Origin of the sequence: Parasphingomonas zepuensis, assembly GCF_036663735.1 — a bacterium.
Lineage (GTDB): Bacteria > Pseudomonadota > Alphaproteobacteria > Sphingomonadales > Sphingomonadaceae > Sphingomonas.
Genome location: NZ_JAXOJO010000001.1, coordinates 227535 through 281790 on the forward strand (window position 1 = coordinate 227535; position 54256 = coordinate 281790).

Annotated in this window: 64 protein-coding genes (2 of these 64 only partly in view); 34 read left to right on the forward strand and 30 right to left on the reverse strand. The window is 65.5% G+C overall.

The annotated features are described in order from the left end of the window. Positions 1-883, reverse strand: partial view of a DEAD/DEAH box helicase family protein gene (locus tag U1769_RS01095; RefSeq protein WP_332710947.1) — the 5' end (the start) only. The gene continues 1868 nt to the left of window position 1, outside the view; 883 of the gene's 2751 nt are visible here — the first part of the coding sequence; it begins with the start codon at positions 881-883; its stop codon lies beyond the left edge, outside the window. 110 nt (positions 884-993) lie between these two features. Then, a complete protein-coding gene (locus U1769_RS01100) occupies positions 994-2112 on the reverse strand; it encodes an aldose epimerase family protein (RefSeq protein WP_332710949.1) in 1119 nt (372 codons plus the stop codon). Between the two features lie 262 nt (positions 2113-2374). On the opposite strand from U1769_RS01100, the gene U1769_RS01105 reads away from it, so the two are divergent. Continuing rightward, positions 2375-2668, forward strand: a complete 294-nt coding sequence (locus tag U1769_RS01105) for a hypothetical protein (protein ID WP_332710950.1) — start codon at positions 2375-2377, stop codon at positions 2666-2668. 66 nt (positions 2669-2734) lie between these two features. Here U1769_RS01105 and U1769_RS01110 read toward each other — a convergent pair whose 3' ends face one another. The 3 genes from U1769_RS01110 to U1769_RS01120 form a co-directional block, all read right to left on the reverse strand. Then, complete coding sequence (locus tag U1769_RS01110; protein ID WP_332710952.1) at positions 2735-3166, reverse strand: hypothetical protein; 432 nt, start codon at positions 3164-3166, stop codon at positions 2735-2737. A 194-nt stretch (positions 3167-3360) separates the two neighbouring features. Then, a complete protein-coding gene (locus U1769_RS01115) occupies positions 3361-3963 on the reverse strand; it encodes an NADPH-dependent F420 reductase (RefSeq protein ID WP_332710954.1) in 603 nt (200 codons plus the stop codon). Between the two features lie 70 nt (positions 3964-4033). Continuing rightward, positions 4034-4768, reverse strand: coding sequence for an SDR family NAD(P)-dependent oxidoreductase (locus U1769_RS01120; RefSeq protein WP_332710956.1), 735 nt, complete (start codon positions 4766-4768; stop codon positions 4034-4036). 280 nt (positions 4769-5048) lie between these two features. Here U1769_RS01120 and U1769_RS01125 point away from each other — a divergent pair, with 280 nt between their 5' ends. Then, positions 5049-5945 (forward strand): LysR family transcriptional regulator, encoded by an 897-nt coding sequence (locus tag U1769_RS01125; protein WP_332710958.1) that lies wholly within the window; start codon positions 5049-5051, stop codon positions 5943-5945. 298 nt (positions 5946-6243) lie between these two features. Here the strand turns inward: U1769_RS01125 and U1769_RS01130 are convergent, their stop codons facing one another. The 3 genes from U1769_RS01130 to U1769_RS01140 all read right to left on the reverse strand — a co-directional run bounded on the left by U1769_RS01130 (position 6244) and on the right by U1769_RS01140 (position 8524). Beyond that, positions 6244-6696 (reverse strand): hypothetical protein, encoded by a 453-nt coding sequence (locus U1769_RS01130; protein WP_332710960.1) that lies wholly within the window; start codon positions 6694-6696, stop codon positions 6244-6246. 471 nt (positions 6697-7167) lie between these two features. Further along, positions 7168-7674 carry a hypothetical protein gene (locus U1769_RS01135; protein WP_332710962.1) on the reverse strand — a complete coding sequence of 169 codons (507 nt, stop codon included), beginning with the start codon at positions 7672-7674 and terminating at the stop codon, positions 7168-7170. Positions 7675-7885: 211 nt separating this feature from the next. Next, entirely contained in the window at positions 7886-8524 is a 639-nt protein-coding gene (locus tag U1769_RS01140) for a TetR/AcrR family transcriptional regulator (RefSeq protein WP_332710963.1), read from the reverse strand. Between the two features lie 45 nt (positions 8525-8569). Between U1769_RS01140 and U1769_RS01145 the strand changes: the two genes are divergently transcribed. Continuing rightward, positions 8570-9760 (forward strand): FAD-dependent monooxygenase, encoded by a 1191-nt coding sequence (locus U1769_RS01145; RefSeq protein ID WP_332710965.1) that lies wholly within the window; start codon positions 8570-8572, stop codon positions 9758-9760. A gap of 58 nt (positions 9761-9818) precedes the next feature. On the opposite strand, the gene U1769_RS01150 is transcribed toward U1769_RS01145, so the two are convergent. Then, a complete protein-coding gene (locus U1769_RS01150; protein WP_332710967.1) occupies positions 9819-10415 on the reverse strand; it encodes an immunity 53 family protein in 597 nt (198 codons plus the stop codon). A gap of 54 nt (positions 10416-10469) precedes the next feature. On the opposite strand from U1769_RS01150, the gene U1769_RS01155 reads away from it, so the two are divergent. Both U1769_RS01155 and U1769_RS01160 read left to right on the forward strand, forming a co-directional pair. Then, on the forward strand, positions 10470-12560 hold the full coding sequence (locus tag U1769_RS01155) for a copper-transporting P-type ATPase (RefSeq protein ID WP_332710969.1): 2091 nt from the start codon (positions 10470-10472) through the stop codon (positions 12558-12560). Continuing rightward, the gene (locus U1769_RS01160; RefSeq protein WP_332710971.1) at positions 12557-12946 is read left to right on the forward strand and encodes a MerR family DNA-binding protein; all 390 of its coding nucleotides are present in this window, start codon (positions 12557-12559) and stop codon (positions 12944-12946) included. The genes U1769_RS01155 and U1769_RS01160 overlap by 4 nt, the downstream gene beginning before the upstream one ends. A 54-nt stretch (positions 12947-13000) precedes the next feature. Here the strand turns inward: U1769_RS01160 and U1769_RS01165 are convergent, their stop codons facing one another. Then, entirely contained in the window at positions 13001-13756 is a 756-nt protein-coding gene (locus tag U1769_RS01165) for a DUF2238 domain-containing protein (RefSeq protein ID WP_443030161.1), read from the reverse strand. Between the two features lie 154 nt (positions 13757-13910). Between U1769_RS01165 and U1769_RS01170 the strand changes: the two genes are divergently transcribed. The 4 genes from U1769_RS01170 to U1769_RS01185 all read left to right on the forward strand — a co-directional run bounded on the left by U1769_RS01170 (position 13911) and on the right by U1769_RS01185 (position 19348). Further along, positions 13911-14576, forward strand: a complete 666-nt coding sequence (locus tag U1769_RS01170) for a hypothetical protein (protein ID WP_332710972.1) — start codon at positions 13911-13913, stop codon at positions 14574-14576. Between the two features lie 397 nt (positions 14577-14973). Further along, positions 14974-17133 carry a gluzincin family metallopeptidase gene (locus tag U1769_RS01175; RefSeq protein WP_332710973.1) on the forward strand — a complete coding sequence of 720 codons (2160 nt, stop codon included), beginning with the start codon at positions 14974-14976 and terminating at the stop codon, positions 17131-17133. A gap of 7 nt (positions 17134-17140) precedes the next feature. Beyond that, entirely contained in the window at positions 17141-18748 is a 1608-nt protein-coding gene (locus U1769_RS01180; protein ID WP_332710975.1) for a ComEC/Rec2 family competence protein, read from the forward strand. 231 nt (positions 18749-18979) lie between these two features. Further along, on the forward strand, positions 18980-19348 hold the full coding sequence (locus U1769_RS01185; protein WP_332710977.1) for a hypothetical protein: 369 nt from the start codon (positions 18980-18982) through the stop codon (positions 19346-19348). 105 nt (positions 19349-19453) lie between these two features. Here U1769_RS01185 and U1769_RS01190 read toward each other — a convergent pair whose 3' ends face one another. Further along, positions 19454-19816, reverse strand: a complete 363-nt coding sequence (locus U1769_RS01190) for a hypothetical protein (protein ID WP_332710978.1) — start codon at positions 19814-19816, stop codon at positions 19454-19456. A gap of 415 nt (positions 19817-20231) precedes the next feature. Here U1769_RS01190 and U1769_RS01195 point away from each other — a divergent pair, with 415 nt between their 5' ends. Then, positions 20232-20456, forward strand: coding sequence for a hypothetical protein (locus tag U1769_RS01195; RefSeq protein WP_332710980.1), 225 nt, complete (start codon positions 20232-20234; stop codon positions 20454-20456). A 182-nt stretch (positions 20457-20638) separates the two neighbouring features. Here U1769_RS01195 and U1769_RS01200 read toward each other — a convergent pair whose 3' ends face one another. Both U1769_RS01200 and U1769_RS01205 read right to left on the reverse strand, forming a co-directional pair. After that, positions 20639-21475: a TIGR00266 family protein gene (locus tag U1769_RS01200; protein ID WP_332710981.1), complete on the reverse strand. Its 837-nt coding sequence runs from the start codon at positions 21473-21475 to the stop codon at positions 20639-20641. Between the two features lie 70 nt (positions 21476-21545). Then, positions 21546-21836: a hypothetical protein gene (locus U1769_RS01205; protein WP_332710983.1), complete on the reverse strand. Its 291-nt coding sequence runs from the start codon at positions 21834-21836 to the stop codon at positions 21546-21548. A 265-nt stretch (positions 21837-22101) separates the two neighbouring features. On the opposite strand from U1769_RS01205, the gene U1769_RS01210 reads away from it, so the two are divergent. Further along, positions 22102-22824 (forward strand): Crp/Fnr family transcriptional regulator, encoded by a 723-nt coding sequence (locus tag U1769_RS01210; RefSeq protein ID WP_332710984.1) that lies wholly within the window; start codon positions 22102-22104, stop codon positions 22822-22824. 221 nt (positions 22825-23045) lie between these two features. Here the strand turns inward: U1769_RS01210 and U1769_RS01215 are convergent, their stop codons facing one another. Together U1769_RS01215 and U1769_RS01220 are read right to left on the reverse strand one after the other, a co-directional pair. After that, on the reverse strand, positions 23046-24152 hold the full coding sequence (locus U1769_RS01215) for a hypothetical protein (protein WP_332710986.1): 1107 nt from the start codon (positions 24150-24152) through the stop codon (positions 23046-23048). A 23-nt stretch (positions 24153-24175) separates the two neighbouring features. Then, positions 24176-24523, reverse strand: a complete 348-nt coding sequence (locus U1769_RS01220; protein WP_332710987.1) for a PadR family transcriptional regulator — start codon at positions 24521-24523, stop codon at positions 24176-24178. 594 nt (positions 24524-25117) lie between these two features. Here U1769_RS01220 and U1769_RS01225 point away from each other — a divergent pair. The 3 genes from U1769_RS01225 (at position 25118) to U1769_RS01235 (ending at position 25926) form a co-directional block, all read left to right on the forward strand. Then, the gene (locus U1769_RS01225) at positions 25118-25306 is read left to right on the forward strand and encodes a hypothetical protein (protein ID WP_332710989.1); all 189 of its coding nucleotides are present in this window, start codon (positions 25118-25120) and stop codon (positions 25304-25306) included. A gap of 116 nt (positions 25307-25422) precedes the next feature. Continuing rightward, positions 25423-25710, forward strand: a complete 288-nt coding sequence (locus U1769_RS01230) for a hypothetical protein (protein WP_332710991.1) — start codon at positions 25423-25425, stop codon at positions 25708-25710. Positions 25711-25713: 3 nt separating this feature from the next. Then, positions 25714-25926, forward strand: coding sequence for a hypothetical protein (locus U1769_RS01235; protein WP_332710993.1), 213 nt, complete (start codon positions 25714-25716; stop codon positions 25924-25926). Positions 25927-25932: 6 nt separating this feature from the next. On the opposite strand, the gene U1769_RS01240 is transcribed toward U1769_RS01235, so the two are convergent. From U1769_RS01240 to U1769_RS01250, 3 genes are all read right to left on the reverse strand, one after another. Continuing rightward, positions 25933-26055 (reverse strand): hypothetical protein, encoded by a 123-nt coding sequence (locus tag U1769_RS01240; RefSeq protein ID WP_332710995.1) that lies wholly within the window; start codon positions 26053-26055, stop codon positions 25933-25935. Between the two features lie 219 nt (positions 26056-26274). Further along, on the reverse strand, positions 26275-27567 hold the full coding sequence (locus tag U1769_RS01245; RefSeq protein ID WP_332710997.1) for a chymotrypsin family serine protease: 1293 nt from the start codon (positions 27565-27567) through the stop codon (positions 26275-26277). Between the two features lie 217 nt (positions 27568-27784). Continuing rightward, positions 27785-28243, reverse strand: a complete 459-nt coding sequence (locus U1769_RS01250) for a GNAT family N-acetyltransferase (protein WP_332710999.1) — start codon at positions 28241-28243, stop codon at positions 27785-27787. A gap of 234 nt (positions 28244-28477) precedes the next feature. Between U1769_RS01250 and U1769_RS01255 the strand changes: the two genes are divergently transcribed. Further along, entirely contained in the window at positions 28478-28942 is a 465-nt protein-coding gene (locus U1769_RS01255) for an NUDIX hydrolase (protein WP_332711000.1), read from the forward strand. A 104-nt stretch (positions 28943-29046) separates the two neighbouring features. Here U1769_RS01255 and U1769_RS01260 read toward each other — a convergent pair whose 3' ends face one another. After that, positions 29047-29373, reverse strand: a complete 327-nt coding sequence (locus U1769_RS01260; RefSeq protein ID WP_332711002.1) for a hypothetical protein — start codon at positions 29371-29373, stop codon at positions 29047-29049. A gap of 150 nt (positions 29374-29523) precedes the next feature. Between U1769_RS01260 and U1769_RS01265 the strand changes: the two genes are divergently transcribed. After that, entirely contained in the window at positions 29524-30918 is a 1395-nt protein-coding gene (locus tag U1769_RS01265) for an ethanolamine ammonia-lyase subunit EutB (RefSeq protein WP_332711004.1), read from the forward strand. Next, positions 30911-31687: an ethanolamine ammonia-lyase subunit EutC gene (gene eutC / locus U1769_RS01270; RefSeq protein ID WP_332711006.1), complete on the forward strand. Its 777-nt coding sequence runs from the start codon at positions 30911-30913 to the stop codon at positions 31685-31687. The genes U1769_RS01265 and eutC overlap by 8 nt, the downstream gene beginning before the upstream one ends. An 18-nt stretch (positions 31688-31705) precedes the next feature. On the opposite strand, the gene U1769_RS01275 is transcribed toward eutC, so the two are convergent. Beyond that, the gene (locus U1769_RS01275; RefSeq protein WP_332711008.1) at positions 31706-32095 is read right to left on the reverse strand and encodes a VOC family protein; all 390 of its coding nucleotides are present in this window, start codon (positions 32093-32095) and stop codon (positions 31706-31708) included. A 222-nt stretch (positions 32096-32317) separates the two neighbouring features. On the opposite strand from U1769_RS01275, the gene U1769_RS01280 reads away from it, so the two are divergent. From U1769_RS01280 to U1769_RS01290, 3 genes are all read left to right on the forward strand, one after another. After that, positions 32318-32626 (forward strand): hypothetical protein, encoded by a 309-nt coding sequence (locus tag U1769_RS01280; protein ID WP_332711009.1) that lies wholly within the window; start codon positions 32318-32320, stop codon positions 32624-32626. Positions 32627-32705: 79 nt separating this feature from the next. Continuing rightward, complete coding sequence (locus U1769_RS01285) at positions 32706-33350, forward strand: hypothetical protein (RefSeq protein ID WP_332711011.1); 645 nt, start codon at positions 32706-32708, stop codon at positions 33348-33350. After that, positions 33305-33547, forward strand: coding sequence for a protein NO VEIN domain-containing protein (locus U1769_RS01290; protein WP_332713574.1), 243 nt, complete (start codon positions 33305-33307; stop codon positions 33545-33547). The genes U1769_RS01285 and U1769_RS01290 overlap by 46 nt, the downstream gene beginning before the upstream one ends. A gap of 417 nt (positions 33548-33964) precedes the next feature. Here the strand turns inward: U1769_RS01290 and U1769_RS01295 are convergent, their stop codons facing one another. The 4 genes from U1769_RS01295 to U1769_RS01310 form a co-directional block, all read right to left on the reverse strand. Further along, positions 33965-34225 carry a hypothetical protein gene (locus U1769_RS01295; protein WP_332711013.1) on the reverse strand — a complete coding sequence of 87 codons (261 nt, stop codon included), beginning with the start codon at positions 34223-34225 and terminating at the stop codon, positions 33965-33967. A gap of 252 nt (positions 34226-34477) precedes the next feature. Continuing rightward, entirely contained in the window at positions 34478-35089 is a 612-nt protein-coding gene (locus tag U1769_RS01300) for a hypothetical protein (RefSeq protein WP_332711015.1), read from the reverse strand. A 52-nt stretch (positions 35090-35141) separates the two neighbouring features. Beyond that, entirely contained in the window at positions 35142-35720 is a 579-nt protein-coding gene (locus U1769_RS01305) for a hypothetical protein (protein ID WP_332711017.1), read from the reverse strand. A gap of 101 nt (positions 35721-35821) precedes the next feature. Further along, entirely contained in the window at positions 35822-37552 is a 1731-nt protein-coding gene (locus tag U1769_RS01310) for a lysozyme family protein (RefSeq protein ID WP_332711019.1), read from the reverse strand. 307 nt (positions 37553-37859) lie between these two features. On the opposite strand from U1769_RS01310, the gene U1769_RS01315 reads away from it, so the two are divergent. From U1769_RS01315 to U1769_RS01325, 3 genes are read left to right on the forward strand one after another with little or no spacing between them, the layout of a single operon-like run. Further along, positions 37860-38570 (forward strand): phage replication initiator YdaU family protein, encoded by a 711-nt coding sequence (locus tag U1769_RS01315; protein WP_332711021.1) that lies wholly within the window; start codon positions 37860-37862, stop codon positions 38568-38570. Beyond that, complete coding sequence (locus U1769_RS01320) at positions 38515-39003, forward strand: hypothetical protein (RefSeq protein ID WP_332711023.1); 489 nt, start codon at positions 38515-38517, stop codon at positions 39001-39003. The genes U1769_RS01315 and U1769_RS01320 overlap by 56 nt, the downstream gene beginning before the upstream one ends. Next, positions 39000-39497: a hypothetical protein gene (locus tag U1769_RS01325; RefSeq protein WP_332711025.1), complete on the forward strand. Its 498-nt coding sequence runs from the start codon at positions 39000-39002 to the stop codon at positions 39495-39497. Before U1769_RS01320 ends, U1769_RS01325 begins: the two co-directional genes overlap by 4 nt. Before the next feature lie 38 nt (positions 39498-39535). Here U1769_RS01325 and U1769_RS01330 read toward each other — a convergent pair whose 3' ends face one another. Then, positions 39536-40411: a diacylglycerol/lipid kinase family protein gene (locus U1769_RS01330; protein ID WP_332711026.1), complete on the reverse strand. Its 876-nt coding sequence runs from the start codon at positions 40409-40411 to the stop codon at positions 39536-39538. Positions 40412-40542: 131 nt separating this feature from the next. Between U1769_RS01330 and U1769_RS01335 the strand changes: the two genes are divergently transcribed. Further along, the gene (locus U1769_RS01335; RefSeq protein WP_332711028.1) at positions 40543-42426 is read left to right on the forward strand and encodes a beta-propeller domain-containing protein; all 1884 of its coding nucleotides are present in this window, start codon (positions 40543-40545) and stop codon (positions 42424-42426) included. Positions 42427-42432: 6 nt separating this feature from the next. On the opposite strand, the gene U1769_RS01340 is transcribed toward U1769_RS01335, so the two are convergent. Then, positions 42433-43059, reverse strand: coding sequence for a TetR/AcrR family transcriptional regulator (locus tag U1769_RS01340; RefSeq protein WP_332711030.1), 627 nt, complete (start codon positions 43057-43059; stop codon positions 42433-42435). Between the two features lie 53 nt (positions 43060-43112). Here U1769_RS01340 and U1769_RS01345 point away from each other — a divergent pair, with 53 nt between their 5' ends. The 6 genes from U1769_RS01345 (at position 43113) to U1769_RS01370 (ending at position 48177) form a co-directional block, all read left to right on the forward strand. Then, positions 43113-43763: a DUF998 domain-containing protein gene (locus U1769_RS01345; protein ID WP_332711032.1), complete on the forward strand. Its 651-nt coding sequence runs from the start codon at positions 43113-43115 to the stop codon at positions 43761-43763. Between the two features lie 115 nt (positions 43764-43878). After that, on the forward strand, positions 43879-45282 hold the full coding sequence (locus tag U1769_RS01350; RefSeq protein ID WP_332711034.1) for a hypothetical protein: 1404 nt from the start codon (positions 43879-43881) through the stop codon (positions 45280-45282). A 237-nt stretch (positions 45283-45519) separates the two neighbouring features. Further along, complete coding sequence (locus U1769_RS01355) at positions 45520-46137, forward strand: hypothetical protein (RefSeq protein ID WP_332711036.1); 618 nt, start codon at positions 45520-45522, stop codon at positions 46135-46137. A 220-nt stretch (positions 46138-46357) separates the two neighbouring features. Next, on the forward strand, positions 46358-47020 hold the full coding sequence (locus U1769_RS01360) for a hypothetical protein (RefSeq protein ID WP_332711037.1): 663 nt from the start codon (positions 46358-46360) through the stop codon (positions 47018-47020). Beyond that, a complete protein-coding gene (locus U1769_RS01365) occupies positions 47017-47694 on the forward strand; it encodes a hypothetical protein (RefSeq protein ID WP_332711039.1) in 678 nt (225 codons plus the stop codon). The genes U1769_RS01360 and U1769_RS01365 overlap by 4 nt, the downstream gene beginning before the upstream one ends. A 96-nt stretch (positions 47695-47790) precedes the next feature. Next, positions 47791-48177, forward strand: coding sequence for a hypothetical protein (locus tag U1769_RS01370; RefSeq protein ID WP_332711041.1), 387 nt, complete (start codon positions 47791-47793; stop codon positions 48175-48177). A gap of 441 nt (positions 48178-48618) precedes the next feature. Here the strand turns inward: U1769_RS01370 and U1769_RS01375 are convergent, their stop codons facing one another. From U1769_RS01375 to U1769_RS01385, 3 genes are all read right to left on the reverse strand, one after another. Continuing rightward, the gene (locus tag U1769_RS01375) at positions 48619-49518 is read right to left on the reverse strand and encodes a hypothetical protein (protein ID WP_332711043.1); all 900 of its coding nucleotides are present in this window, start codon (positions 49516-49518) and stop codon (positions 48619-48621) included. Positions 49519-49578: 60 nt separating this feature from the next. Next, the gene (locus U1769_RS01380) at positions 49579-50052 is read right to left on the reverse strand and encodes a DUF6932 family protein (RefSeq protein ID WP_443030162.1); all 474 of its coding nucleotides are present in this window, start codon (positions 50050-50052) and stop codon (positions 49579-49581) included. Between the two features lie 157 nt (positions 50053-50209). After that, positions 50210-50671: a hypothetical protein gene (locus U1769_RS01385; RefSeq protein WP_332711046.1), complete on the reverse strand. Its 462-nt coding sequence runs from the start codon at positions 50669-50671 to the stop codon at positions 50210-50212. A gap of 128 nt (positions 50672-50799) precedes the next feature. On the opposite strand from U1769_RS01385, the gene U1769_RS01390 reads away from it, so the two are divergent. The 3 genes from U1769_RS01390 to U1769_RS01400 all read left to right on the forward strand — a co-directional run bounded on the left by U1769_RS01390 (position 50800) and on the right by U1769_RS01400 (position 53659). Further along, on the forward strand, positions 50800-51444 hold the full coding sequence (locus tag U1769_RS01390; RefSeq protein ID WP_332711047.1) for a terminase small subunit-like protein: 645 nt from the start codon (positions 50800-50802) through the stop codon (positions 51442-51444). After that, positions 51441-53117 carry a terminase gene (locus tag U1769_RS01395; protein ID WP_332711049.1) on the forward strand — a complete coding sequence of 559 codons (1677 nt, stop codon included), beginning with the start codon at positions 51441-51443 and terminating at the stop codon, positions 53115-53117. The genes U1769_RS01390 and U1769_RS01395 overlap by 4 nt, the downstream gene beginning before the upstream one ends. A gap of 236 nt (positions 53118-53353) precedes the next feature. After that, positions 53354-53659: a hypothetical protein gene (locus U1769_RS01400; protein ID WP_332711050.1), complete on the forward strand. Its 306-nt coding sequence runs from the start codon at positions 53354-53356 to the stop codon at positions 53657-53659. Between the two features lie 97 nt (positions 53660-53756). Here U1769_RS01400 and U1769_RS01405 read toward each other — a convergent pair whose 3' ends face one another. After that, positions 53757-53984 (reverse strand): hypothetical protein, encoded by a 228-nt coding sequence (locus U1769_RS01405; protein WP_332711052.1) that lies wholly within the window; start codon positions 53982-53984, stop codon positions 53757-53759. A gap of 270 nt (positions 53985-54254) precedes the next feature. On the opposite strand from U1769_RS01405, the gene U1769_RS01410 reads away from it, so the two are divergent. Next, a protein-coding gene (locus tag U1769_RS01410; protein WP_332711054.1) for an HNH endonuclease crosses the window boundary here: on the forward strand, positions 54255-54256 show a 2-nt sliver of it. Its footprint extends 898 nt past the window's final position; a 2-nt sliver of its 900-nt coding sequence is all that appears in the window; only part of the start codon is in view: it crosses the right edge, with 2 bases visible at positions 54255-54256; its stop codon lies off the right edge, out of view.

Below are 54256 nucleotides of genomic sequence, written 5' to 3' on the forward strand. Positions count from 1 at the left end.
TCAGCATGGCCGACAGGAATTCGGGAGCATCGAGGATATCCTCCTCATAGGCGCCCGGTTCCATCAGCCAGCCATGATCGGACAGACTATCGGCAAAGACCGGGTCGGCCAGCAGTCGATCGAACAGCATCGTCAGGCCGTCGCGCCGCGTGACGATGCGCTCCGCTTCCGGCGCGGTTGCGATGGAGACGTGGAGATAATCCTGGTGCGGACAGAGATTGCCGTGCCGCACCAGTTCCGGGACCGATATCTCCGCATTGATCGGACCGCATAATTCTTCGTAACGGCGCCATTCGGCAAATTCGACATCATAAGGCGGCGTCGCGGTCAGCGAGACGAGGATCGGCTCCGGCAACGCGGCCACCAGTGCCTGCAGGGCACGCCACCACTCGCGCCGCAGATGATGTGCCTCGTCGAGCACGATCGTGACCGGGCCGATCGCAGCCAGCGCCTGCACGAGGTGCGCGAAAACGCCCTCATCGCGCTGAGCTTCGTCGGGCTCCCGGAGTTCGCCTTCGTGGGCGTCTTCCACATCCTCGCCGCTCCGGCCGGCCCAGGCCGCGTGCAGGGCCTGATAGGTGCACACGGTCAGCGCGGCCGGTGCGCCGAGCGACAAGGACACCCAATCGGGCGCAGCGGGGCGGGCGGGCAGAAAGGACTGGCACAGCCGGTCCACCCACTGGTTGCGGATCGTGTTGGTCGGCGCGAGGACGAGGGTCGGGCGGCCGATCCGGCGTATCACTTCAAGCCCCAGCATCGTCTTGCCTGAACCTGGCGCTGCGACGACGTGCAGGCGTCCGTCCGCCAGTCGGGCATCGACATCCGCCAGGATGCGGGCCTGATAATCGCGCCAAGTGCCGGTGAAGCTGAGATGCGATATCATGCGTCGGCCGCTTCTCGGTCGCGGCACCTTCCCGCGCAAGCCCCGCCAGACCCGTCGTGCAATAAATACAGCCGGACTGAGCTACGGAGCGCGAAATCCCGACGCGCGGATCACCGCCGTACGCCGAAGCGGTACAAGGTGGTCGAGCGGAAGGTTTCGCCGGGGCGCAATATGGTCGAGGGGAAGGCCGGCTGGTTCGGGCTGTCGGGGAAATGCTGCGTCTCCAGCGCGAAGCCGGCGCCCTGGCGCAGCATGCGGCCGCCCGTGCCGGCCTGTTTCCCGTTGAACCCGTTGGCGGTGTAGAACTGCACCCCGGGCTCGGTCGTGCGCATTTCGAGCGTGCGGCCGCTCGCCGGATCCCAGGCGCGCGCGCCGACCGGGAGCGGATCGCCGGCCGGACGGTTCAACACGAAATTATGATCGAAGCCGTTGCCGAGCAGGATCTGCGGATCGTTCGAGGCAATGCGCTCGCCCAGCCGGGTCAGCTTGCGCAGATCGAGCGCGGTGCCGGCCACCGGGCGGATCTCCCCGGTCGCGTTGCGGGTCGCGTCGATCGCGGTGAAGCGGTTGGCGGCGATCTGGAGCCAGTGATCGTCGATGCTGCCGATCCTGTCCCCGCCCAGGTTGAAATAGCTGTGGTTGGTCAGGTTGATCACGGTCGGCCTGGTGGTTGTCGCGACGTAATCGAGGCGTACGGCATTGTCGTCGGTCAGCGTGTAGGTGACCGCGACGTCGAGCGCGCCGGGAAAGCCGTTCTCGCCGTCGGCGCTGTGGTAGCTGAGCGTCAGGCTGCGGCAGCCGGCGGCCTGGCACGGGGCCGCCCGCCAGACCTTCGACGCGAAGCCGGGGCGGCCGCCATGCGATACGATCGCGGCGGGATCGGGCGAGAGCGGATAGCGGATCCCGTCGATCGTGAAGCCGCCATGCGAGATGCGGTTGGCGTAGCGGCCGATGATCGCGCCGACCGTCGGCATTGCCTCGTACGCCGCGACGTCGGGCAGCGCGAGGACGACGTTGGCGAAGCGCCCGGCGCGATCGGGCACGCTGATCTCGTCGATCACGCCGCCCAGGGTGAGCACGCCGAGCCGCGCGCCGTTGGCGTTGCGGAGGGTGAAGCGATCGACCTGCTCGCCCTGAGCCGTGCGGCCATAGGGGAGCCGATCGAGGCCCGACGGCGAAGCGGCGGCCAGCGGGAGCGCCAGCAGGCCGAGCAGCGCGGCGCGAATCATCCTTCCCTCCTCCAGTCGATTCGCCGCCGGGGCGAACCGTTGACGCCAGTGTGTGCCGATCCGGCACGGGCTTCAACAGGGCCGGAAAACCGGGGTTTCCGTACACGGGAGAGCTGAATCCGGACAGCGCTTTATGGCATTTTTAAGGAGATCGAGTCGGCAATTTGTTACGGAATTTCAAATAGGAAGCAGCCTGGAGGCGAGATTTCCAACACGGGGAGATCGCCCGTTTCGTGCCATTTCCGTTGAGGGCTCTCTGACCATGTCCGGACCGCCGCCAGGACCACGCCTCGAATCGCCGCGATCATGGCGGAGATCGACGCGGCGCCTGTTCATCCTGCTGTTCCCGGTCGCGCTGCCGGCCTGGCTGGGCGTGATGTTCGCCAAGAACGGGCTGATCGCCCTCAGCCACGCGGCGCTGTACGTCTGGAAGTTCTGCGCCGATCCGCCGCGGCGGCGCATCGGCTATCATGAGCGGACATCGGCGCGGGTATCCGGACGATCGACGGCCCTGATCCTGAAGCGCGGCCGGGGCGAGCGCTTCTTCGACTACTGACAGCAAAACGGCGCGGGAAACCGGAGTTTCCCGCGCCGCTCGCGCCTGGATTAGCGGTAGCCTGGATTAGCGGTAGTTGCGGTGCCCGCCGCGACCGCCGTCACGCCGGCCATCGCCCCGATAATGACCGCGATCGTTGTTCCGATACCCGTTATACCCGTTATACCCGTTATAGTAGCGCTGGCTGTAGTAACGCTGGTTGTAATAACGCTGCGGATAGACCGGGCGGTAATCGCGGTAGCTATACTGGTCGTAGCCATAGCCGTAGCCGCCGCCGTCATAATAATAATCCGGCTCGTAATAGCCGTCGTTACGACCCGAGGAGGCAATAGCCGCGCCGATCGCGAGACCAGCGATGCCGGCGACGATCGCGGTGTCGCCATTGTTATGATGGCGATAGCCGCGATCATAACGCTGCGCCTGGGCAGGCACGGCGACGGTGAGCGCGGTGGCGCCGAGCGCGAGCGCGAGGCCCGCCTTGGCAAACAGGGTCTTCATGAATTTGCTCCTCGGGGGCGGGCGCGAAGACGTCCGGAATGGACGTCGGCCCGTGCCGGCTTGGGACCTATATGGGGTTAACGGGCTGAATATGCACGGAACGTGCCTTGCAGCACCCGTTCATCGCGCAAGACAGGCCTTGCCCAACAGGTCGCGACCCGCGCCCGGGACCGGAGCACGGGGCCGCGCGCCGCTCACTGCTCCATCTTGAACAGATCCTGGAAGATCAGCGCGCCCCAGATGCGACCACGGGCGTGGACCAGGGCGCCGCCCTCGCCCAGCTTGCCCAGCGCGACGGGGGCGAAGCCGAGCTGCCGGGCCAGATCCGCCACGGGCGCGACCGCGTCCGCGTCGTCGCTCGACAGGAAGACGACCCGGTGGCCGCCCTTGACGACCGGATCGGTGGCCAGGGTGGCCGCGATCAGGTGATTGAACCCTTTCACCAGCCTGGCGCCGGGGAAGGCCCTTGCGACGAAGGCCGAGGACGGGAGGCCGTCCAGCTCTTCAGGGGTGATGCCATAAGTGTTGGTCACGTCGACGATCGTCTTGCCTTCCCAGTCCGGCAGGGCCTTCCCAACCGCGGCATGCTCCACGAACGGGACCGCGAGGAAGATCGTGTCGGCCTGAAGCGCATCCTGAAGCGACCTGGCGACGACTCCCGGTCCGATCGCCCGGGCCTGTGGCGCCAGCGCCTCGGCCGGGCGGCGGCTCGCGACGGTCACGTCGATGTTCCTGCGGGCAAAGGCGTGGGCGAGGGCCTGGCCGATCTTGCCGAATCCGATGATTGCATAGCGCATGATATTTCTCCGATAGGTGCCCGGCCTTCAGCGGCGCCGGGCTTTCCGTTTCGCGGATCAGGACGCGATGTCAGATCGCCGAGAAGCCGCCGTCGACCGACAATTCCACGCCGTTCACGAAGCTCGAATCGTCCGACGCGAGGAACAGCGCGACTGCCGCGATTTCCTCGGGACGGCCCATCGTGCCGCGCGGGATCAGGGATGCGAACATCTGCTTCGCCTCCGGGGTGAGGACCTGATCCTGCATCGGCGTGGCGATCGGGCCCGGGCTCAGCACGTTCACCCGGATATTCCTGTCCTTCAGCTCATTGAGCCAGGTGCGGGCGAAGGAGCGCAGCGCCGCCTTGCTCGCCGCATAGACGCCGTAGCCGGGGAAGCCCTTCACCGAGGCGACCGAGCCAGTCATGAAGATCGATCCGCCATCGTTGAACAGCGGCAGCGCCTTCTGCACCGTGAACAGCGTGCCGCGCGTGTTCAGGCCGAACGCCGCATCGAAATGCTGCTCGGTGATCTCGCCCAGCGGGACGGCTTCGCCCATGCCGGCGCTCGCATAGAGGATGTCGATCTTGCCTTTTTCCCGCCTGACCGCATCGAACAGGCGATCGAGATCGTCGAGATTGGCCGCGTCGCCGCGCACGCCGGTGACGTTGCGGCCGATCAGCGCGACGGCCTCGTCAAGCGTCTCCTGCCGGCGGCCCGTGATGAAGACATAGGCGCCTTCCTCGACGAAGCGCCGGGCGCTCGCCAGCGCCATGCCGCTCGATCCACCCGTGATGACGGCTACCTTATTTTCGAGCTTTCCCATGATGTGTCCTTCGAATTCCGTTCGGGAACGTCCCCGAGACAATCGAAATGGGACTGCCGGCGTCTGGTGTTGAGTGTGCAGGCGCGCACATCGGTGGTGCGTAATCGATCCACCCCGACGGCTGGCGACGGCCGCGACTATGGGTGTCCGCGGTTCGGCATTGGGAAGTGCCTGGCAGCATGAGCCGTTGATGACAGCCCGTGCTACCCCCGGTACGAGAGGGTGTTGGATCTGTCGGACCCGGCTTTGAGAGGCGCACCGTGCGGTGCGGGATTGCACCATGATCGACTGGGATGACGTTCGCTATTTCCTCGCCGTGGCGCGTGGCGGCTCAGTGCGGGCGGCTGCCGAGCGGCTGGGGGTGAACCATTCGACCGTTCTGCGCCGCATCGCCCAGCTCGAGGATCGGCTCGGCGTGCAGATGTTCGAAAAGCTGCCGTCGGGATATCGCCTGACGGCGGCGGGCGAGGAAGTGCTGGAGTTCGCGGACCAGATGGAAGCATCGTCGCACCAGCTGGAGACGCGCGTCTTCGGGCGCGACCAGGGCGTGCGCGGGCTCTTGCGGGTGACGATGGCGCCGCCCGTCGCGACGCATCTGCTCATGCCCGACTTCGCCGATTTCGCGCGCCTGAATCCGGACATCGAAATGGAGATCCTGTCGTCCGGCGAGCTGGCGAACCTGACCAACCGCGAGGCCGATGTGGCGATCCGCGTCGTCTATGACCGCAAGACCCTGCCGCTCAATCTTCACGGGCTGAAGGGACCGGAGGTGTTCGGCGGCGTCTATATGGCCCGCGACCGGCTGGCCGCATGGCGCGCGGGCGCGCCCGATCCGATCCGGTGGATCGTGATCAGCATGCACGGCATTCCGGACTGGGCCAGCGCGGGTGAGATCCGCACCACGGGGGATCCGTTCAGGACCACGGACGCCGGGGCACAGATCGTCGCTGTGCGGCAAGGGATCGGGATCACCACGCTGCCCTGCTTTGTCGGCGATGCCGACCCGCTGCTGGTGCGGGTGCCGGGCACTGAGCTGCATTTGTACGGCACGCTCTGGCTGCTCACCCAGGGGGAGACGCGCAAGACGAAGCGCGTGCGGCTGTTCACGGAGTTCGTGTCGCGCAGGCTTGCGGGGTACGGGGGGCTTTTTGCGGGGGTGTCCGTGGCGCGCGACTGAGGCGGGGGCGTGCGGCGGTGGGTGGCGGGGGAGCGTTGGGCCGGCCGGCATTTTGTGAGCATCCTGTTCCCCGGCGAAGGCCGGGGCCTAGTTGGAAAGGTTGTTGTAACGACGCCCAGCGTTAGCCAAAATCGTCCCCCGACTTGGCCCCGGCCTTCGCCGGGGAACAGGAAGACTGAAGGTGATCGAGTCTGTCCGCGCCGATCCCATGCAAGACGATCCGTAGACAAACTCGGCGGTGAGCGGGGCGACCGCCGGGAAGTATGGCGTAGGCCGTAACATGGCCGAGATTGGCTGATCAGGAGACGGTCGCCCGGTGCGAATACTTCCGAAAAACCCGATATAAAACAGCCACGTAATAACCAGCCACCGCAAGCAAAAACAGAGCCATGGCTTGTAACACCGGCCCTCCGATCGAATCCTCGAAGTCGCTCACATTCAGCGCAAACAGCATTATGGACCATCCGCCTGCCACCAGCGCGTACGCGACGGGAAGCATCAGCAGATGCAGTATCCAGGCGTTGCGAAAGCGCTTCGACCAGCGCCAAAACACGACGGAAACCGTGATTGGACCAAAAGTTGCGACCAGCCAGCCAAAACATCCTGCGGCCTGCTTCCATGCCGGAATCGTTTGCACGCTGGTATACATCTCGGCAGCGCCAAAGGCCGCATCGAGAAAAAGCGCCGACGTGACGATCACCGCCACCAATGCGAATATGTCAAGGCGGTTAGGCCGGAAGCGGCTCTCCATGGCGAAATCATAGCATGTCGATACATGCGCGCCAGTGGGCGGGAGACGTCACACCTCCGGCGCCAGCCACGCGAACGACACGTAACCTCCGAAGAGCAGGACAAGGATCGCTGCAGCCAACAGGATGCCGCACGAGGTTGTCGGGCTTTTTGATCGATTCGTCATACGATGGGGCTGAACGGACGACCGCTATTGAGCAAGCGCGGCTGGAATTGGGGCGATAGCGGCCTGACAGCATTTCGCCTGATAGCTGCTGGTCCTTTTTCAGGCGTTACGCACCCCGCTGCTGCGGCCGAACGACGGAAGGTGAGGAAAGCGGGCCTTCGTCGATCAGGCGCGACTAACACTCCGCGCGCCAAAGAAGCAGACGATGGCTAGGAAGGCCCCGAACGCCGCATGTCGGCCCATCTCGGCGAGCGTAGCGTCACCGCCAACGGCCGCTTCCGGGCGAGTTCTGCCTGACGGTTTGTTTTATCGCTTCCAAAGACAGATTCGAGTCTCATTGTTGACGTAGCAGGCCCCGTGCTTCGTTACCTTGCCCAATTGGCTCTGCGCATGCGTGGCGCGCTTGTTCTCGTTCCAATGCGCTTCCCATCCTGACCCGATTGCGCCGTTGTCGAGCAGCTCGTGATCGACCTGGACGAAAAAGTCGGTTGAAATCTCCTCCGCGAATATCCCGGGTCGACGATAGTCGACGCCGCCAAACACCTGATGCGGCCCGTGAAATTCAAGGGCCCCGCCCCTGGATATGGAATAGGCACATGGGCCGGCGATGTAGGTATGCCCCCGAACGTCGAGCCGGCAACGTCCCAGCTTGTAATGCTCAGGCAGGCGGCTGGCCGTTAGCAACGGCGGGTGCCGCATGAGCCGGTCGGCCACGTCATATACCGGGGGAAGATGACGCATGGCGCGTGTCTGCCGGGCATCGGCCGCCCCGCCGATTGCCAGGATCAGAACCAGGGCCATCGCGAACCGCATCGTCACATCCAAAACACGCCGAAGACCTTTGCCAGACTAGCGGGACTTCTCCCCGCCGCAATGCCCGGGCACGCGCTCAACTGGACGAATGGCGGCTTTCGGGATGACGGAGCCTGTCGTCGAACGGCGGTATTTAGGGCGCGTAGCTGACAACGAACCTCTAAGGCCCCTTCCCTCGCCACGGTATCGCCGGACGCACCGCGGCCGCCGCTCAGGCATAGGCCGTACCGGCCAGCGCCGCCTCGACGCCCGCAGTCCCCCTGTCGATCAGCGCCAGGAAGATGCGGTTCGCCTCGTTCGGGTCCTGCGTCCGGCCGACAGCTTCATGCGCCTGGGTGAACGCCACGGTCCAGACCGCGGCGACCAGTCCCGCGGCGAGATGGGCGTTCGGATCATCGTGCGGGCGCGCGGCGGCATCGGCCAGGGCGGCGGCCAGCGCGCGCACGAAATCGTCGCGCATCTGGCGGGCGCGCGCCTTCAGGGTCTCGCTGGCGAGCGCCGTTTCGACGAACAGATAGGTGCCGCGGAAAAGCGGGAAGGATGGATCCGGCTGCTCGACCAGCCGATGCGCCAGCGACCTGAGCGCCTGGACGGGCGAGGTACCAGCGCCGCGCCCCTTGATGGCCGCGAAGGCGACGTCGCGGATCTCCTGCTCCCGATCGAAGAACATGTCCTCCTTGCGGGGGAAATGGTTGAACACCGTCATCCGCCCCACATCGGCCGCCTCGGCGATCTCGTCGATCGTCACCTGATCGAAGCCGCGCTCGAAGAAGAGGCGGGTCGCCACGTCGGAGATCGCCTGGCGGGTAATCAGCCGCTTGCGCGTTCGTCTCTCGGCTGGTTGTGGCATGGCTTGCTTTCTATACTCAGTATATTTATGTATTGAGTCTACTTAATGGCATCCGAAATTGAGGTAACCATGGTCGATCCGTCAAGCTCCGTCTCCTCGGCCGCGACCGCCGATCGAATCCCGGTTCTGGTCAGCGGTGCGAGCTTCGCCGGCCTGGCCACCGCCTTCTGGATGACGCGGCTCGGCTATCGGGTGACGATCGTCGAGGCCGCAAGGTGCCTTCGCAGGGGCGGCACCCCCGTCGACATCGAGGGAGAGACGATCGGCATCCTCACCCGCATGGGGATGATCGATGTGGTGCGAGCGAAGGCGCTCCCGCCGCGGGACTTCGAGTTCAAGGATGAGGACGACGCGACCCTGGGCGGGTTGACGCCCGCCTCTCGTCCGGACGACCTGACGGCGGCCCGCTTCGAGATCCACCGGGACGATCTGCTCGACATCCTGTTCGCATCGATCGACGGCTCGGTCGAGCTGCTGTTCGGCCGCTCCATCACCCGCCTGGACGACGGCCCGGAGAGCGTGTCCGTCTCGTTCGACGATGGTTCGCAGGGCGACTATGCGTTGGTCTTCGGGTGCGACGGCAACCGCTCCAACACCCGATCGCTGGCGTTCGACGATGCCGGGGCGTCCTATTATATGGGCGGCTATTTCTACCTGCGGGTGGTGCCGGAGACCGGCCTGGTTCCGGCGAACAGATCGCAGGTGTTCAGCGTCCCCGGCCGGACGGCCATGCTGAACGGCTATGACGACCGCACGGACATCGCACTCGCCTTCCGGTCCGATCGGCAAATCGACTATGACTTTCGCGACAAGGCACAGCAGCGCCGCCTGATCCATGATCACTTCGCGGGGCTGGGCTGGAAGGTGCCGGAGATGCTCGCGCACCTCGATGCCGATGGAGACTTCTACTTCGACCAGGCGAACCAGATCCGGATGAAGACGTGGTCGAAAGGCCGCGTCGCGCTGGTCGGCGACGCGGGATATTGCGTATCCCCCGTGGCTGGCCTGGGCGGATCGATGGCGCTGATTGGCGCGGCGCGGCTGGCCGATGCCCTTCAGCGCCATCCGGACGATCACGCCGCCGCGTTTCGGGACTATGAAACGAAGCTTCGCCCCTTTGTGGAGGAAGTCCAGCAGAGCGCGGCGACCGCCGGCATGGCGATGCTGTTCCCCGCGGACGAGGGCGAGCTGGAGGAGCGCAACCGCAAGATCCGCGCGGGGGAGATCGATCTATGACGGGATTTCCCGCGTCGCGCCGTTCGAGCCGACAGGCGGCGATAGCAGCCCTTCACCGCTAAGCGATCTGCTCAGCCCACTGGCGAAAAATACCTATGGCTGCTGACAAGTCGAGTGGGCCGCAGGACACCTCGAACGTGCGGCCCTGCAAGGACGCTACCCACCAGCTTCCCGTCCGGCGCCACTCCTCCAGGTCGTTGCTGGGCTCACCGCATGTGACGCGTTCGAAAGCCTTGTCTGCTAACGATGTGTCCGTCAGATCGATTTTGAGCGACCAGCCCGGGTTGTCGAGCGTGTCAATCTTCACCCCGTAGGAGTGTTCCCAATCATCATCGCATTGGGACAAATACCACTCGCTCAACCATCTGAAGTTATCGTCGTCCATGGCAGCAACATCGGCCAGTGAAGAACCGTCCGCAATCGGGAATGTATCACTGGGCCCTGTACGGAAGATTGGCGCGTTCTCTGCCACGACGACCGTACGCACGAGGCATAGCGGCATGCCGCGATCAGACCGAAGTCCCTCCCTTGACCCTGACATGATGTCAGACTCCATATAGAGCGTGCATCCGGAGATTCGAGCATGACCGACGCGCACGCCCAACATCATCAGCACCAGCCCGAGCACGCGCATGGATCGCATTGCGCGCACCATGCGCCGTCCGCCCCGGCCGGCCCGGTGCCGGAAGGGGCGATCTGGACGTGTCCGATGCATCCGCAGATCCGGCGGGACGGGCCCGGGACCTGCCCGATCTGCGGCATGGCGCTGGAGCCGGAGGCGCCGTCGCTCGACGATGCGCCGAATCCCGAGCTGGTCGATTTCACCCGGCGGCTGTGGGTGGCGGGGCTGTTGTCGGTGCCGTTGCTGGTGCTGTCGATGGGTGCGGAGATGCTTGGCCTGACGCTGCTGCCGCCGGCCTGGTCGGCCTGGGCGCAGCTCGCGCTGACCGCGCCGATCGTGTTGTGGGCCGGCCTGCCCTTTTTCGAGCGCGGCTGGACCTCGCTGCGCACGCGCCATCTCAACATGTTCACCCTGATCGCGATCGGCGTGGGCGCGGCGTTCCTGTACAGCCTGGTCGCGACCGTCGCGCCCGGCATCTTCCCGATGACCTTCCACGCGCACGGCATGGGCCCGCCGGTCTATTACGAGGCGGCGGGGATCGTCGTGACGCTCGTGCTGCTCGGCCAGGTGCTCGAGCTGCGCGCGCGGGCGGCGACGGGCAAGGCGATCCGCGCGCTGATGAAGCTGGCGCCGAAGACCGCGCGGCGGATCGCCGCCGACGGGAGCGAGAGCGAGATCGAGCTGTCCGAAGTCCATCCCGGCGACCGGCTGCGCATCCGCCCCGGCGAGGCAGTGCCGGTCGACGGCGTGACGATCGAGGGGCGCTCCGCCGTCGACGAATCGATGCTGACCGGCGAGCCGATGCCGATCGAGAAAAGCGCTGGCGCGGCGCTGACCGGCGGAACCGTCAACGGCACCGGCAGCCTGGTGATGGAGGCGCAGGCAGTCGGCACGGACACGGTGCTGGCGCGGATCGTGCGCATGGTGGCCGAGGCGCAGCGCAGCCGCGCGCCGATCCAGGCCGTGGCGGACCGGGTGTCGGGATGGTTCGTGCCGGGCGTGGTGCTGATCGCGATCGTGACGTTTATCGTGTGGAGCCTGATCGGGCCGGAGCCGCGCTTCGGCCATGCTTTGCTCAACGCCATCGCGGTGCTGATCATCGCCTGTCCCTGTGCGCTCGGCCTCGCCACGCCGATGTCGATCATGGTCGCGGCCGGGCGCGGCGCGCATGCCGGGGTGCTGATCAAGCACGCCGAGGCGCTGCAGGCGTTCGACACGGTCGATACGCTGGTGATCGACAAGACCGGCACGCTGACCGAGGGCCGGCCGACGCTGATCGGGATCGAGACGGCCGGGGGCGTGGAAGAGGACCGCCTGCTGGCGCTGAGCGCGGCGGTCGAGGCGTTATCCGAGCATCCGCTGGCGCAGGCGATCGTTGCCGCGGCGCGGGGGCGTGGGCTGGCCGTGGGGGCCGCCGGGGATTTCGCTTCGCTGACTGGCGAAGGCGTGACGGCGATTGTGGACGGCCGTGCCGTGGCGATCGGCAATACCGCGCTGATGACCCGGCTGGGCGCCGACCCCGCCCCGCTGGAGGCGGCTGCGGAGGCGCGCCGGGCAGAGGGGGCGGGCGTGATGCTGGTCGCGATCGACGGGGCGCTGGCCGGGTTGCTGGCGGTGGCCGATCCGGTCCGCGCCTCGGCGCGCGACGCGATCGTCGCGCTGCGGGCCGAGGGGCTGCGCATCGTCATGCTGACCGGCGACAATCGCACCACGGCCGAGGCGGTCGCACGCACGGTCGGCGGGCTGGACGAGGTGCGCGCCGGGCTGAAGCCGGAGGACAAGGCCGCCGTGATCGCCGAGCTGAAGGCGGCGGGGGCGCGTGTCGCCATGGCCGGGGACGGGGTGAACGACGCGCCGGCACTGGCCGCGGCCGATGTCGGGCTGGCGATGGGCACGGGCACTGACGTGGCGATCGAAAGCGCGGGCATCACGCTGACGCGCGGCGACCTGTCGGCGATCGTGCGGGCGCGGCGGCTGGCGCGGGCGACGATGCGCAACATCCGCCAGAACCTGTTCTTCTCCTTCCTGTTCAACGGCATCGGCGTGCCGGTGGCGGCGGGGGTGCTCTATCCGGTCGCGGGGCTGTTGTTGTCGCCGATGGTGGCGGGGGCGGCGATGGCGCTGTCGTCCTTCACCGTGGTGCTGAACGCATTGCGGCTGAACGCGGTGAAGCTGTGAAGATCGGCGGCGCCTCGGCCGCGAGCGGCGTCTCGCAACGGATGATCCGCCATTACGAGGCGATCGGCCTGATCGAGGCCGCGCCGCGCCGGGATTCGGGCTATCGCGACTATTCGGACAGCGACGTGCACCGTCTGCGCTTCATCGCCAATGCGCGCGACCTGGGCTTTCCGGTGAGCGATATCGCCGCGCTGCTCGGCCTGTGGTCCGATAGCGGGCGCGACAATGCCGAGGTACGGCGGCTCGCGCTGGCCCGGGCGGCGGAGTTGCACCGCAAGGCGGTGGCGCTGGAGGCGATGCGCAAGACGTTGGTGGACCTGGCCGAACGCTGCAAGGGCGGATCGCGGCCGGATTGCCCGATCCTTGCGGCGCTCGAGGGGGGTTGAGTATGCATCGGGGGGGCGGTGTTGAGAGGCAACAGGGGCGCTAGCTGCCGTTCGTCAAAGCCGGTTGGCGCCGCCGGGCATTGATTTATTTTGCGTCGGCGATCTCACCATTAGTCCCTGCCACGTTGCCGCTATTCCCGCGCCGGCGAGTGCGATCGCCATATCCTTTTGCGCATCCCAGACGTCCCCTTGCTGGCCGTTATAATCGTCCGCCATTCCCGGTGCGACCACGATCGTAAGCAGCCATTCGAAGATCTCATAGAGCGCGCTTACCGCGCCGATAAACATGAACGCCGTCCACAGGCTGGCGCGCCATCCCATCCCCGCATGCCGTCGCATCGCTTCGGCGAAGGGCGGTACCCACAGCAGCCCGAACGCCAGATGCACCAGCCGGTCATATCCATTGCGCGCCTGCCCGAACGTGCCGCTGATATTGTGCCCGGTGAGCGACTGCGCCCATTCGTCATAGGGCACGTTGGAATAGGTATAACGCCCGCCAAGCGTATGCAGCAGCCAGAACAGAAGTAGCGAGCCCACCGCCCCGTTCGACAAAGGCCAGCGCGCGAGCATCGGCGGCGCGGCGACTATCAGCAGCACCGTTGGCAGATGCTGGAGCGGCGCGATTTCCGGGAAAGGCTGACGCACATTCGCGAGCAAGACGGCGAGAGCGAGAACGAGGAGGGCTGTCAGCTGTCTTCGCGGAAGGCTGCGCCAGGCGCCAAGATACCGGATCATGCGGACGGGATGCCAGCAGCATTTCCCTGTGTCGAGCCCGCAGCCACGCTGTTGTAAAAAGCGGCCGCTTTGCAACGTCGGCGATGATCGCCTGCGGGACCGCGAAATCAGCCGCGAACGACGTCATCCTGGGCGATCGCGGCTGTTCCGCCGTCCGCCCGCATAGCGACTGCGCTGATTGCGCACGCTCCGTTCTCGGTTCAGATATGGAAATGAAGGGGAGCCGGGTATGAAGCATCTGCGCGCGTGGGTGATTGCATTGGCGGCAGCGGTTCCCGTTCAGCTATCGTCTGCGGCGCCGGCGGCCGAGACTGAAGCAATGGCTGCGGAGCGCATCCATTCCATCCTGCCGCTTTACACATTCGACTGGGCGGAGACCTGGCCGCGAGGCTTTTCATCGGGGGACGACTTCGGATGCTCATCTCGCGTTGCATTCGGGGATTGGCGCTTCACGCCCAACCCAAGCGATGATGCCGGGGACGAGCACTGGGAGCGGTTTTCCAACTATGGCGTTGTCCATTGTGCTGCAATCATGACAACTGCGGACAAGCAAGACGAGCTGAAGGAAGCCCCATGGAAATATGGCTTCTTCGTCCAGCTGGGAAAGACTCGCAAAGGCTCAGCAACGTGGGAGCTGTGGGCACTCCAAAAGGGCACTGTTCCTGGCAGCGAATACACGTTGCTGGCCCGCGAACCGGCCGGCGGCACGATCGAACGGTTCACGGTCCTGCAGCAGCGTTGCCCCGCCGGAACACAGGTCGAGGCCAAAGGTCTCGATATCTGGACGACGCGCTATTGTGCGATCAACGCACGCGCCGAATTGCTTTCTTTGGCGCGCAGGATGTTGGCGCTTCCGGCGCGAGGCGTGATCGAGAGAGTGGCCGAGGCTGAGTGATCGCGCCGCCAGGCTCGAAATCACCCGCGAAGGTCGGATGCCGGCCAGATATGGTGCCCTGGATTTCTGGTCCCGAATCTGACGTGCACCGCCCGCGCGCAGCCTTCTCCGGCGCAGGCCGGGGTTCAGTTGAAAAGTTGTTATACGGCGCGAAGCGTTTCGCCATTATTGTTCCCCAACTGGGCCCCGGCCTTCGCCGGGGAAGCAAAGAAGAAGAAGAAGAAAGACGATGCGCGCCCCTGTGTACTGGCCGTCGCTTTAGCCCCAGATCGGCGGCAGCGGAAATGGACAGGCCCCGGCGCAACCGTTACATTTCCGGATCGATCGGGGGCGGCCGGCCATAGCGCGTCACGGTGCGGTCCCTTTCCCCGGTTGCGGTATGATGGAGGGAACACGGATGCCGGACGCCATGCCGATGAGCCCGCCCGCAATGCCCAAGCCGACCGCGCGGCGGCTGCGCGTCTATGCGTTCGATCCCAATGCTTCGCTCGATCTCGGTTCGACCAAGTTCAGCCATGCGACCATTTCGCTTGCCTGGGACGATCCGACCGAGGAGGGGATCAGCCCCGGCCCGGTCAACGAATATCTCGAAGTGATCGATATCGATCCGTGCAGCCGCCAATTCTATCCGCCGATCGATCTCAATGCCGGCGAAGTGCTTGGCCAGGACGGCCTGCCGCCGTCGGAGGGCGATCCGCGTTTTCACCAGCAGATGGTGTTCGCGGTGGCGATGAAGACGATCAAGCTGTTCGAGCGCGCGCTGGGCCGCAAGGTGATCTGGGCGCCGGAATGGCGGGACGACAAGAAGACCTATGTCCCGACGATGAAGCTGCGGGTCTATCCGCATGCCCTGCGCGAGGCGAACGCCTATTACAGCCGGGCCAAACGCGCCCTGCTGTTCGGTTATTTCAACGCGACGCAGCGATCGGCCGGCGCGAGCTGGATCTTCACGGCGCTGTCGCACGACATCATCGTGCATGAGACGACGCACGCGATCCTGGACGGGCTGCACCCGCGCTATTCGGAATCGACCAGCGTCGACAGCCTGGCCTTTCACGAGGCCTTTGCCGATATCGCCGCGCTGTTCTCCCACTTCCAGCTGTACGAAGCGGTGTATGATTTCATCGAGAAGCGCGGCGGGCGGCTCGACCAGAGCGGGCTGCTGAGCGGGCTGGCGAGCCAGTTCGCCAAGGGCACGACCGGCCATGCCTCGCTGCGCGACTATATCGACAAGGCGCCCGACGCCAATGCGCTGGACGGGACTTCCGAGCCCCACGAGCGCGGCGCGATCCTGGTCGCCGCGGTGTTCGACGCGTTCCTGAGCATCTACACCGCGCGCACCGACGATTTGCTGCGGATGAGCGGGACGCGGATCGGCGCGGGCGATCAGCTGCATCCCGATCTGGTCGCGCGACTGACCCGGGAAGCGACCAAGAGCGCCGACCATGTGCTGCGCATGTGCATCCGCGCGCTCGATTATCTGCCGCCGGTGGATGTGCGGTTCGGCGAATTCCTGCGCGCGATCGTCACCGCCGATGCCGATCTGATCCCGGACGACCGGCTGCATTACCGGCTCGCCTTCGTCGAGGCGTTCCGCCGGCGGGGCATCTTCCCGGAAAACTGCCTGTCGATGTCGCCCGACAATCTGTTGTGGGATCTGGCGCCGCAGGAGGAGCTCGCCCCGGGCTATCTCTGCATCGACGACATCCAGGCGGAGGGGCTGAACCTGGTGCCGGAATATCGCCGGTCCGACATCGTGAAGACCGCCGAGGAGAACCGGCGCAAGGTGTGGTACTGGCTGACTCAGCCGGCGCTGGTGGTGAAGCCGGGGAGCGGGGTGACGCAGGCGCGGTTCGAAGCGTTGCGCGCGCGGGCGCGGGCCGTGCTGTCCGACGATGCGGCGAGCACCGGCAAGGCGCTGGAGGCCTATCTCGAATCGATCGCGGCGGATCTGCTTGCGCTGGGCGTGGACGATGCCGCGGTGAAGCGGCTCGCCGGCGGCCTGAAGCGCGCGACGAGCCATTTCGCGCGCTGGGAGCTGTTCCTGGCGATGCTGGCCAAGGCGCCGAATATCGCGACGGACGACAATGCCGACCTGTCGTGGGAACGCGCGCTCGGCATTTATTTTCAGCGCCATGAGGGCAAGGATCTGCACAGCATCCGCGGCGGCCGCTCCGGGCTGGTGGTCGAAGTCGCCAGCGTGCGCACGACGCGGCGCGCCGGGCCCGACGGGCAGGACATCCGCCAGCTGGTGATCGAAGTGACGCAGCGCCGCCAGGGCTATTTCGACCCGGCGGTGCAGGCAGCGCAGGATGCGCCCCCACCCGCCGGCGCCCCCGCCGGCGACCCGCAATGGGGCGATTTCGTGTTTCGCGGCGGCGCGACGCTGATCATCGACCTGCGCGGCAACAAGCTGCGCTACGTCATCAGCAAACGCATCGACGACGAGGCCCGCCTCGCCCGCCAGCGCGAGCATCTGCTGACCCCGGCCTCGCTTGGCTTCACCTATGACCGCGGCCGCTCCAACGAGCCGTTCGCGCTCCTCCACCGGATGTGAGGGCCAGATGGCTAAAGCTCCCCCCGCCGCAAAACCGGCCAAGCCCGCAAAACCCGCCAAGCCGGCCAAACCGGCGGCCGGCGGCGATGCCATTTCCGTGCGGATGTATCGCGGGCTGCTCGGCGACTGTTTCCTGCTGACGCATGAATATCAGGGCAGGATTTTCCGCGCGCTGATCGATTGCGGGGTGCTGCAATGCATCGGCGCGAGCAAGCCGGCTACCAAGAGCGGCGTCGGCCATATCGGCGCGGTCGTCGAGAACCTGAAAAAGGATACGGGCGGCGTGCTCGATCTGGTGATCGGCACGCACGAGCATTACGATCATCTGTCCGGCTTCCTCCTGCATTTCGATGTGTGGAAGACCTTCACGATCAGGGCGGTGTGGGTCGCCTGGACCGAGAATGACGATGACGAGCTGGCGGTGGCGATCCGCGAGAAGCGATCCCGCGGGCTGGAGGCGCTGGCCGCGCTGGTGTCGCCGGATGCGCCCGGCGCGCCGAACCCGTTCGCGCTCGACCGGTCCGATCCGGCCGCGCAGGACCGGATCGCGAGCATCACCGACATGCTGCAATTCTATGGCGAGATCGAGCCGTGGAAGCCGGTCGCGCAGGGCATGGGCGCTGCCGCCACGCCGGTGGTGCCGCGCCCGCCGAAAGTGCCGCCGCGCAGCTGCGCCGACGTGTTTTCCTGGCTGAAGGGCAAGGCGGAGCAGCAGAATGTCTCCTATCTCGAGCCCGGCCAGCAGGTTTCGTTCGGCGTCGACAACCGGCTCAGGGCGCATGTGCTCGGCCCACCGCGCACGCGCAGCCGGCTCAAGCAGCTCGATCCGAAGGAAGGCGCCGAGCGCGAAGTCTATCTGACCAATGCGGACGATATCGCCGCGCTGGATACGACGCTGCGCTTCAACGCGGTCGCCGGCGCCGCGACGGACGGCACGCCGCGGCCGGCCGACTTCCCCTTTGCCGACCGGTTCCGGCGCTGGGAGGACGGCAGCTCCGGCGATCCGCTCGCGGGCCTCTATTATGCGGCCGATGCGGCGGGCCGGCGGATCGACGGCGAATGGCTCGGATCGGCCGAGACGCTGGCGCTGAAGATCGACGGCGACGTCAACAACACCTCGCTCGCGCTGGCGATCGAGGCGCCGGACCGCCGGGTGCTGCTGTTCCCGGCCGACGCGCAGGTCGGCAACTGGCTGTCGTGGCACGACCAGCGTTATCCCGCCAAGCCGGCCACCCCGGACGCCCCGACCGAAAGCGCGCAGGACATCCTGGGCCGCGTCGTGTTCTACAAGGTCGGCCATCACGGCAGCCACAATGCGACGGCGCGCACGATGGGGCTGGAGATGATGACCAGCCCGGATCTGGTGGCGATGATCCCGGTGGTCGAGGAAGTCGCGGGCGAGCAGGTGACCAAATCCAACCCGAGCGGCTGGGCGATGCCGTATGGCGATCTCTATGCGCGGTTGAAGACCAAGACGCATGACCGCATCATCCGCGGCGACGGCAAGCGCGCCGACGAGGAAGCGGCGTTCGCGCCGGGGAGCGGGCCTTTTTCGTTGCGCTATGCGGACAAGAGTGGCGATCCGTTGTGGGTGGAGCTGCGGCTGGAGATTTGAGGGTGGGCGCGCTCGGCGGGGCAAGACCCGCTTTGTTTCATCGGAGCTCATTGCCGCTTGCAGTGGTCGCGCTGAAGGTTCGGCTCTGTCGAGGTCAGCAGGTCGAGGATGGCCTCAACGCTTCGCCTACAGCCTTGCCCGCTGTTGCACGTCTTGAAGTGTCGACCGACAGACGGCGTCGGGCGGGAGCGTGCAGTTGCAGCGATTCTCCGACCGACCCATAGTGCCTGGATGTTGGTTCGCCAGTCCAAAACCGATCGCGCGAGCGCCCTGTCCGCGACGTTGATTGGAGCCATGTTCGGCGCGCTGATCGAGGGGCCGGCCGTAGTAGCTGCAATCAGTTCTGCCGGGGCGGGACACGGCTCCTACATCGCCGCGCGGGTCTTGTTTCCGCTGCCTATGTTGCTGACCCTGCTTGAAGGCAAGATCGGACCAGTCGCGGCTATCGCCGCGCTACTCCAGTTTCCGATCTACGGTGCACTGTTTGGATGGAGCATTTGGCGGCGCAAGCCATTTGGCGCTGCCATCTTAGTGGTTTCTCTGCATGTTGCTGCTGCTGGGGCCTGCTTTGGGGGAGCTCTGCCAACATTCTCGCTATAAGCAGCCGGCCTGGAATCCACCAGTTTCGAAATCCGAACCGCGCCGCCGCCCCTCATTGCAGCTTTCGGTTAAAGCGGCGCTGCCGCAAGTGCCCCAATCGCAATCTCAGGCCAGTCTGGGATTTGCGCCTAAATCGGTCGGGATGATCCAAGCAAGCAGGACAGGGATCATGAGGATGACATTCCCGAGGTGAAAGATGAGTGGCCCCGGTCCGTCCCATGACGGGCCGACGTTCAGAACGACGATCATCAGGCCCACCCAGGCACCGGAAAACGCGCCGTCCCGCAGGCGACGGTACGTCATCATGGTCAGCAGAACATAGGCTGGAGCACCGAGCAGAAAGCCCAGCCAGTAGGGACCACCAACCTGCGCGAGAACGATCGGCAAGCCGAATGATGCGAGCAGGAGCAGGATGGAAGCTCGCCGATATGGCGCGGGTGCGGCGCAGGTTTCGAGCATCGAACGCATCAGGGATGCATACATTATATGACACGAGCCAACCACCACTTCCTGCTAGCCCGACGCGAGCTTAGACCCAGGCGGCGGGCAGCGCGCGACTCGGTTGCGGGCGTTCGGCACGGCGTTAGATCATCGTGCGTTAAATCGGCGCCAACAGACGCGATCTTCTTTCCGCTTCCCCGGCAAAGGAGTCGGGGGACGATCGTGACGAAGGGCCGCGCACTCTAATGACGACCTTTCCCGCTGGACCCCGGCCTTCGCCGGGGAAGAAGATCCTGTAGAAATCTTGGCCGGATTCAACGCTCGCCGCTATAGACTGGCGACGTGACACGGACTCGGCCAGTACCCGCCTCGTGCGAAGTCTGACGGCTTTATGAAAGCCGCGAACCCGTTTTACGTTCCTCGCCGATCCAGGGAGGTTGCCTTGTTCGTCCTGGCTGCGGCCTGCGTTGCGATGATCGTCATCTCGCTGTTCCTCGTCCCGCTCACCACACAGAATCTGAGCGTGCCTGGTGTTACCGGGCTGCTTGCCGCGCTGGCCTTCCATCGCGGCTTACAGCAGCGGGGGTATCGGCATTCTCGCGAGCGCGCGGTTGCGGAGCTTCGTGCCGATATACGCAGTGGAGGCGACGACGCGTTGCCGCGCTAAACCGGTAAGCGCTACAACCTGACCGACATTCGTGCAGGGCCGGCTTCCCAAGCGAAGACCGGGGGGCGGTTGGAAGATCGTTATAACGGTGCGCGGCGCTTGATCATGGTCGTCCCCCAACTGGGCCCCGGCCTTCGCCGGGGAACGGAAGAAGGGACGAACATATCTGACGCTGGCCGGCCCTAGCGATTCCCGCCGATCAGATCCCCCAGGCCGCCGAGTACCGAGCCTTCGCCGCGGTTCTGGCCGCCCCGGCTGCCGGCGGCGGCGAGCATGCGGCCGGCGAGGCGGGAGAAGGGGAGCGACTGGATCCATACCTTGCCCGGCCCGGTGAGCCGCGCGAAGAACAGGCCTTCGCCGCCGAACAAGGCGCTGCGCACGCCGCCCGCCGCGACGAGATCGAAATCGACGCCTTGCGTATAGGCCGCGAGGCAGCCGGTATCGACGTGCAGTTCCTGGCCCGGCCCGAGCTCGCGCTCGACCACGGTGCCGCCCATCTGGACGAACACCCAGCCGTCTCCCTCCAGCTTCTGCATGATGAAGCCTTCGCCACCGAACAGGCCAGTCATCATGCGGCGCTGGAATTCGACGCCGATCGACACGCCCTTGGCCGCGGCGAGGAAGCTGTCCTTCTGGCAGATCAGCCGACCGCCATAATCGGCCAGGCGCAGCGGCAGGATCGCGCCCGGCGTGGGCGAGGCGAAGGCGACGCGCGCCTTGCCCGTGCCGTGATGGGTGAAGACGGTGGTGAACAGACTTTCGCCCGTGACCAGGCGCTTGCCCGCCCCGAGCAGCTTGCCCATGAAGCCGTCGCCTTCCCCGCCGCTGCCATCGCCGAACACCGTCGACATGCCGACCGAGGCATCCTTCCACACGAGCGCCCCGGCCTCGGCCACGGCGCTTTCGCCCGGATCGAGCTCGATCTCGAGGAACTGCAATTCCTGTCCCTTGATCTCGAAATCGATGTCGTCGGCCACGCCGGCGCTGCGGTGATGCGCCCAGGGGCTCGGATTGGTCATGCTGCTGGCTCCTGACTGGATTCCTGGCTGGACTGTAGCGTCGGGGCCGGGCGATTCGCCACTGCGCCGGTTATAGCCGGCTGAGCATTTCCCGTTCGCCATCGATATCGGCGCTGGCCTCGCGGAGTGACAGCACTTCGAAGGCGGGAAGCTTGCTGGGCAGATCAGGTTCCTTGCGCACCACTGCGACCAGCCGCGGCGCGCCGCTCAGCAACAATGTGGCCGTCCCCTCCTCTTCGCCGCCGAAGATCAGGTAGCGACCATCGGCAATGGCGCGCGCCGCATCGGCCTGAAATCCGGGTGCAACGCCCGGCCGAAAGGCGACGGCTGCCGCCGCCTTCCCCTTGAACAGCTGTTTCACCGACACCCCCCAGGAGCCCCAACTCCAGTCGCGAATATAGGTCCGGGGTGGGCCTAAAGGCAATGGGAGATATAGCTAAATCGTAAAATTACGACACCCGTTATGGGTATGTTTACCATGCCGCAACCGCGAATTCGGGCCGCGCGGAGCGGCCGCAGCCCGGTTCAGGCGGCGCACACCCTCCTGTACAACCGGCGCAGCAACGGATGCAACATGGATCAACTTGCTCGGACGATCTGTTATCATGACGGCGACGGGAGTTCCGATGTCGAACAGGTTCGTGGAAAAGCTTCGCGGCTTCGCCCTGTTGGGGGAAGACGATGTCGCGCTGCTCGAACAGGCGACGGCGCGGTCGCGCTGCGTGGGCGCGCGGCAAGACCTGATCCGCGAGGGCGATCCCCCCGGCCCGGTCTTCGTGATGCTGGAGGGCTGGGGGTGCCGCTATAAATTGCTGCCCGATGGCACGCGGCAGATCATGGCGCTGCTGATGCCGGGCGACAGCTGCGACATCCATGCCGGTGTGCTGGCGGAAATGGACCACAGCATTCAGACGCTGACGGCGGCGCGCGTCGCGCTGATCGAGCGCGCCGAGATCGAGCGGCTGATCGAGGAGCGACCGCGGATCGCCCGGGCGCTGTGGTCGACCCAGCTGGTCGACGAGGGCACGTTGCGCGCCTGGATCGTCAGCATGGGCCGCCGATCGAGCATCGCGCGCGTCGCGCACCTGATGTGCGAGCTGTATCTGCGCGCGTATAATATCGGGCTGGTGACGGACAATGAGCTCGAGCTGCCGATCACCCAGATCGTGCTGGCCGATGCGCTCGGGCTGACGCCGGTGCATGTCAATCGTGTGATCCGCAAGCTGCGCCAGACGGGCGTGATGGAGCTGCGCGAACGGAGCCTGCTGATCCTGGATCCGGCCCGGCTCGCCGAGATCGCGGGCTTCGACGAAGGCTATCTGCATCGCCGCCTGTCCAATGCAGCGTGAAGGCGGGGCCTTGATGAAAAAATAACACAAGTAAGGAAATTTTATTGATTCAGGTTAATATTGTTCAACACGAAGCGTTTATCATGCTTCCGGGCAGCGCGTTCCTTCCCTGACTCCGGGCGCACTGCTTTCTCCCGATGCCCCGCACTGGCATCTCGTGAAGAAGGGTCGGCTCCCCCCCGGAGTCGACCCTTTTTCATTGCCGTGGGACTTGCGTCCCTTCAGCGCCGCCCCGCCGCATAGATCTGCCACAGGCTCTTCGCGATCTTCACCCCCAGGCCAATCGCCGTGATGACCAGTACCCAGCTGAGGATGACGCCGAGACCGAGCGCCAGGCCCGGCAGGTCGCGGTCGATCCCGTGCAGCTGGTGCAGCGCCGCGAGGTTGAGCAGCGAGCCGTCTCCGCCGACTGCGGCGCGCTCGCCGCCGCGGATCAGGGTGAACCAATGGCCTGCCCGGAAGACCGCCAGCGTCAGCACAATACCGGCAACCGCGACCGGGATCTGCAGCACCGCGCGCAGCCGGAGCGCAACCGGCCGGGCCACGCCGACCGCATCGACCGCGATCTGGGCCAGCGCATAAGCGAGGATCGGCAGATAGAGCGCCGCCCAGACCGGCGCGGCCTCGACCGTGGTTTTCGATCCCTTCAGATCGAAGCCCGCCATGCCGGGAATGTGCAGCACGCCGATCCACCAGGCGACGAACAGGATTCCGGCCACCAGCGACACCATCGCTTCGGAGCCCGGCCAGACGCGTTGCGGCTTCAGCCGCGGCAGACCACGGATCGGCAGATCGGCGCCGAGCTGCGCCGCCCAGCTTGCCGGATCGGCCAGCTTTAGGATTTGCAGGTCCTCGACTCGCCAGGTGTCGAGATAGCCCGGCCGCAACCCGAAATGCTCGCAGATCGCGCCCGCCAGCGTCGCCACGCCGATCAGCGTGAGGCCGGCGCCGAACAGGCCGTGGACCGATTGCACGACGGCCCGTCCCGCATCGAACGGACTGCTCACCAGACCGATCAGCAGGATCAGCGCATAGGCCGCGGCGAGGATCAGCAGGCCCGCCTTCACCGCGAACAGCCAGTAGGGGAACAGTTCGGGCCCGATCAGATGCTGCGGCCCGGTGCGGTAGCGCGCGGCCACCGCGAGCGGATGGCCCATGGCGCGCAGCACTTCCTGTCGCTCCTCATCGGTCAGCGCGCGGCCAAGCGTCTCCTCGCGCTCCTCGAACTGCGACAACAGGGTATCGCGCAGTTCGGCGACGATGTCGGGGGCGGCGTCGCGCGGCAGATGCGCGGCGATCGCCTCCAGATAGATATCGAGCATGTCCATGTCGGGGCCTTTCGCCTTTGGGTTCACAGGATCTTGTCGAGCGAGGCGTTGATGCCGCGCCATTCGGCGGTGAGCGCGGCGAGCATCGCCACGCCCATCGGGGAGAGGCGGTAGAAGCGCTTCTTGCGCTTCTCCTCCTCGCGCCATTCGCTGTTGAGCAGGCCCTGCGTCTCGAGCCGGCGGAGCAGCGGATAAAGGGTGCTCTCCTCCATCTCGAGCCCGTCGGCGGCGAGCGCCTGGCGCAGGGTGTAGCCGTATCGCTCCTCGGTAAGCCGGGCGAGCACGGCGAGGACCAGCGAGCCGCGCCGGAGCTCGAGCCGCATGGATTCGAAGAGTTCGGGATCGATCGCCATCTGCATGCTGCCTGTCATACACTGTTTGTCGCACAGTGTATGACACATACTGTGCGAGGCCGTCAATATGGATCTTCAGGGGGCCGAAACCTCCGTTCGGGGAATCATCCTGTGGGCAGTGCGTCGCGCGGTTGCCGCAACGTCGGACCGGTCACGAAACAATGGCTATGGCGCCTGCAACGGGAAATCGTTAGCAAGCGCCCGAATCTGCGGGCAGGGGCGGCCGCGAGCCGCGTCAGCGGTGCTTGATTGCAATGATTTCCGGGCAGATTCGCCCGGCTCGGAATGCGCGAGAGGGCAACCTTATCCTGCGTTGATGTTCAGCCGATTTCCCTCGATGGATATCAGCGCAGGATGCGCAAACCTCGGTGCCCGGATCCTCAGGGATCCGGGCATCCTTTTTCGAAACGTCCCCCGCCCGCCCCCACATGACGCGGCCATCCGTTGCGGAATCGGGATCTTCAGCAGGCGCCGATCGGTCCGTCGCGATCCGCCGCATTTCGTCGATTGTGGGCGGAACCCAGCGCCCGGCCGAACGTCTCACCGAGCGAGACGGGCAATCTCAGATGGGCCCGGGATTCAGGCGGCTTCAGCCGCGACGAAGGACGAGAAATGCGCGAGACGGTGCCGGCACAGCCGGAGGAAGCGGAATCCTGGTATATCCAGCGGGCTGAACAGGAACTCGAACTGGCCCAGCGCGCCGAACACCCGGCGGTGGTGAGAGCGCATTATCTGATGGCGGAATCCTATCTCGAACGCGCCAACGATCCCGACGAGGAACCGCAGGCCGACGCGGCCTGACGCCGCGTGCCGCCGCTGTGCCGACGGCCGTTCACCCCGCGCCCGCGACGGGCCATCCGATCGGACGGAACGCCAGCCATTCCAGACCGTTGGCAGCACGGAACCGGGAGACAAGCGTGGACAGGCGTGGCGCGGACGGACGTGGCAGACCCCCGAGAATAGCGATCGTCGCAGGCTGCCTCAGCCTCAGCATTGCGACCGGGATGGTGGCGAGCGCCTATACGACGGCGGGCCTCAATCCATTCTACGCGCGGCAGCGCGGGCCATTCTACACGCAGCAGCGCGAGAGCGCCGACGCTGCGCCAGGCTGGGCCTGGACGACCGATACCGGCCACGAAAGCTGGGCGGCGAGCACCGGCACGCCGGAGAGCCTGTCCTATCCCCCCATTCCGACGCCGCGCTGACCGATGTTGCGCCGTTTCGCCTCCTGGCGCGGCCGCGCCCCCGCCGAGCCTGTCGAAGCCACTCCGCCGGACGGGGACAAGGTGGCGCTGGTCGGCGCGGCGCTGCGCTCCACCTATGACCCGGCAGACGAGGAGCTCGACGCCCGGCTCGTGACGCTCATGCTCGAGCTGTCCGTGGAGCAGCCCAAGACCAAGGCCCCACGCCGCCGCCGCTGAGGCGCATCAGCTGCGCCATACCAGGGCAGCCACGATCACCAGCAGCGCGAGCAGGACGACCGCGATCGTGCCGCGGCTCATGCCGCGTTGTTCCACCGCATGCGAACCATTCTCGTCGTTCTGCGCCATCGCCGTCTCCCATCGACAATGCGGCAAACGTCATCGTCCGATACCGGTTCCGTCCATGGGGGATCGCCCCCGCGGGAATTGTAAAAAAATACTGAAATCGATGGAACCGTCGCGCGCCCGATTGGTTTTCTATCTCGAAGCGGCTCCTGTCCCCCCTCGTGCCGCTTCGTGTATAGAATTGCCCCGCCAGCGCCCCCCCTGCTGGCGGGGCGTTCAATTTCAGGGCTTCCCGATTTCCTGCACCCCGATTTGCGGCGCGCTGCCCAGCCCGTGCAGCAGCGACCAGCCGGGCGGCAGATAATCGGTCGACATGTAATAATAGAGAATACAGGATTTGTCGGCGCGGTAGCTCGCGCCCTTCACGATGCCGAACGCAACCGTCCCGCTGAACACCGGGGCGCCGCTGTCGCCGCCCTGGCACACCGGGCCGTTGACGGCGACCCAGGTCGGCAGGCACGCCCCACCGCACAGATCGCCGGCCGGCGCGAAATCGACCATATCCACCTGCGCGCAGCTATAGCCCGTCGTCTCGCCGCGGTGACACACAAAGTCGCCCGCGCGCGTGCTGGTGCGGTTGCGCCAGGTCGTCACTGGCCGCGCCTCCCTCTTGGCGGTGTCGGCATAGAACAGCGGCCGCAGCGTTTCGTCGCTGACATGGACCTGCACGTCCTGAAAGCCCCAGCCCCATTGGCCGATGAACGCGAGCGGCGTTTCGTGGCGCGCGCGATCGACATAGGAGAGTGTGTCCGGGCAATGCGCCGAGGTCACGACGCCCGTGCGCGCGCCGTCCGTCACGACGAAGCCAGTGGTGCAGGCATAGCGCCGGCCGTCGAGCGGGTTGATGCCGACAACGCGCGATCCGCCGCCGACGTCCATCGCGCCGGTATCGACATCGCGCCCGAGGATACGAAGCCGTACCGGTACGCCGGCAAGATCGGTCAGCTTCGCGGTCAGCGCGGGCTGATCGATGCCGCCGGCATCGGCGTTGTTGACCGTCACGACCAGGTCGCCGGTGCGCGGATCGGCGCCCATGCCGGGCGGTCGCGGCAGCGCGGCGCGGATTTCCGCCTGGTGCTGCTCGATCGCGGCGACGATCCGGTCGCGCGTGGCCGGCGCGCCAGTGCGGAAAGTGATCGGCACCTGCCGCCCGCCGGCGAACACCGCCTCGTCGGCGACCGGCTGCGTGCCGGTGAGCAGCACGACGATGCGATATTCAGGGTGATGCTCGATCGCGATGCCGGCCAGGCGATCCTTGTAGAGCAATTGGAGCCGGTCGGTCGCGGGGACCGATTCCTGCTGCGCGCGCAGGCGGAAGATCGCTTCGTCGAGGGGCACGCCGTTCTGCCGGGCATAATCGGCGGCGTCCTGCGCCAGCGCCTCGGCCGGCGTCTGTACCGGCGAGGCCGGCGGCACGACTTGCGCCGGGGGTGTGGTCGGGACCTGGGCGGTGGCGGTGACGGAGAATGTGGCCAGGAAAGCGGCGACGGCGACGCGAAGGGCAGCGTGACGCATGCGCATGATCCTGACCTTGCCCCAATGCACGGCCGATGAACAGCCGGAGTAGCGGGAGTTATAGCTGTCGAGATTCGTTCGGAGCGGTTCCCCGACGGAGGCCGGGGCCCAGTTGGAAAGGTTGTCGTAACTGCGCACAACGCGTCGCCATGATCGTCCCCCAACTCGACCCCGGCCTGCGCCGGGGAACGGAAGAAGGAAGGCTTCTGTTGTCGACTTAACCCAGCGCCTTGCTCATATGGATCGCGACTGCGCCGGGGAATGCCTCTTCGCCGTCGATGCCGTAACCAAGCTCGGCATAGAGGCGCAGGTTCGTCGCCATCAGCTTGTTGGTGTAGAGCCTGATGCGGCCGAGCCCCGCTTCGACCGCAACGCTCTCGGCATGCGCCAGCAGTTTGCGGCCAAGGCCCCTGCCCTGCGCATCCGGCGCCACCGCGACATTTAGGATCAGCAGGCAATCGGGCTCCACCACCGTCTCGATGAGCGCGACCAGCGCGCCGGCGCGATCGAGCAGATCGATGCGGTGTTCGCACACGGCGCGGTCGTAATCGGCGCCCATCGGCCGCGGCTCTCGTCCGACGATCGGCACCCATCTGGCATAGGCAGCGCGCGTCAGATCGCGCACCGCCGCTGCATCGCCGGGCCCGGCCCGCCGCATCCCGTTCGTTTCTTCCATTCGCGCCTCCACCCCCGCAGCATGACCGCCGCACGCGCCCGGCGCCACCGCGAATTGCCGTGACAGCGGCGCGCCGAAATAACCGAGCGACGCCCGACGCTTCACTGCCTATGGGTCATTGCGGGAGAGCGGCGGCACGCGCCTCCATCCCGCCACCTTGCCCCGGCACCGCCGCACCCGATATAGCCATTGTGGCTGCTTCGAGCGGCCGTGGATCGAAAGCGGATTTTGCCTATGCCGCCCTTTCGCCTGAGTGCCGGGATCCTGCTCTATCGCAGGCGTGACGAGCTGGAGGTGTTCCTCATCCATCCGGGCGGACCCTTCTGGTCGGCGCGCGACGCGGGCGCGTGGCAAATCCCCAAGGGCAATGTCGAGCCCGGCGAGGACCCGCCCGAAGCGGCGCGGCGCGAGTTCCGCGAGGAACTGGGCAGCGACGCCGAGGGCGAGCTCGTGCCGCTCGGGCGCATCCGCCAGTCGGGCGGCAAATGGGTCGAGGCCTATGCGCTGGCCGGCGATCTCGATGCGGCCGGCATCGTCAGCGCGCTGACCGAGATGGAATGGCCGCCGCGCAGCGGACGGACCATCACCATTCCCGAAGTCGACCGCGCCGAATGGTTCACGATCGGCGTCGCGCGATCCCGGATGCTGGAGAGCCAGCGGCCATTGCTCGACCGGCTGGAGGAGCTGGTCGGCGGCTAGAGCATCGTGCGAAAAGTGGGAACCGGTTTTTAGCAAAAACGATGCGACAACAAATATCTGGAGCAGGCGAAGCGCGTCGGATTTAACGCAGCCTGCTCCAGGCCTTATTCGACCAGGCCGCGATGCCGGATCTCGCGCCACAGCATGTCGGCGTCGGCGCCGGCCCCGCCGGTATGCTCATAGGCCTCGACCAGCGCTTCGTCGGTGACGGCGAAGGTCGCGCGTTCCAGGAATTCCTGCGCCTCCAGGATGCGGCTGCGCAGATCCATGCCGAAATCGCCGCTGGTATCGCGGCCGAACAGCCCGCCCTTCATCTTCACCGAGAGATCGCCGCGCTCGATCATCGCCGCGATCCCGAGATCGTCGCGCATGCGCTGACGGATATGGGCCATGGACAGGGCGAGCATGCGAAGCGCGTAAGTATCGGACATTGCCCCGGCCTTAGACGCGGGTCGGCTGCGGGATCAAGGCGGGATCGGCGAAGCGCGTCACCGATCCGTCATATGATATGCACGGGGCAGCGCGATTGCCCCAGGCCGCGCGATCGGCCAGTCTTGCGCGTCCCCGATAGGGAGTCGCCCTTGCCCGACTATCGCATCGACTGCGCCGGAACGCGCCACCGTTTCGAGAGCCTGCGCCACGTGCTGGCCGCGGCGAGCCCGCTGCGTTCGGGCGACGTGCTCGCCGGCCTTGCCGCGACGGGCGCGGAGCAGCGCGTCGCGGCGCGTTACGTGCTCGCCGACCTGCCGCTTCGCACCTTCCTCGACGAAGCGGTGATCCCTTATGAGCAGGACGAGATCACTCGGCTGATCGTCGACCGCCACGATGCCGCCGCCTTTGCGCCGGTCGCGCACCTGACGGTGGGGGCGTTTCGCGAATGGCTGTTGCTGAACGAGACCGACGGCGCGGCGATCGCGGCGCTGGCGCCGGGCCTGACGCCGGAGATGGTCGCCGCCACGTCGAAGCTGATGCGCAACCAGGATCTGGTCGCCGTCGCGCGCAAGATCGGGGTCGTCACCGCTTTCCGCACCACCATCGGCCTGCCGGGCCGCCTCTCCACCCGGCTGCAGCCCAACCATCCGACCGACGACCCGGCCGGCATCGCCGCCGCGATCCTCGACGGGCTGCTACTCGGATCGGGTGACGCGGTGATCGGGATCAACCCGGCCGGCGATAATATCGCCCAGGCCGGCACGCTGCTGGCGCTGCTCGACGAGATCCGCCTGGCCTATGCCATCCCGACGCAGAGCTGCGTGCTCACCCATGTCACCAACACGCTGGCGCTGATCGCGCGCGGCGCGCCGGTCGATCTCTGCTTCCAGTCGATCGCGGGGACGCAAGCCGCCAATCGCGGTTTCGGCATCGATCTCGCGCTGCTCGCCGAAGCGGAGGCGGCGACCCGCTCGCTCGGCCGCGGCACGGTCGGCGATCATGCGATGTATTTCGAAACCGGCCAGGGATCGGCGCTGTCGGCCGGGGCGCATCACGGCGTGGACCAGCAGACGCTGGAATGCCGCGCCTATGCCGTCGCGCGCGCGTTTCGCCCGTTGCTGGTCAATTCAGTGGTCGGCTTCATCGGGCCGGAATATCTCTATGACGGCAAACAGATCCTGCGCGCCGCGCTGGAGGATCATTGCTGCGGCAAGCTGCTCGGCCTGCCGATGGGGCTCGACATCTGCTACACCAACCATGCCGAGGCCGATCAGGACGACATGGATACGATCCTGACCATGCTCGGCGTCGCCGGCGTGACGTTCGTGATGGGCGTGCCGGGCGCCGACGACATCATGCTCAACTATCAGTCGACCAGCTTCCATGACGCGCTCTATCTGCGCGACACGCTCGGGCTGCGGCCGGCGCCGGAATTCGAGGTGTGGCTCGGATCGGTCGGGCTGATCGATGGCGACGGGCGGATCGCGGCGGGGGACCGGGCGATGCTGCGGCATCACGCGATCCGGGCACTGGCCAATGGCTGAGCCGCCCGATCCCGGGCGGGAGGTCGCTCCCGGCCACCCCCTCGCCCATCTGCGCAGCCTGACCCAGGCGCGGATCGGGCTGGGCCGGGCCGGGCAGGCGCTGCCGACCGCGGCGCTGCTCGACTTCCAGCTTGCCCATGCCCGCGCGCGCGATGCGGTGGCGGCGCGGCTGGAGAGCGACGGCTTCAGCACCGCGATCGGCGGCCGCGCCGTGATCGAGGTAGCGAGCCGGGCGGGCGATCCGGCGACGTATCTCCAGCGCCCCGATCTCGGCCGGTGCCTGGCGGAGGGCGATGCCGCGCGGCTGACGCCGGCGGGCGACACGGTGGCGCTGATCGTCGGTGACGGCCTCTCGGCGACCGCCGTGCATGCGCATGCCGCGCCGCTGCTGCTCGCCCTGTTCGAGCGGCTGCCGGGCTGGCGGATCGCGCCGGTGGTGCTCGCGCGGCACGCCCGGGTCGCGCTGGGCGATGCGATCGGCGCGGCGCTAGGCGTCGATCTCGCGGTGATGCTGATCGGGGAGCGCCCGGGCCTCAGTGCGCCCGACAGCCTAGGCGCCTATCTCACCTGGGCGCCGCGCCCGGGCCGACAGGACAGCGAGCGCAACTGCGTCTCCAACATCCGCCCGCCGCACGGCCTTGGCTATGCCGCCGCGGCCGATGCGATCGTCTGGCTGATGACCGAGGCGCGGGCGCGGCGGCTGACCGGCGTCGCGCTGAAGGATGCGCGGGAGCTGGGGGACGGGCCGGAGAGGATCGCCGCGCCCTGAGCCGGTTCCGCCCCGGTGTTAGGCGCGGTGAATGGCGCAGAGCTTGTTGCCGTCCGGATCGCGCACATAGGACAGGTTGACCACCCCGACGATGCTGTCGCGCGGACCGGGCGCTTCCTCGATCGAGGTGCCGCCATGGGCAACGGCCACGTCGTGAAACTCCCGCACCTGATCGAGCGAGTCGCATTTGAAGGCGACGGTGCTGCCGTTACCGGGGGTCGCGGCCGCATCGTCGATTGGCTCGCTGACGCAGAAGGTGCTGCCGGCGTGGCGGTAGAACAAGCGGACATGGCCGGTGGCGGCTTCGTTGCGGACCGGTTCGCCCGCGCCCAGCACGCCGAGCACGGCATCGTAGAAGCGCCTGGACCGTTCGATGTCGTTGGAGCCGACCATGACGTGATTGAGCATGCCTTGTTCCTTTTGCGGATGGCCGACAGAAGTGCCGCGCCGGCAAAGAGGCGGCATGTTCCCCGGCGATCGGTAGCTACTGGGCATCTCGACCGGCGCACGCAAGGCCATAGTGGGCGCGCCGCGGCGTCGGGACTTGCGCAGCGCTGACGGCATGCAGGGAGGGATCAGCGCCGCGCTAGTCCGATGGCAGTCCGAGCGCATTTCTGCTATCCAGGCGCGATGTCGGCTGCCTTCATCCTCCTGGCATTGCTCGCGCAAACCGCGCCCGAGGCGCCGCGGCCAAGCCCTGCCGGCCAGGATTGCCACGAGATCATGGGCGGAACCGGCGGCACCCACCCGATCAGGACGGTATGCCCCGCAGCCGAACGAGCGATGGCCGAGTTCGGGCGCCGCCTCAAGGAAAACGGCCTCATCGCCGGCAAGGCGTGCCCCGGCGGGTTCGCCTATCTGCGCAGCGGTGGCGACGTGAACCGGCTGGCGGATTATGTCTGCCCGGAGCCCAAGACGAGGGACGGATCGAAGGCGTGAGGGGGCGAAAGCTCGTCACCTAGCCGGACGGATGTAACGGCCAGTGACAATGTCGCGCCAGCCTCTTACGCTGTAGCGGATGGCTGAAACCGACTGGACCGACGCGCAGAACGACGCGATCGTCGCGGACTATTTTGCCATGCTGGCCGATGATCTCGCCGGGCGCTCCTACAACAAGGCTGAGCATAACCGGATGATGCAAGCGCGGCTTGGACGCGGGCGCGGGTCAGTCGAATTCAAGCATCACAATATCAGCGCCGTCCTGCAGGGTTTCGGGGAAGTCCAAATCCCCGGCTACAAGCCAAGGTTCAATTTTCAGACGTCACTTGAGGACGCGGTGGCACGCTGGATCGCTGCGCACCCCGAATGGCTCGATCCGCTCGCCCGCGTTGCGAAGCCCGGCGGAATGCCGGCACTGCGCGAAGACAGCATCCTCTGGATCGGCCCGCCCCCAACCCAAAGCAACGCCCCGCCCCCGACAGAGCTGGAACAGATGATGGGAATCGCGCGGAAGTTCGACGTTGCCGGGCGCGACGATCGCAATCGTGCGCTGGGGCGTGCGGGCGAGGAGCGGGTGCTCGCCCATGAACGCGCTGCGCTGGCCGGTGCCGGCAGGCAGGATCTTGCGCGTCGCGTCAATGGGTTAGCGACGATATCGGCGACGGCGCGGGCTATGACATCGCAAGCTTCCAGCCCGATGGGCGGACGCGGCTCATCGAGGTAAAGACGACCAATGGCTGGGAGCGAACACCCTTCCATATCAGCCGAAACGAGCTGGCGATGGCGGACGCGAGGCGCGAGGAATGGCATCTCGTTCGCCTGTGGAATTTCGCGCGGGAGCCTCGCGCGTTCGAACTACGGCCACCGCTCGATGCCCATGTGACGCTGACCCCGACCAGCTTTCAGGCAAGTTTCGCATAGCGTGCGCCCGAGCCCATGGACGTATCCGAATTATTGAGAGGGCATTTCTCGTATAGCGGCGTCGCGGATTGTCGCCCAGCGGTGAAGATAATCACGCGCATTGGGTCCGCCGCATGCAAGCCTGGCTTTCCGTCCACCCAAGCGAATGGCGCCTTCGGCTTACGGCGCGTACGGCGAAGGGCTGCGTCGGCGGCGTGAATGATCGACTCCTCGGCAGTACGATCAATTCAGGGTAACAGGTAGCATCTGGTTTCCGGATATGGCGGTTGGACGATATGGACCAGCGCCTCCGGGGGGATATCGGTTTTTTCAACAATTCCTCATCAAAGCAGGCTCGCTGAACGTCATTAATTGCGGTGCCCAAAGACTTATATTTTCCGTCCACTGAATCGAAAACCGCGATATATTCTTTTTCGTTTAAAATATATTCTGCCATGTGCGACATATCTCGACGGTAAAAGTCCGCTTTGGAAACGTGCCTCGTACAACTGATATAGTCTTCATTTTAACTAGGAATATAACGCCGGTATGAATTTCATCTTCATCGCCAGGATATCCTACAATCTTAAGGACTTTTACGGGCTTGGCCAAAACAATAACCGTTCTCGCGTTCGGATCGGCTGCGCCGCCGAGCAGTATCGCACATATCATGACGAAACATAAACGCGCGATCTTCATTGCCGCCCTCCTTGCCGTGGGCACCCTTCGTGGCGCACCCCGCCTGTCGACATCCTGACACCAATGCGAACACTGACGTGCCGACATCGGCCCATGCTCAACCGTAAATGCATTTGCGACCCTCGTCCCTTTCGCTCGACATCAAGGATCGCTGGCGCTGAACCAAGGACAGCAAGGACAAAGGAAAGCAACGTCTCCCAACCGTAATAGCTTCGGCGTGCCAGGATAGAATGCGCGGAACAGACGGGATCGTCATGGTATCTCGTAGACCGGGACAGGGCCGTCACACCATACTTCATCCGAGCTCCGCCACGACGCAATTTCGGAACCATCCGTGGTTATGAGGAACCGTACATATTGATAGGGTCCAAAATTGCTGACCTGTTGCCGTATCATGATCCACAAGCCGTTCGCATGGGCTATTTTCGGACACCCATAGACATGCGCGATACCGTCATTTACCCATGCCTCGGCCCGCGACCATTCGGGAAACATATAGCGAGCGACCTTGCCGTAGTTCGGTGAGATCACCAGCTTCCGTCGGATATCATTTTCGAATTTTCCCACGGGGATACTGGCATCGATGCTTTCGAGCGGCGCCGATTGCCCCCTGGGTTCGACAAAAAAGTAACCCGTACAGCCAGCGCGGGCTTCATACTCTTTAGCGGTTCGCGTGGCCGCCCGGGGCGGGCAAGGGAACATCCGGTCGAGATATGCCTCGACTTCCACAGCGGTTTTCTGGATGCGGGGGAGCGGGGCGGGTTCCGGCGCGAACAAGACGATCGGCAGCACGCTCACGACGGCCAGCAAGACCACCAGTACGGCAATGGTCGACGTGAAACGAGTTGAACCGGCTACGGTCAATGCTGCCTCCGCTATCCACGTGGACCGCCCACCCGAATGCCGAACCTTCGCGTCACCGGATTTCGTCGATCACGGGCGGTCCGTCGCATTGTATTTCCCTGGCTTCCTTCCAGAAATCCTGGTCCGGTGCGAGCCGCGTAACGATCAATTCCGCACGCACATATCCCAGGACTTCAATAAATTCCCCTCGCAGGACAACCCACGCATTCCCGATATGGGCGATCTTTGGGCACATTGTATGGCGCGTGATTTCGAAGCTGTGCGCCAGCCACACATCCGCCTTCCTCCAGCGTGGGAACATGTACCGAAGGAACTTACCAAATATCGGGCTGGGCTCTAATCGGACCATTTTAACGCCGTTATCTATCCGGTAGACTTCAGGTCTTGCCTCTATGGAGTCAATCTTTGAGGACGGCGTGTCAGCTGTTATACTAAAAGAATCCGAATCTTCACTTGGATATTTTGTTCTGGGAAACATTCTGGACAGGTCGGCGCGGATCGCCCTCGCCGACTTATCGATACCGGCTGTTGCCGCAGGGCGTTTGGCGGCAGACGCGTTGCTCGCCGGGAGCAACAGTGCAGGGCATATGGCCGACAAGATCGCGCGGCGAATGAGAGCGGCCGGTTTCATTTCCGTCATCCTTTCTGCCGCGCATGGTTCTGCGACACCGAACAGGGCCTTATGATCTCCTTTTGTTCTCGTCGTGTCAATTGGCATGAGGCCACCGCAGCCTAGAATCCGTCGAGACCAAAAGCGCGCCATTGCAAGGGCGATATGAAGGCTTTGGGAAGTTCCTTTTTGGTTTTCCATGCCTGTTCAGCCTCTTTGAATTCTTTCCTGCGCGCGTTCAAACGTTCCACAAACAGAGAGAGCAGATCGTTGAACGGGACGGGGGTCCCCTGACGCTTGCCGTGCGTCGCCGGGTTATATTCCTTTCTGAATTTTGAACCGATGAATCCGCTATAATCTTGTTCCGAGCTCAACGGAATCGAGGCGAATATTTCTGCTGCCTTGCTGAAGGAGCCGCTCAGATTCCCCTTGAGCAATTCCTTTATGACGCCTTTTTGCTTCATCAACGTGATTGCGACCATATCCTGAGATATTTCGGAAAACTCCTTTCGCGACCACCATCCTTCCCCAAGATTCTTCCAATTGTCGGCCGTGATTTGATATCTGCCAATAGGAACGGTGCCGTAGAAGCGCTTGAGATCGGGAAGCCTTTGTTTGTCGGGATAGTGCGTTCGGTAATACCCATCTATTTCAGTTCCCTCGGTATGGGCGAATACGTCGAGAAGGGCCTTCACCTCTGGTAATGTGTAGTAATATCCTACCTCTCGTCTGATCTTGCGTCGCGCCCAGACCGTTGCTTTTTCATTTCCTGGAATGCCGTCGGGATACGGTTTTACCTGTACAGCAGCTGGTCTAACCTCTGCCAGCCATGCCCGCTCCTCAGCGGTCGTACGATAGTCTCCGTCGATCCCGCGTCCCTGCCCGCCGAAACCCGTGTCGTACGTCGATAAATTGGTGCCCAGCGGCGCGGGCGCGCGCTCTTTTTCTTTCTTGGCGCTATCCGGATTTGGCGTTTGGACGGTGGCGGGGCGCGGCTCGGCGAGCCCGCGTGCAACGGCACCGTTCACGGTCCCGAGCGGCTTCCCACCAACCCGGCCGGGCGAGGATATTTGCGTGAGCGAGGCGGGCGCTGCTGCGCGATCACCGGGCCGTCGCGCATCGCCGTCAGTGACAAGTCCCTCGGAATCGCCGAACTGGGGAGATAATCGCATCGCGACTGCCGGCTGGAACTGGGGCGCTGGCGGGCCGCCGCCAAAGCCCCGCGCATCTCCGATTTCGACCGGCGCATCGTCGGTCTGAACCCTGAGCCCACTTGGCTCTCCTCCCGTCGGGACGTCGCTATCCGGCCGCTCGCTGAGCACCTCCGAACCACCCGCACGCCACCACTTCACGGCATCCGGGGCCGAAAGCTCGCGCGGCGCCAGTCCCTCGGCGAGCAGCGCATAGCCGAGATATTCGTCCACCTCCGGATAGGTCGCGGCGCGCTTGCCCTGGGTGAGGTCTTCCAGGTCCCGCTGCATGTGCGAGATCACCCCCATCACCACATAGGTCCCGTCGGGCCGCTGCCGGCGCAGGTGCACCGGAAGAGATTCATGCACCTCCTCCGGCGTCATCTGGTGGATCGATTTCGGCTCGGGCGGCCGCGGGGGGAGCGGCGGGCGCGGCTTGGCGAGCCAGCCATTCTCCTCGACGAAGCGCCACAGCACCTCCTCGATCGGCTCGTCTTCCGCCGGCGCGGGCGTCACATCCGGCGGCAGGCGGGCGGGATCGGGCGCGGCCTTGGGCGGCTCTATCGCGCTGTCCGGCGGGACGAGTGCGGGTGTGGGCTGGCCGGGCGGAACGGGGGATCCTGAAGCGTCAGCGTCTTCGATTGGCGGGATATTCATGGCCATCGGCACCTCCTGTCCGGAAGGGCGCTAGCCCGGCGCGCGGCAAGGTTGAATCAACTCTCGCTTGCAATGTAGGAAAATTCCTATGAGAACATAATAGGAACAAAGAGGAGCGAGTCGTGCCACAGCGAACCAGCCTGTCGGATCCTGAAACCCTTGCCGCGGCGGCGAATCCCGCGTGCGGCCCCTGCGGCATATCGGAATGGCATCCCGAGACGCGGAGTTGCCAGATGGCGGGGTGCCCGTTCGCGGCGTCCTGCGACGCTGGCCCGGCCGCCGCGCGGGACGCCTCGCCAGAGCGGGAGCGCGCATGATCGATCCCGCCGTCCTGGATGCGATGCTCGCGGCGGGCGCGTCGGCCGAGGTGATCGTCGCCGCGGTCAAGGCCGATGCCGCGCGCGCCGATGCGCGGCGGGAAGCGCAGCGCGCCGGCAATGCCCGGCGGCAGCGGCGCTATCGCGACCGGCTGCACGGCGAGGGGACGGGGGATTTGTTCGAGGGTGACGCCGGTAACGCGTCACATGACGCCGCAGCGAGCGTGACCGGCGCCAGCCCCCCTTCCCTTGATAAAAGCCCCCAGACCCCAAAAATTAATCCCAACCCCCGTGCCCCCGGGGAGGAATCCCCCCGCGAGGGCACGAGGCGCTTCCCCTGCCCCGCCGGCTGCGATCCGAACGACTGGCGCGACCTGCTGGCCAATCGCCGGGCCAAGCGGCTGGCGATGACGGACGCCGCGTATCGCAAGCTGATCCGCGATCTCGCCGCTCAGGCCGACGACGTCTGGCCGCCCGGCCGGCTGCTCGCCCATGCCGCCGAGAAAGGCTGGGCGCAGATCTTCGACCCTCGCGACGACCACTCCCTCCACCAGCAAGGAGCCCGCCATGGAAACCGCCCCGCAGCCCGATCCGCATCCGCCCGCCGTGCCGAACCCGGCCCCGCCGGCGAGCCGCACAACCCTCTCGTCCGTGCCGTGCTGCGATCCGAAGCTCGCGACGCTGGTGGCGGAGGCAGCGGCTTTTAGCCATGTCTGCACGCCCGCCGAGCGCGCCGCGCTGGCCGGGATCGCGGCTATGGCCGAGGCAGCGCTGGCCCCGGCCGCCCCGCGCGAGATCCGCCGCATGATCGGCAAACTCGCGCTCGGCTTTCCCGCCGGCAAGGCCAGCGACCTGGAGGCCGGCGCCCGGCTGGAGCTTTATGCCGAGGGCCTGGCCGACATGCCCGCCGACATACTGGGCGCGGCCTGCGCCCGGGCGCTGCGCGAATGCCGTTTCTTCCCCACCGTCGCCGAGCTGCGCGAGCGCTGCGCCGGGCTGGCGGTGCGCCGCTGGGAGCTGTCGCGCATCCGCACCCTGATCGCGACGCACGACCGCGGCTGGCGACCCGCCGGCAAGCCGATCACCGCGGCGCAGCGCGCGCAGCTCCCGGCACTCTGCAAATGGCGGGAGGCAGCATGAAGATGGCCCCGATCGCACATGGCGTCATGACGCCGGAGCCCGACCTGTCCCCATGGGAGCGCGCCGTGCTCGCCTGCATCGCCGCCGCGGCCGAGGCCGGGCGCACTGCCCCGACCGGCGACGAACTGCAGGAATGCTGCGGCTGTGAATCGATCAGCACCACGGTGCATCTCGTCCAGCGGCTCGAGCGCAAGGGGCTGATCCGCGTCCAGCGCTATCAGCGCACCCGCCGCATCACCATCCTGGCGACGGGCAAGGCAACCGCGCCGGTGACCAACAAGACGCCGCACTGGCGCACGCGCAAGCGGCCCGGCCGCCTGCCATCGGCCGCGCTGCCGGCCCTGAAGAGCCGCCGGCCGGACATCGCGATGGAGATCATCAAGGCCGCCCGGCGCGAGGGCATGGCGCTGGACGATTTCATCGCCGAACTGGTCTGGGCCGGCTGGCAATCGCGCGAGGAAGCCTTCGCGGCACGGGTGGCGGCGCTGGGGTGAGGTGGCGCGCTCGATTCAGATCGCTACCTTACGCCCGCTCACGGCACCAGCACCTCGATCACCCCCGCCGCGACGCGGGCGGTGACGGGTGTCCTGGCCAGCAGCTCGCCGTCGATCGAGATCGCCATCGGCGGCTCGGTCGCGATGCGGAGTTCGGTGCCGGCGAAATGCTCGACCGTTTCGTGGCGGGCATCGAGGCGCAGCACGCTTGCCGCCCAGTTCTTGAGCAGCCGGCTCCGCGCATGGCCGGTCACCGCCTGGACGACGATCATGCCGTTATCGACCTCGGCCTGCTCGTTGACTTCGGTGCCGCCATGATAGGGCCCGTTGGAGATGCGCACCTCGACCACGGCGAGCCGTTTCGCATCGGCGCCTTCGCCGACGATCAGGGTGAAGGGCTTGAAGTGCAGGAACTCCCACGCCGCCCAGCCGAGATAGCCGGCGCGGCCGAGATATTTCTTCAGCGCATGCGGAACCGACTGGGCGATGCGCGGGGCGATGCCGATCGCAGCGCCGTTCGCGAAATAATCGTCGTCGATCATGCCGAGATCGATCCGCCGCCGCACGCCGCCAGCGATCACGGCGAAGGCGCCCGCGACGTCGACCGGGATGCCGAGCGTGCGCGCGAAGCTGTTCGCGGTGCCGAGCGGCAGCACCCCCAGCGCCGTCTGCGTGCCGACGAGATGATCGACCAGCCCGCTGATCGTGCCGTCGCCGCCGCCGAGGATCATCAGATCGGGGCGCTGCGCCAGCGCGCGCTTCACCACTTCATCGAGCTTCGCCGGATCCTCCACCGCGTGGCAATCGACCGGAAAGGGCAGCGTGTCGCAATGCCCGCGCGCCTGTTCGAACAGCGCCTGGCCCTTGCGCGACTGAGCATTGACGACCATCGCCGCGCTACGGATTTCGGACATGCGGGCTGGGCCTTTCGGGGTCATCTGGCGGGGTGAACGTTCCGCCGCGGCTTTCGGGGCCAGCGCGCGCTTTGGCCTTGCCCCGGCCTGAAATGCTGCGCAGACCGGCCGCGTCAAAACGGGAGAGGTCGATGGGCGTGCGCAAGGGGTTCTGGCCGGGCGCGATCCTCGCCGCGATGGCGATGCTGCTGCCCGCCGCCGCGGCCGAGGCAGCGCCCGCGCGCCGCGCGCCGCCGGCCAGGAGCCTGAAGCCGTTCGCGTCGGACGCCGCGTTGCGCGCGTTCCTGCAGCGCGTGCGGGCCAGCGCCGCGCCGATGGCCAATGCCGAGCCGATGGCCGCGCCACCCCCCGCACCGAGCGCAGAGGCTATCGTCGTCACCGGGGCGAAAGCGGTCGACATCACCAACACCCAGGAAGCCGGCGTCGACGAGGGCGGGATCGTCAAGCAGCGCGGCGACATCCTGATCGTGCTGCGGCGCGGGCGGCTGTTCACCATTTCGATCGCCGGCGGCAGGATGGCGCCGGTCGACCGGATCGACGCCTTTCCGCCGGGCGTGACCGGCCAGGGCGACTGGTATGACGAGATGCTGCTCTCCGGCAACCGCGTGATCGTGATCGGCTATAGCTATGCGCGCGGCGGGACGGAGATCAACCGCTTCCGCATCGACGATGCCGGGCATCTGCGCTTCGAGGATGCCTATCAGCTGCGCTCGAGCGATTATTATTCGGCGAGCAACTATGCCGCGCGGCTGATCGGCGACACGCTGATCTTCTACACCCCGCTCGCGATCGGGCGGGCCGGCGATCCGCTCGCCGCGCTGCCCGGCATGCGGCGCTGGAGCGGGCGAAAGGATGCGCCGTTCCGGCGGATCGTGCGCGCGGACCAGGTCTATATTCCGCCCACGCTGCAGGCCGGCGGGGCGGCGACGATCGACACGCTGCACACGCTGACCAGCTGCAATCTGGCGACGGCCGAGCTGCAATGCCGCGCGGTCGGCGTGCTCGGGGCGGAATCGCGCAGCTTCTACGTCTCGCCCACCGCCATGTATCTGTGGATCTCCGATGCCTGGTCGCAGCGCGCGCGGCGGCGCGGCGCGCGCGGTTTCCTCTACCGGCTGCCGCTGGGCAAGGCCGCGCCGAGCGCGATCGGCGTGCGCGGCAGCCCGGTCGACCAATTCTCCTTCCAGGAACGCGCCGGGCGGCTCAACGTGGTGGTGCGGGCCGATGGCGGCGGCGATGCGATGTGGTCGCCGCTCGTGTCGGACGGCGATGTCGCGCTGGCGCGGATTCCGCTCGACCAGATCGGCACGGGATCGGCCGAGCTGCCGCTCTCCGCCTATCGCTCGCTGCCCTTTCCGAACCGCGGCTATTGGGGTTTCCACAACCGCTTCATCGATGATGCGCTGCTGTACGGCCAGTCCTCGGACGAGAAGAAGCAGCAGCTCGTTCATGTCGTGCCGGTTGCCGGGGGGCCGATCGCGGCGCTGCCGCTCGGCCAGTCGGTCGACCGGATCGACCTTCTCGGGCGCGACGGCATCGTGATCGGCGGCACCAAGGATGGCGGGCTCGGCTTCGCCACGATCGACCTGACGCCCGGCGCGGCACCGAAGCTCGGCGACCGCTTCGTGCTGCCCAAGGCGAGCCAGGCGGAATCGCGCAGCCAGGCCTTCTTCTTCGCGCCCGACCCGCGCTCGCCGGACGGGGCCGACGGGATGCTCGGCCTGCCCGTGGGGCGCAGTGCCGGCGGCAAGGACATGGCGGCGATGCTCTATCTCCGGCGCAACGCGCGGCGGCTGTCCGCGGCGGGCGAACTGGCCGGCAGCGCGGCGGGCGGCGCGCGCGACGATGGGTGCACGGCATCCTGCGTCGACTGGTACGGCGCGATGCGCCCGATCTTCACCGGCGGCCGCATCTTTGCGCTGATCGGCTATGAGCTGGTCGAAGGCGCGCGGCGGGGCGATGGCGTGGCCGAAATCGGCCGGGTGGATTTCGCGCGGCCGCCGGCGCGGCGCTGAGCGGTTTCAGGATTCCACCAGCGCCTCGACCAAGGTCTGCGCCAGCCATGCCTCGTAGCGGTCGGGCGTCCAGCCGGATTCGTGGACCAGCATGCGATAGAGATCGCGGCTGGTGTACATCCACAGCAGCCGCCGCGCCTCGGCGATCGGCAGGCCGGCGCGCGCGCGGCCCTCGGCGTAAAGCTGCTCGATCCGCCCTTCCTGCTGGGCCAGACGGATCTCCTCGAAGTCCTGTTCGAGCGCGCGCAGGGCAGGTGAAAAGGTAGCTACACCGCGGATCAGACCAAGCTCGGCGCTCTCGCCTTCGTAGATGGCGCGGGCGACGGCGGCGCTGGCGGCGAGGCGGGGGACCGCGCCGGACACGTGTTGGAGCCGCGCCATCGCCGCCTGATAGCGGCCGCCGAACAGCGCCGCCTCCATCAGCGCCCGCAGCACGCCCTCCTTGGACTTGAACAAAGCATAGACGGTCGAGGCGGACACCCCGGCCGCCCGGGCGAGATCGGCGATGGTCGCGGCGTCGATGCCGCGGCGGACGAACAGGGCGCGGGCAGCGTCGAGCACGCGCGCCCGGGTCGCGGCGGCGGCCTCGTCGCGGCGGGTGGAGGAATAGGCGCGCCTGGGTTTCGTTGACATTTCGATATAGCTTACTACAGTGAATTTGGCCGACAGCGAAGAGACGACCGACCATGCCAGTGTCCCCTGCCCTCGTCACTGAATCAACGCAGATCGCCGCGCGGGCCGCTATCGGCGCCGCGCTGCTCGCGGTCGCGGCCCTGGCCGTGCTGCACGCCGTGCGGCGCGATCTCGATCCGGGCTGGCACGTCATCAGCGAATATGCGGTCGGCGCGCGGGGCTGGATCATGGGCCTGTGCTTTGCCGCCTTCGCCGCGGCGAGCCTGGCGCTGGGCGCAGCGCTGATCGGGCAGCTGCCGACGCTGACCGGGCGGATCGGCCTGGCCTGCCTGATCGCAGCGGGCGTCGGCCTGGCGCTCGCCGCGCTGTTTCCGATGGACCCGATCACGACGGCGCCGGCCGACGCGTCGCTCTCGGGGCGGATGCACGGCGTGTCGTTCATGATCGGGGTGCCGGGCGAGATCCTCGCGGTGCTGCTCCTATCGCTCGCGCTGCGCGCCCGGCCCGACTGGGCCGGCGCCCCGCTGCTGCCGCTGACCGCGGTGATCTGGATCAGCCTGGTGGTGATGGCCGCGGGGATCCTGCTGGCGTCGAAGGGCGGGATGAACGGCCCCGGCCTGCTCGGCTGGGCCAACCGCCTGCTGATGATCGGCTATGCCGCGTGGATCGCGGTGGTCGCCTGGCCGCTGGCGCGCTGGGGCTGAGGGCCCCGGATAGCCGCGTCGCCGCGGAGCCGCCCGCGTCGATTCAACCGTTCAGGCCGGGCGCTTAGACCCGCCGCTCCCCCCGCGGCCGCCCGAGCCGAAATCGATCCACCAGATGACGCCGGAGGAGATGCACGAATCCTTGCCCGTGCACCTGCGCCGGCAACGCCCCGACGGGACCTATTATGCGATGGGGCTGATCTCGCGCATGCAGCAGGACCTGGAAGACCTCACCCAGGGCAAGCGCGCCGCGACCTATCCGGAGGTAGATGAGTATCTCGGCTATGCGCTGCTCGCCGAGGGACTGGCGCCCCGCGAGCTTTCGGCTCCGGAGGCCGTGAAGTGGTGGCGTGCGGGTGGTTCGGAGGTACTCAGCGAGCGGCCGAACAATGCACCACTGCTTGCAGTACCAGACGCAGTTCATCAGTCAGCCCGGCCACATGTGGCAATCGATCCCTCCGTTGCCGACGGCCGCGAACGTCCGGCGTCGGCCGGCGGCTCGCCTTCACCCACGCAAATATCCTTTATCGGCCACCCTCTGATGGCGAGCGTCAACGGCAAGATTGATCTGGCGACTTTGTCCGGTGCAGATATGAGCCGCGATGCCTCGATGGGGCCTGTGGCCGCACCGGCTGCGGGGTTTGGCCCGAACAAGGCCTTCGAGGCGTTATCCCGATCTTACAAGGCAACCGCTCGGCCGAGGAATAGCAAGGAAGATACGGATAAGGCGACCAGAGGTCGTTTGCTGAATTCGGCCGGCTTGCTCGATCTTCAAAGAAAAAGATCGCTCGGCCTTGCTACGCAAGATCCCTACTCGCCCGCAAACCTGAATCTAGGCGTCAACCAACAATATGATGACACGATCGTCATGGCGTCGTGGAAATACGGTCTCGCGCCCCAGACCCTTGCTGCGTTCATCGGCGCAGAGGCACGTCGCAATAGCCGAAACGAGTGGGACCCGAAAAGCAAAAACTCCGATACAGGAGCATCGGGCCTCACTCAGTTCGTTGCCACAACCTGGATTGGCGAAGCAGAACGGCGTGGAAGTTATTTGAATGAGGTCGCGCAAAGATTAGGTTATCTGGATCGTAATGGCAAGATGAAAGAAGATCACAAAAAGGACTTCCTAGAACTTCGTTTCGACACCGATCATTCGATTTATGCCGCAGCAGATTATGCTTCTTATAATATTGCTGCTCTAAGAGCGCGCAAAATGATCCTGGATGAGTCCCCGGCCGCCATCGCACGCTACGCCTATATCGCACATCATGAAGGATTGGACGGCGCAAGGCGCTTTTTCGGAGGTCAACCCGTGAAGGCGGCGCATTGGTATGAAAATGTGCCTCAAGAAAAACGGAAAGCTTTGCTTGCCGCCAATGGGCAGGATCGCGACGCGGCGTACCGAGCGTTCATGAATAGGTATACTGATGAGCGGATCGATGTGACTCTGTATATGTACGATCCGGCAAATGTCACGCCACCTGCCACGCAAACGTTGCACCGAAAAGCAAGGCGCTGAGCGGTCGCTGCACAGCATATGCCGACTCGTTTTCGTCGGCAGCTATTGTATGTCGGGCGGGTTGATTTTTTGAACAAAAGAAGATCATAATGAGAATCACACCATGCGTCGGCAAAGCCCGGACGGATGAAGTCACCGGGCGCACGTTACGCGATGGTACCCGAGGCAGGGATCGAAATGACGCATAGGGGGAAGATACAATCCGTTGTTGGTGCTGCGATCGCCGGTGTGGTGCTGATGGCCCTGTTCACCACCGCCGCACCCGGCGCCGCAACACGGACGCAGCCCGCCAGCGCGCGTGAGATACAGCGTGCAAAGCGGACGATTGCGAGCATTACCACACGCCGTGAGTCTTGCAGGAATCGCGAGGAACTCCCCACGCCCGCCTATCTCCAGGCCTGCGACGGTGCGGCGATCGAAGCCTATGACAAACTCCTGCCGCGCGCTCGCACGCACGCGTTGCGGCAAGCCCTCCTCGCAGAGATGATCGGCCTCTTTCTAGAAGCCATCAATCCGGACCGCGCTCGTTATCGCAATTACGCCCAGGCGGATATTGTGGTGGCGGTATCCAACTACGCCGATCTGGCGCGCCGGCGCGCGGAGATCTTGACCGGTACCGTTCCAGCGCCGCCATCCCGGATGGCCGTGCGGGCAAAGGCCGGGCTGTTCGACTGGATCGATCGAACGCCGGGCCTGCGCGCCGCGACACACGATGACACCCTGACGACACGGGCTGTGACTCGCCGCTGGGCCGCCATCCGCAACGCCGATTGCGCCGCTTATCCGGTGCCTCGCTGCGCCGAGCGGCTGGACGAAGCAATGCGGCAGATGGTCCGTGAACTTACCACGCCGTGACAGGCGCGGTAAATGTGAGTTGGAGGAAGATAATTAGCAATAAGGACGCCATAAGCGCGATCGATATCATGCTGACTAAGCCAATATGCCGGTGCGAACCGTTGCAGCCACCATTGACTCTATAGGAACAAAAGGGGATCATATTCCTATTCGGCGTTTAACGCTGCGGCTCGAAATGGAAAGGGCGTCATCTGTGTCCGCTCCAATGGTTGCGCGACGTATGTGGCGCCTCCTTGTCGTCTGCGATTGGCCGGGAGGGGTTGGGAATGGGCGTGCGCGCTTTTCCGCAAGCCCCTTCCTTGCAACGCCGGTCGCCTCCCTGTTTTCCGCGCTGATGCTGCTCTCCTGCACCCAGCCCCCAAAAACAGACCCGGTCATCCCCGGCATCGACAAGCCGACCGCAGTCGTGGCGGCCGATTTCGAACGGCTGTTTCCCTGCCTCAATGGGGGCGTGCGCAAATGGGTGCATCGGCATAATTCGGGCTGTGTCGGCGCGACCCATATCGAACCGTATCGATCGCCTCAGCAGGCCAGCGAGATATCGATTTTCGTTCCCCTGTTCGACATCGGCGAGGACGCGGTAACCCGGATCCGGCGGGAAGTCCCCCCGATGTACGGACACGTCATGCAGTATCTCTTTCCGCACTGGCCTCAGGCGAGCGTCTGGCTGTACCGGAGCCTCGAGAATACGCGGGAAGCAGGCTGTCCGCGCATCGCGCATATTCGGGACGTTTGGGTAATCGTCCGACCCGGCTATGGCGTTGGCGGCGCGCAGGAATTTGCCTCTGTGCTCATCATAAGATCCCCCGACGCTCTTGCTGGCTGGAGGAAGCTGGATGAACCGATGTGCGACCGGCTGCCATTCGTCGAGGAAATAGGATGAGACGCCTTCTCGCCATCCTTCTCGGCACGCTTGTCATCAGCGGAGGACTGGGCGCGACGGAGCGGCCGGCGATCTCCGATCGGGCGGTGGCGACATTGCAGCGATCAGTCGATGCCGGCTATCGGGAGGCACGCGAGACCTTCCTGTTCTATTTCGATGAAGATTTCCCCGATCCGGGTGCTGACCGGAACCCGTTCACCCTGACGATCAATGCGTGGAAGCAGCGCCAGGCCGCCTGTATCGACAATCGCTGCCGGCTCGTCGAACTCACGGCGCAACTCGACAGGCTGAATTTCGCCAACGGCAACGGGCGGAGGCCCGTGGACGGAATGCCGTGGCGAACCGGTTCCTTCATGCTGTCGGGAACCGCCTGGGCCGGCCAGATGTCAGTCCTTCCCGTCGGGGACGGTTCGATCGTGGTGGCCGTCACCACTTTCTCCACGAAAGGCCGGATGTGGGATTGCGCGGGTTTTACGGCGACCGGGGCCCTGTCCGCGACTGGATATGGCAAGATGACCGTGTACGACGAATTGAATCAGGACGGACGGCCCCTCACCTTCGCCCTGCAGGCGCTGAGCCCGACCAGCGTGAAATTGTCCGCCGTCTCGCCGGATGGATATGACGATATCTGCAGGACCGGGACGATCTTCGGTACGTACCGAGCGGAGGGGTAATCATGGCGCGAGGCGGGCCGACTGCGTGACGAGATAGACAGAGGCGGCGTCCCGCCTTGTCGGGGAGGCCGGCAATGGCATCGGGGATGAGAACCGATGGATTATAGGCGCGCGCCATGGGCTTTGCTGGCGCCCGCTTGCCTGACCCTTTCATCCTGCCAGCTGTCGGTTCCGATCAGGATCGAGCAGTTGCCGGATGGCCGCATATCGATCCAGACCGTGGATGACGAGGATGATCCGGCCTGTATCGAGAGCCTGGACATAAGCGACGGGCGAGAGGTCGGCGCCAGCGTCCTCTGGGAAATCTCGCTTCCGCCCGACGCCGAAAAGGCAGGGAAATGCGTTTCCGAGATCATCTATCCCACGATACCCCCGGGCTACCACGGCGAAAAGCCGGCGCTCCCGTTCGAGAAGGGGCGGAAATACGTCGTCGCCGCACAGGGCGCAGGATTCTACACGGTCGCGGAATTCGTGCGCCGATAACGCCGGGGAGGCGAAGCTTTCAAACGCCGTCCCGCCGGCCGCCCATTTCCCGCTGACCCGATAGTCGGTTTATCGACACACCGCATTGCGATTGTGTAGTTTACAGACCCGCCTTTCAGGGGAGGCAGCTAGGACGGCCTTTCGCTCGCCGCTCAGGCAGCCCCTGTTCCCAAATGCGCTCGACGCGACTGCGAGTGTCCTCGAACTCCCTAGGGCTACTGCGCTCGTCGCTCTCTAGGCGGCGTAAGTGTCCTTGCTGGAGTTTGAGCGAGGCTCGCCAACACTCCTCGGGGTCCGTTCCGTCTCCACCCGCTCACTCCTGCTCCGGCACCGGCTTATGCTTCACCAGCTTCCCTAGCCGCTCCTGAAGCGCTCAGGGTCGTCGTCGTCTCAAGGTCGCGCGCGGCTTCCTTGAGCTTGTCGAGTTGGGTTTTGTATCTGTCATTCCTGAGAAACCGGCTCGCCTTTCTGCTCTCTTGGAATCGGTTCGAGGTGCTTGAGCTTCAGCGTGCGGGTTTCCTTGCCCGTTGCGACAACCCGCTTCACGTCTTCGTGAATCGTAGCGACATACCGATCTGGCACGGTCCTCTTTTGCTTCACAAAATCGTCGGCCAAGCCGCCGCGATAATCTTCGCCGCCAGGCACAACAAAGTGAAAGCTCCCTGGCTCAATATCCAAACCGACCAGCATGCCAGATACCTCAAAGGTCGATGGTTCGGAGTCCACGGCAGAATGAAAAATGTCGTGAAGGTCTATAAAGCGATTCTTTGAGACAAATTGGCCCCGTTGAAGCCCGCCGGGTCGCTTGACTACTAGATCAATTGACGTATCCCATTTTGCGTTTACATCGACCCACCAGCAAAGCTGGCCAATTAGAGCGGCACCCATATGCCGCGAAGCATCAATTGCTTCCGTCTCATCGCTTACATTTAGGAACTGGCTAAACACGTCAATTATCGGATCAAAGTCACCATCCGCGTACAAGTCGCGCTGATTCTCAACGGCAAAAACAATACCTAAGGATCCGGGATAGGTATAGGCAAAGTTGAGACGTGTTTTCCGCTCAATCTCGTTCGAGTATTTTGCTTTTGCCTTCGGGCCATGCTCTAAAAAATCAGCCGCACTGGTGAAAGATTTTTGAAAGGCGCGAACGCTGTCTGCGACAGCCTCAACAGCGTAAATATCAGACGCACCGACAAGCCGATAGTTGATCAAATCAATTTGGCTTTGAGCGGCGTATCCCTCAAGCGTCTCCCGGCTTCGCTCTGCACGGCGGCGCGCAGAGCCAAGTCCCAGCGCCAAGCGGCTATCGCCCGGCGCTCCGCGGAGCGCAAACTCCATCCGCTGCACAATCGACGTGTGCTCTCGCGCTAGGGACAGAGCCTCCGAAAAATCCATTTTCTACCTAAACGGTATAACCACAAATCCTTTAAGCCAACCCGAGTTCCGCTCGCTCGACCACTGCTTGGCCCATCCATCCGGGTCGTTCATATCACCCCGCAGCGGATTGCCGACAGGGTAAACTTGGCATAGAAAAATATCAAGCGACTTATGAAACCATGGCTCATAGTCATCGAATTTGTTTAGATAAGTAATACCATCCTGATCGAGATTATCAATAACCTCACTCAACACCATCAATGATCCATCAATGTCATCTGGCTCTGGACATAGAGTTATATAACTCCCATCAATCCAAAGCTCACAAGGAATATTTAACTTTACAATTTCATCCAGAACGGATGTTTTTAATCTTTCCCAGATCTGCGAGCGCGCGGCACCGCCAAGCCCGACCACAAACCGAGATTTAAATTCTGCGGGCGTCATCTCGTGGCGACCGGCAGACAATAACGGCTCGTGATCAGGTTTGTACAAGTTGCCCCCGCCCGCTGTACTAGTTTCTCACGTCACTGGTACGAGCGGACTAAATCAAGAGTCAAACGGCCATCACGGCCTATGTGGCTTGGTTCTCCACCGGCTCTTCGCTTTGCGCTCCGTGGGTTTGGCTTTCGGTATCGTTGGAGAGGGGTCTTTAGCGACCAGTAGTTTCGCACGTCAGGCGCTTGCCGACGATGCCGTTGAGCCCCTCAACGGCCCGCACCTTGATGCGGAACATCGGCGTGGTTTCGATACCGTAGGGCCGAAGGCGCGCCGAGGCGGAAGGAAGACCGGCCTTTACCGGCGCATATAGCAACGAGACGAGATCGCGCCGGCACACCCCTTCGAACTCAGTGCCATAGGATTTCGTCATCAGGTTCGTCCGGCGCGGAGACCCGGTAAGCCTGATCTTTCCGCTGGGCTCGAGCACCGACAACAGATCCTCCTGCGAGACGCGATTGGCCATGTCCGGCGACAGGGCCGACATTTGCCGGCTGGTGCGGTCACCCTGCGCGCGGGCCGGCGCGGCGGGCAGGATCAGCAACGCCGCCGCGATGACGATTGCCAGCGCAACAACACAAGGGCGGAACCGAGATTTCGCGATCGGGCTTGCCATGCCGTGTCCCTCCGATTTTCTGTATCGCAGGCTACTCTGTTCTCTGATTGTTCCGCAAGCGATACATAGCGCCGCAACCTGCCACCCCATCGATTCAAACCCCGCCCGCGCCGCGCTAACCCGGCGCCATGGACAAGACTCACCGCACCCCCGAGCTGGAGCAGCTGTTACTTGACGGCATCGCCTCCGGCACCCCGCTGACCCAGTTGTGCCGCGAGAACGGCATCGTGTGGCGGACCGTGTATAAATGGCTCGGCGACCCGGCGTTTGAGGCCGGCATGGCGCGGGCGCGCGCGCTCGGCTTCGATGCGCTGGTCGATGAGATGCTCGAGATCGCCGACGACAGCCGCAACGACTGGATCGAGCGCGACGGCAAGGAACCGCAGCGCAATCCGGAAAGCGTGGCGCGATCCCGCCTGCGCATCGACACGCGCATGCGCATCCTGGCGCGCTGGGATCCGCAGCGGTTCAACCTGGCGGTACGCGGGTTGGGGCCGACCGGCGGCGTGGCGGGCCTGATCGGCGGGCCGGTCGGCGCGCCCGGACCGGACGCCCCCATAGTGGCCGACCCCCGCCTGGCCGATAATGTCGCGCTCGCCGCGCGGATCAGCGCCATCCTCGCCTCGGTCGCCGCGCGCGATCCCGCCGACGACTGGGACGATTTCAGCGCCGACGAAATGGGCGCCGAGATGGAGGGCGGGATGGGCGACGGGGTGGGGGAGATGGGCTGCGAGATGGGCGGGACCGTGATCGACCATGAGGACATCGCATGACCGGCCAGCCCAGACCCGCCGCCGATTCCGCCGCGCTCGACGCTTTGCTCGCCCGCGCCTCTCCGGAGGAGCGCGCCGCGCTGGCCGGGTTCGCCACGATCGATCTTGCTGCCTGCCCGTGGCGCGCCCAGCCCGGCGCGCAGGCCAGCGCGCTGGAAAGCGCGGCGGACGTCACCGGCTATGGCGGGGCGGCCGGGGGCGGCAAATCGGATCTGATCGCGGGCCTTGCCCTGACCGCGCATCGCCGCTCGCTGATCGTTCGCCGCGAAAAGGTGCAGACCGAGGGGATCGTGCAGCGGCTTGGCGAGATCCTGGGATCGAGCAGGGGCTATAGCGCGCAGCGTTCGGGCTGGCGCCTGCCGGGCGGGCGGCTGATCGAGTTCGGCGGGCTCGACCATCCCGACGATCACCATAAATTCCAGGGCCGGCCGCACGACCTGATCGCGTTCGACGAAGCGACCGAGCTGCGCGAGACGCAGGTGCGCTTCGTGATGGGATGGTGCCGCACCAGCGAGCCCGGCCAGCGCGCCCGCGTGGTGATGACGTTCAACCCGCCGACCAGCGCGGAGGGGCGCTGGGTGATCGCCTATTTCGCGCCCTGGCTCGACCCCGGCCACCCGAACCCGGCCGAGCCGGGCGAGCTGCGTTGGTTCAGCACGATCCGCGGCAAGGACAGGGAGCTGGCCGATGCGCGGCCGTTCGTGCTGTTCAACGGCGAGCCAGTGCATGATTTCGATCCGGCCGAGTTCGGCCCGGAAAAGATCATCACCCCGCGATCGCGCACCTTCGTGCCGAGCCGGGTGACGGACAACGCCTTCTACATGCGCACCGGCTATATCGATACGCTGCAGGCGATGCCGGAGCCGTTGCGATCGCAGATGCTCAACGGCGATTTCGCCGCCGGGGTGGAGGACGACGCCTGGCAGGCGATCCCCAGTGCGTGGATCGATGCGGCGATGGCGCGCTGGCGCCCGCGCGAGCTGGGCCAGAAGGGCGAGATGGACAGCATGGGCGTGGACGTGGCGGTGGGCGGCCGCGACGCCTTCGTCATCGCGTGCCGCCACGGCAGCTGGTTCGATGCGCTGATCCGCATCCCCGGCAACGAAATCCCGCAGGAACAGGGCGGGCCCATCACCGCCGGCCATGTCATCCGCCACCGGCGCGACCGGGCCGTGGTGCATGTCGACGTGATCGGATGGGGCCTGACCACCGCCAATTTCCTCACCGAGAACGAAGTGCAGACGGTGGCGATCAACGCCGCCAATTCCTCCCCCACGGGCAGCGCCGACGGCCGCATGAAATTCGCCAATATGCGCGCCGAGATGGTGTGGCGCCTGCGCGAGGCGCTCGATCCGTGCGGGGCGGCGCCGATCGCCCTGCCCAACGACGCATCGCTGCGCGCCGATCTCGCCGCCTATCAGTGGCGCGCGACGGCGCGCGGCATCCTGGTGCGATCGAAGGACGAGATGAAGACGCTGCTCGGCCGATCGCCCGATGCGGGGGACGCGGTGTGCCTGGCCAATTTCCGCACGATCAAGGCGGATCACTGGGAGGAGATGCGCTGGCAGGCGCGGCGTCGGCGGGCGGCCGATCCTTATGGAGAGATGGGCGACGCGTATCGCGATGCCGATAACGAGGCGGATTATGCCTATCTCTATCGCATGCCGGATTGAGGGCGGCGGGTGGGGCGTGACGGGCCCGCGGGACGGCGGAATCGGGCGCGCGGCGACGGCATGACGGCATGGCGGAACGGCGCCATGGCGGCAGGACGGTATGCCGCCACGACGGCATGAAGCCATGACGCCACCCGCCCCGCCGCCGGCTCGCATCATCGCCTTCCAGTCGCATCCATGCCCCGGCTGGGGCAGAAAAGGGCAACGGGGAACAGAGACACCGAGAGGATTTCACCATGAATATCAGGATTTTGAGCACAGCCGCCAGCGCGGCGCTCGCCTTCGCCCTGCCCGCCACCGCGCAGCAGATGCCGCCTGCCAGCGACCAGACCGCGCCGCAGACCCCACCGGCGCCAACCGATCCGACGACCACGGCCGACCCAGCCGGCCTGCCGCCCGCGCCCTATCCGACCGACCGGGCCCAGCCCGCGCCGGACAGCGCCGGCACCGACACGGCAACCACGCCCGACGCGACGGCGAGCGACGCCGCTGCTCCGGCGGAGGAGCCGGCGGTGGAGAAGAAGCATAAGAAAAAGAAGTGAGGTAGCCTTAGGGCTGAGCGAGGCGGCGCGGGAAGGATTCCCGCGCCGTTCTCGGTTTTCACGCGATTAGATGTCCGGCGTTGGGCCGAGAGCTACGTTAGTCAGCGAGCATCGCTTCATAAGCTTTAACGGCGTCGCGCAATGCTGCTCGCTTCCGAACAAGCATAGTTTGCCGCCAATAAGCGATCGCGGCCAACAGGATTGAGCTCAGCACCATCTGCAACGGAACGTCTAATTCTTGCGACTTCACGTAAAACGCAAATCCACCGACCAGAAAACTCGCGGCCAGCACCCAAGCGGTCCACGTGGTGACGGTTTCGGCCACCCACAAATAGTGAGGCTGCGGACGGCCGCTCCGCGGATCGGTCGTATAGTCGTGGAACCCGAACATCGGACCATGGTGCATCGGCCCGCCGACGTACGCTAGTGGGCGTTAGCCGCCTCCCTGCGCTCAGCTAAACGACCGACGGGTTTCAGTCTTCGCCCTAGCGTCCCCCAACGGCTGCAAATGGGAGCTGAGCCGAAATCCCAGTGACCCCAAAACCGTCACGCCCCCAACCCTATAACTCGCGCCCATTTCTCGCTATCCAGCCGCAT

Bases quoted from the DNA above. Each gene is read 5' to 3' on its own strand.
- U1769_RS01100 (WP_332710949.1), bottom strand. From the start codon at position 2,112: ATGATTCGCGCCGCGCTGCTCGGCCTGCTGGCGCTCCCGCTGGCCGCC.
- U1769_RS01105 (WP_332710950.1), top strand. From the start codon at position 2,375: ATGTCCGGACCGCCGCCAGGACCACGCCTCGAATCGCCGCGATCATGG.
- U1769_RS01110 (WP_332710952.1), bottom strand. From the start codon at position 3,166: ATGAAGACCCTGTTTGCCAAGGCGGGCCTCGCGCTCGCGCTCGGCGCC.
- U1769_RS01115 (WP_332710954.1), bottom strand. From the start codon at position 3,963: ATGCGCTATGCAATCATCGGATTCGGCAAGATCGGCCAGGCCCTCGCC.
- U1769_RS01120 (WP_332710956.1), bottom strand. From the start codon at position 4,768: ATGGGAAAGCTCGAAAATAAGGTAGCCGTCATCACGGGTGGATCGAGC.
- U1769_RS01125 (WP_332710958.1), top strand. From the start codon at position 5,049: ATGATCGACTGGGATGACGTTCGCTATTTCCTCGCCGTGGCGCGTGGC.
- U1769_RS01130 (WP_332710960.1), bottom strand. From the start codon at position 6,696: ATGGAGAGCCGCTTCCGGCCTAACCGCCTTGACATATTCGCATTGGTG.
- U1769_RS01135 (WP_332710962.1), bottom strand. From the start codon at position 7,674: ATGCGGTTCGCGATGGCCCTGGTTCTGATCCTGGCAATCGGCGGGGCG.
- U1769_RS01140 (WP_332710963.1), bottom strand. From the start codon at position 8,524: ATGCCACAACCAGCCGAGAGACGAACGCGCAAGCGGCTGATTACCCGC.
- U1769_RS01145 (WP_332710965.1), top strand. From the start codon at position 8,570: ATGGCATCCGAAATTGAGGTAACCATGGTCGATCCGTCAAGCTCCGTC.
- U1769_RS01150 (WP_332710967.1), bottom strand. From the start codon at position 10,415: ATGGTGCGCGCAATGCGATCCATGCGCGTGCTCGGGCTGGTGCTGATG.
- U1769_RS01155 (WP_332710969.1), top strand. From the start codon at position 10,470: ATGCATCCGCAGATCCGGCGGGACGGGCCCGGGACCTGCCCGATCTGC.
- U1769_RS01170 (WP_332710972.1), top strand. From the start codon at position 13,911: ATGAAGCATCTGCGCGCGTGGGTGATTGCATTGGCGGCAGCGGTTCCC.
- U1769_RS01175 (WP_332710973.1), top strand. From the start codon at position 14,974: ATGCCGGACGCCATGCCGATGAGCCCGCCCGCAATGCCCAAGCCGACC.
- U1769_RS01180 (WP_332710975.1), top strand. From the start codon at position 17,141: ATGGCTAAAGCTCCCCCCGCCGCAAAACCGGCCAAGCCCGCAAAACCC.
- U1769_RS01185 (WP_332710977.1), top strand. From the start codon at position 18,980: ATGTTGGTTCGCCAGTCCAAAACCGATCGCGCGAGCGCCCTGTCCGCG.
- U1769_RS01190 (WP_332710978.1), bottom strand. From the start codon at position 19,816: ATGCGTTCGATGCTCGAAACCTGCGCCGCACCCGCGCCATATCGGCGA.
- U1769_RS01200 (WP_332710981.1), bottom strand. From the start codon at position 21,475: ATGACCAATCCGAGCCCCTGGGCGCATCACCGCAGCGCCGGCGTGGCC.
- U1769_RS01210 (WP_332710984.1), top strand. From the start codon at position 22,102: ATGTCGAACAGGTTCGTGGAAAAGCTTCGCGGCTTCGCCCTGTTGGGG.
- U1769_RS01215 (WP_332710986.1), bottom strand. From the start codon at position 24,152: ATGGACATGCTCGATATCTATCTGGAGGCGATCGCCGCGCATCTGCCG.
- U1769_RS01220 (WP_332710987.1), bottom strand. From the start codon at position 24,523: ATGACAGGCAGCATGCAGATGGCGATCGATCCCGAACTCTTCGAATCC.
- U1769_RS01225 (WP_332710989.1), top strand. From the start codon at position 25,118: ATGCGCGAGACGGTGCCGGCACAGCCGGAGGAAGCGGAATCCTGGTAT.
- U1769_RS01235 (WP_332710993.1), top strand. From the start codon at position 25,714: ATGTTGCGCCGTTTCGCCTCCTGGCGCGGCCGCGCCCCCGCCGAGCCT.
- U1769_RS01240 (WP_332710995.1), bottom strand. From the start codon at position 26,055: ATGGCGCAGAACGACGAGAATGGTTCGCATGCGGTGGAACAACGCGGC.
- U1769_RS01245 (WP_332710997.1), bottom strand. From the start codon at position 27,567: ATGCGTCACGCTGCCCTTCGCGTCGCCGTCGCCGCTTTCCTGGCCACA.
- U1769_RS01250 (WP_332710999.1), bottom strand. From the start codon at position 28,243: ATGGAAGAAACGAACGGGATGCGGCGGGCCGGGCCCGGCGATGCAGCG.
- U1769_RS01255 (WP_332711000.1), top strand. From the start codon at position 28,478: ATGCCGCCCTTTCGCCTGAGTGCCGGGATCCTGCTCTATCGCAGGCGT.
- U1769_RS01260 (WP_332711002.1), bottom strand. From the start codon at position 29,373: ATGTCCGATACTTACGCGCTTCGCATGCTCGCCCTGTCCATGGCCCAT.
- eutC (WP_332711006.1), top strand. From the start codon at position 30,911: ATGGCTGAGCCGCCCGATCCCGGGCGGGAGGTCGCTCCCGGCCACCCC.
- U1769_RS01275 (WP_332711008.1), bottom strand. From the start codon at position 32,095: ATGCTCAATCACGTCATGGTCGGCTCCAACGACATCGAACGGTCCAGG.
- U1769_RS01280 (WP_332711009.1), top strand. From the start codon at position 32,318: ATGTCGGCTGCCTTCATCCTCCTGGCATTGCTCGCGCAAACCGCGCCC.
- U1769_RS01285 (WP_332711011.1), top strand. From the start codon at position 32,706: ATGGCTGAAACCGACTGGACCGACGCGCAGAACGACGCGATCGTCGCG.
- U1769_RS01295 (WP_332711013.1), bottom strand. From the start codon at position 34,225: ATGAAGATCGCGCGTTTATGTTTCGTCATGATATGTGCGATACTGCTC.
- U1769_RS01305 (WP_332711017.1), bottom strand. From the start codon at position 35,720: ATGAAACCGGCCGCTCTCATTCGCCGCGCGATCTTGTCGGCCATATGC.
- U1769_RS01310 (WP_332711019.1), bottom strand. From the start codon at position 37,552: ATGGCCATGAATATCCCGCCAATCGAAGACGCTGACGCTTCAGGATCC.
- U1769_RS01315 (WP_332711021.1), top strand. From the start codon at position 37,860: ATGATCGATCCCGCCGTCCTGGATGCGATGCTCGCGGCGGGCGCGTCG.
- U1769_RS01325 (WP_332711025.1), top strand. From the start codon at position 39,000: ATGAAGATGGCCCCGATCGCACATGGCGTCATGACGCCGGAGCCCGAC.
- U1769_RS01330 (WP_332711026.1), bottom strand. From the start codon at position 40,411: ATGTCCGAAATCCGTAGCGCGGCGATGGTCGTCAATGCTCAGTCGCGC.
- U1769_RS01335 (WP_332711028.1), top strand. From the start codon at position 40,543: ATGGGCGTGCGCAAGGGGTTCTGGCCGGGCGCGATCCTCGCCGCGATG.
- U1769_RS01340 (WP_332711030.1), bottom strand. From the start codon at position 43,059: ATGTCAACGAAACCCAGGCGCGCCTATTCCTCCACCCGCCGCGACGAG.
- U1769_RS01345 (WP_332711032.1), top strand. From the start codon at position 43,113: ATGCCAGTGTCCCCTGCCCTCGTCACTGAATCAACGCAGATCGCCGCG.
- U1769_RS01350 (WP_332711034.1), top strand. From the start codon at position 43,879: ATGACGCCGGAGGAGATGCACGAATCCTTGCCCGTGCACCTGCGCCGG.
- U1769_RS01355 (WP_332711036.1), top strand. From the start codon at position 45,520: ATGGCCCTGTTCACCACCGCCGCACCCGGCGCCGCAACACGGACGCAG.
- U1769_RS01360 (WP_332711037.1), top strand. From the start codon at position 46,358: ATGTGGCGCCTCCTTGTCGTCTGCGATTGGCCGGGAGGGGTTGGGAAT.
- U1769_RS01365 (WP_332711039.1), top strand. From the start codon at position 47,017: ATGAGACGCCTTCTCGCCATCCTTCTCGGCACGCTTGTCATCAGCGGA.
- U1769_RS01370 (WP_332711041.1), top strand. From the start codon at position 47,791: ATGGATTATAGGCGCGCGCCATGGGCTTTGCTGGCGCCCGCTTGCCTG.
- U1769_RS01375 (WP_332711043.1), bottom strand. From the start codon at position 49,518: ATGGAGTTTGCGCTCCGCGGAGCGCCGGGCGATAGCCGCTTGGCGCTG.
- U1769_RS01385 (WP_332711046.1), bottom strand. From the start codon at position 50,671: ATGGCAAGCCCGATCGCGAAATCTCGGTTCCGCCCTTGTGTTGTTGCG.
- U1769_RS01390 (WP_332711047.1), top strand. From the start codon at position 50,800: ATGGACAAGACTCACCGCACCCCCGAGCTGGAGCAGCTGTTACTTGAC.
- U1769_RS01395 (WP_332711049.1), top strand. From the start codon at position 51,441: ATGACCGGCCAGCCCAGACCCGCCGCCGATTCCGCCGCGCTCGACGCT.
- U1769_RS01400 (WP_332711050.1), top strand. From the start codon at position 53,354: ATGAATATCAGGATTTTGAGCACAGCCGCCAGCGCGGCGCTCGCCTTC.